Source organism: Cupriavidus basilensis OR16 (assembly GCF_000243095.1).
In the GTDB taxonomy this organism is placed as follows: domain Bacteria; phylum Pseudomonadota; class Gammaproteobacteria; order Burkholderiales; family Burkholderiaceae; genus Cupriavidus; species Cupriavidus basilensis_D.
This window is the reverse complement of record NZ_AHJE01000023.1, coordinates 1-57,671: the sequence shown is the minus strand read 5'-3', so window position 1 is coordinate 57,671 and position 57,671 is coordinate 1. Positions and strand designations below refer to the sequence as shown.

Annotated in this window: 46 protein-coding genes, 7 pseudogenes and 2 riboswitches (1 of these 55 running past the window's edge); of the genes and pseudogenes, 31 read left to right on the top strand and 22 right to left on the bottom strand. The window is 64.7% G+C overall.

Annotated elements, in window-relative coordinates; translation table 11 throughout:
* The 4 genes from OR16_RS10040 to OR16_RS10025 all read right to left on the bottom strand — a co-directional run.
* Positions 1–1,082 carry the 5' portion of an acyclic terpene utilization AtuA family protein gene (locus tag OR16_RS10040; RefSeq protein ID WP_237717004.1) on the bottom strand. 685 nt of this gene lie to the left of the window's left edge, so only the first 1,082 of its 1,767 coding nucleotides appear in the window; the start codon lies at positions 1,080–1,082; its stop codon lies beyond the left edge, outside the window.
* Positions 965–2,296: a CaiB/BaiF CoA transferase family protein gene (locus tag OR16_RS10035; RefSeq protein ID WP_237717002.1), complete on the bottom strand. Its 1,332-nt coding sequence runs from the start codon at positions 2,294–2,296 to the stop codon at positions 965–967. Before OR16_RS10035 ends, OR16_RS10040 begins: the two co-directional genes overlap by 118 nt.
* 422 nt (positions 2,297–2,718) lie before the next feature.
* Positions 2,719–3,351, bottom strand: coding sequence for a LysE family translocator (locus OR16_RS10030; RefSeq protein WP_006157852.1), 633 nt, complete (start codon positions 3,349–3,351; stop codon positions 2,719–2,721).
* A gap of 20 nt (positions 3,352–3,371) precedes the next feature.
* Positions 3,372–3,455, bottom strand: a riboswitch (ZMP/ZTP riboswitch).
* 62 nt (positions 3,456–3,517) lie between these two features.
* Positions 3,518–4,219, bottom strand: a complete 702-nt coding sequence (locus OR16_RS10025) for a GntR family transcriptional regulator (protein ID WP_006157851.1) — start codon at positions 4,217–4,219, stop codon at positions 3,518–3,520.
* A gap of 210 nt (positions 4,220–4,429) precedes the next feature.
* Here OR16_RS10025 and araD point away from each other — a divergent pair, with 210 nt between their 5' ends.
* The 6 genes and pseudogenes from araD to OR16_RS09995 all read left to right on the top strand — a co-directional run bounded on the left by araD (position 4,430) and on the right by OR16_RS09995 (position 10,563).
* On the top strand, positions 4,430–6,169 hold the full coding sequence (gene araD / locus OR16_RS10020) for an L-arabinonate dehydratase (protein WP_006157850.1): 1,740 nt from the start codon (positions 4,430–4,432) through the stop codon (positions 6,167–6,169).
* 13 nt (positions 6,170–6,182) lie between these two features.
* Entirely contained in the window at positions 6,183–6,935 is a 753-nt protein-coding gene (locus tag OR16_RS10015; RefSeq protein ID WP_006157849.1) for a ribonuclease activity regulator RraA, read from the top strand.
* Between the two features lie 107 nt (positions 6,936–7,042).
* A complete protein-coding gene (locus OR16_RS10010) occupies positions 7,043–8,041 on the top strand; it encodes a Bug family tripartite tricarboxylate transporter substrate binding protein (protein ID WP_006157848.1) in 999 nt (332 codons plus the stop codon).
* A gap of 171 nt (positions 8,042–8,212) precedes the next feature.
* Positions 8,213–9,120 (top strand): annotated as a pseudogene (locus tag OR16_RS10005) (tripartite tricarboxylate transporter substrate binding protein).
* Positions 9,121–9,201: 81 nt separating this feature from the next.
* On the top strand, positions 9,202–9,750 hold the full coding sequence (locus OR16_RS10000) for a tripartite tricarboxylate transporter substrate-binding protein (protein WP_006157845.1): 549 nt from the start codon (positions 9,202–9,204) through the stop codon (positions 9,748–9,750).
* 63 nt (positions 9,751–9,813) lie between these two features.
* Positions 9,814–10,563, top strand: a complete 750-nt coding sequence (locus tag OR16_RS09995) for a 2-hydroxyacid dehydrogenase (RefSeq protein WP_006157844.1) — start codon at positions 9,814–9,816, stop codon at positions 10,561–10,563.
* Between the two features lie 80 nt (positions 10,564–10,643).
* Here the strand turns inward: OR16_RS09995 and OR16_RS09990 are convergent.
* Positions 10,644–12,585, bottom strand: a pseudogene (locus OR16_RS09990) (TonB-dependent receptor).
* 59 nt (positions 12,586–12,644) lie between these two features.
* Positions 12,645–12,986 (bottom strand): hypothetical protein, encoded by a 342-nt coding sequence (locus OR16_RS09985; RefSeq protein ID WP_006157843.1) that lies wholly within the window; start codon positions 12,984–12,986, stop codon positions 12,645–12,647.
* Positions 12,987–13,236: 250 nt separating this feature from the next.
* Between OR16_RS09985 and OR16_RS43990 the strand changes: the two genes are divergently transcribed.
* A complete protein-coding gene (locus OR16_RS43990; protein ID WP_158001341.1) occupies positions 13,237–13,395 on the top strand; it encodes a hypothetical protein in 159 nt (52 codons plus the stop codon).
* Positions 13,396–13,467: 72 nt separating this feature from the next.
* On the opposite strand, the gene OR16_RS09980 is transcribed toward OR16_RS43990, so the two are convergent.
* The 4 genes and pseudogenes from OR16_RS09980 to OR16_RS09965 all read right to left on the bottom strand — a co-directional run bounded on the left by OR16_RS09980 (position 13,468) and on the right by OR16_RS09965 (position 17,853).
* Positions 13,468–14,865: an amino acid permease gene (locus OR16_RS09980; RefSeq protein ID WP_043419178.1), complete on the bottom strand. Its 1,398-nt coding sequence runs from the start codon at positions 14,863–14,865 to the stop codon at positions 13,468–13,470.
* A 120-nt stretch (positions 14,866–14,985) separates the two neighbouring features.
* Positions 14,986–16,050, bottom strand: a complete 1,065-nt coding sequence (locus OR16_RS09975) for a porin (protein ID WP_006157841.1) — start codon at positions 16,048–16,050, stop codon at positions 14,986–14,988.
* A gap of 82 nt (positions 16,051–16,132) precedes the next feature.
* Positions 16,133–16,522 (bottom strand): RidA family protein, encoded by a 390-nt coding sequence (locus tag OR16_RS09970; protein ID WP_043419151.1) that lies wholly within the window; start codon positions 16,520–16,522, stop codon positions 16,133–16,135.
* A gap of 115 nt (positions 16,523–16,637) precedes the next feature.
* Positions 16,638–17,853: pseudogene (locus OR16_RS09965) on the bottom strand (amino acid aminotransferase).
* A 265-nt stretch (positions 17,854–18,118) separates the two neighbouring features.
* Here OR16_RS09965 and OR16_RS09960 point away from each other — a divergent pair.
* Positions 18,119–18,592 carry an Lrp/AsnC family transcriptional regulator gene (locus OR16_RS09960; RefSeq protein WP_006157837.1) on the top strand — a complete coding sequence of 158 codons (474 nt, stop codon included), beginning with the start codon at positions 18,119–18,121 and terminating at the stop codon, positions 18,590–18,592.
* Between the two features lie 38 nt (positions 18,593–18,630).
* On the opposite strand, the gene OR16_RS09955 is transcribed toward OR16_RS09960, so the two are convergent.
* Entirely contained in the window at positions 18,631–19,326 is a 696-nt protein-coding gene (locus OR16_RS09955) for a GntR family transcriptional regulator (protein ID WP_006157836.1), read from the bottom strand.
* Positions 19,327–19,533: 207 nt separating this feature from the next.
* On the opposite strand from OR16_RS09955, the gene OR16_RS09950 reads away from it, so the two are divergent.
* Entirely contained in the window at positions 19,534–20,973 is a 1,440-nt protein-coding gene (locus OR16_RS09950) for an amidase (RefSeq protein WP_006157835.1), read from the top strand.
* Between the two features lie 71 nt (positions 20,974–21,044).
* On the top strand, positions 21,045–22,049 hold the full coding sequence (locus OR16_RS09945) for a tripartite tricarboxylate transporter substrate-binding protein (RefSeq protein ID WP_006157834.1): 1,005 nt from the start codon (positions 21,045–21,047) through the stop codon (positions 22,047–22,049).
* Positions 22,050–22,065: 16 nt separating this feature from the next.
* Here the strand turns inward: OR16_RS09945 and OR16_RS09940 are convergent, their stop codons facing one another.
* Positions 22,066–22,647, bottom strand: a complete 582-nt coding sequence (locus OR16_RS09940; protein WP_006157833.1) for an NADAR family protein — start codon at positions 22,645–22,647, stop codon at positions 22,066–22,068.
* A 110-nt stretch (positions 22,648–22,757) separates the two neighbouring features.
* Positions 22,758–22,944, top strand: a riboswitch (yybP-ykoY riboswitch).
* A gap of 9 nt (positions 22,945–22,953) precedes the next feature.
* Here OR16_RS09940 and OR16_RS09935 point away from each other — a divergent pair.
* From OR16_RS09935 to OR16_RS47660, 4 genes and pseudogenes are all read left to right on the top strand, one after another.
* A complete protein-coding gene (locus tag OR16_RS09935; RefSeq protein WP_006157832.1) occupies positions 22,954–23,538 on the top strand; it encodes a TMEM165/GDT1 family protein in 585 nt (194 codons plus the stop codon).
* Between the two features lie 129 nt (positions 23,539–23,667).
* Positions 23,668–24,294 carry a trimeric intracellular cation channel family protein gene (locus OR16_RS09930; protein WP_043419149.1) on the top strand — a complete coding sequence of 209 codons (627 nt, stop codon included), beginning with the start codon at positions 23,668–23,670 and terminating at the stop codon, positions 24,292–24,294.
* A gap of 55 nt (positions 24,295–24,349) precedes the next feature.
* On the top strand, positions 24,350–25,165 hold the full coding sequence (locus tag OR16_RS09925; RefSeq protein ID WP_006157830.1) for an AraC family transcriptional regulator: 816 nt from the start codon (positions 24,350–24,352) through the stop codon (positions 25,163–25,165).
* 93 nt (positions 25,166–25,258) lie between these two features.
* Positions 25,259–25,531: pseudogene (locus OR16_RS47660) on the top strand (cupin domain-containing protein); the annotation flags it as partial.
* Here the strand turns inward: OR16_RS47660 and OR16_RS45535 are convergent.
* Positions 25,455–26,678, bottom strand: a complete 1,224-nt coding sequence (locus OR16_RS45535; protein ID WP_006157828.1) for an MBL fold metallo-hydrolase — start codon at positions 26,676–26,678, stop codon at positions 25,455–25,457. The pseudogene OR16_RS47660 and the gene OR16_RS45535 overlap by 77 nt on opposite strands.
* Positions 26,679–27,108: 430 nt before the next feature.
* Here OR16_RS45535 and OR16_RS45530 point away from each other — a divergent pair, with 430 nt between their 5' ends.
* The 8 genes and pseudogenes from OR16_RS45530 (at position 27,109) to OR16_RS09875 (ending at position 37,798) form a co-directional block, all read left to right on the top strand.
* Entirely contained in the window at positions 27,109–28,653 is a 1,545-nt protein-coding gene (locus OR16_RS45530; RefSeq protein WP_237717001.1) for an acyl-CoA dehydrogenase family protein, read from the top strand.
* Complete coding sequence (locus OR16_RS45525; RefSeq protein ID WP_006157826.1) at positions 28,562–29,671, top strand: acyl-CoA dehydrogenase family protein; 1,110 nt, start codon at positions 28,562–28,564, stop codon at positions 29,669–29,671. The genes OR16_RS45530 and OR16_RS45525 overlap by 92 nt, the downstream gene beginning before the upstream one ends.
* Before the next feature lie 41 nt (positions 29,672–29,712).
* On the top strand, positions 29,713–30,708 hold the full coding sequence (locus tag OR16_RS09900) for a Bug family tripartite tricarboxylate transporter substrate binding protein (RefSeq protein WP_006157825.1): 996 nt from the start codon (positions 29,713–29,715) through the stop codon (positions 30,706–30,708).
* Positions 30,709–30,884: 176 nt separating this feature from the next.
* Positions 30,885–31,322: an alcohol dehydrogenase catalytic domain-containing protein gene (locus OR16_RS41120; RefSeq protein WP_237717000.1), complete on the top strand. Its 438-nt coding sequence runs from the start codon at positions 30,885–30,887 to the stop codon at positions 31,320–31,322.
* A 1,100-nt stretch (positions 31,323–32,422) separates the two neighbouring features.
* A complete protein-coding gene (locus OR16_RS09890) occupies positions 32,423–33,109 on the top strand; it encodes a hydrolase (RefSeq protein ID WP_006157823.1) in 687 nt (228 codons plus the stop codon).
* Between the two features lie 72 nt (positions 33,110–33,181).
* Positions 33,182–33,625: pseudogene (locus tag OR16_RS45515) on the top strand (amidohydrolase family protein); the annotation flags it as partial.
* Between the two features lie 250 nt (positions 33,626–33,875).
* Positions 33,876–35,205 (top strand): annotated as a pseudogene (locus tag OR16_RS09880) (carbohydrate porin).
* Between the two features lie 166 nt (positions 35,206–35,371).
* Positions 35,372–37,798, top strand: a complete 2,427-nt coding sequence (locus tag OR16_RS09875) for a glucose/quinate/shikimate family membrane-bound PQQ-dependent dehydrogenase (RefSeq protein ID WP_006157820.1) — start codon at positions 35,372–35,374, stop codon at positions 37,796–37,798.
* A gap of 429 nt (positions 37,799–38,227) precedes the next feature.
* On the opposite strand, the gene OR16_RS09870 is transcribed toward OR16_RS09875, so the two are convergent.
* The 3 genes from OR16_RS09870 to OR16_RS09860 form a co-directional block, all read right to left on the bottom strand.
* A complete protein-coding gene (locus tag OR16_RS09870) occupies positions 38,228–38,467 on the bottom strand; it encodes a hypothetical protein (RefSeq protein ID WP_141639859.1) in 240 nt (79 codons plus the stop codon).
* Between the two features lie 110 nt (positions 38,468–38,577).
* Complete coding sequence (locus tag OR16_RS09865; RefSeq protein ID WP_006157818.1) at positions 38,578–39,048, bottom strand: hypothetical protein; 471 nt, start codon at positions 39,046–39,048, stop codon at positions 38,578–38,580.
* A 323-nt stretch (positions 39,049–39,371) separates the two neighbouring features.
* Complete coding sequence (locus tag OR16_RS09860) at positions 39,372–39,599, bottom strand: hypothetical protein (protein WP_006157817.1); 228 nt, start codon at positions 39,597–39,599, stop codon at positions 39,372–39,374.
* A 188-nt stretch (positions 39,600–39,787) separates the two neighbouring features.
* On the opposite strand from OR16_RS09860, the pseudogene OR16_RS09855 reads away from it, so the two are divergent.
* From OR16_RS09855 to OR16_RS09840, 4 genes and pseudogenes are all read left to right on the top strand, one after another.
* Positions 39,788–40,513: pseudogene (locus OR16_RS09855) on the top strand (zinc-binding dehydrogenase); the annotation flags it as partial.
* Positions 40,514–40,566: 53 nt separating this feature from the next.
* The gene (locus OR16_RS09850; RefSeq protein ID WP_006157815.1) at positions 40,567–42,105 is read left to right on the top strand and encodes a flavin-containing monooxygenase; all 1,539 of its coding nucleotides are present in this window, start codon (positions 40,567–40,569) and stop codon (positions 42,103–42,105) included.
* 1,031 nt (positions 42,106–43,136) lie between these two features.
* Positions 43,137–43,871 (top strand): hypothetical protein, encoded by a 735-nt coding sequence (locus OR16_RS09845; protein WP_006157813.1) that lies wholly within the window; start codon positions 43,137–43,139, stop codon positions 43,869–43,871.
* Between the two features lie 95 nt (positions 43,872–43,966).
* Positions 43,967–45,688, top strand: coding sequence for a dipeptidase (locus OR16_RS09840; protein ID WP_006157812.1), 1,722 nt, complete (start codon positions 43,967–43,969; stop codon positions 45,686–45,688).
* A gap of 34 nt (positions 45,689–45,722) precedes the next feature.
* On the opposite strand, the gene OR16_RS09835 is transcribed toward OR16_RS09840, so the two are convergent.
* Positions 45,723–46,313 (bottom strand): GntR family transcriptional regulator, encoded by a 591-nt coding sequence (locus OR16_RS09835; RefSeq protein ID WP_050982928.1) that lies wholly within the window; start codon positions 46,311–46,313, stop codon positions 45,723–45,725.
* 72 nt (positions 46,314–46,385) lie between these two features.
* Here OR16_RS09835 and OR16_RS09830 point away from each other — a divergent pair, with 72 nt between their 5' ends.
* The 4 genes from OR16_RS09830 (at position 46,386) to OR16_RS09815 (ending at position 50,913) form a co-directional block, all read left to right on the top strand.
* Positions 46,386–47,123 carry an alpha/beta fold hydrolase gene (locus tag OR16_RS09830; RefSeq protein ID WP_006157810.1) on the top strand — a complete coding sequence of 246 codons (738 nt, stop codon included), beginning with the start codon at positions 46,386–46,388 and terminating at the stop codon, positions 47,121–47,123.
* Positions 47,120–48,391 carry an iron-containing alcohol dehydrogenase gene (locus OR16_RS09825; protein ID WP_043419142.1) on the top strand — a complete coding sequence of 424 codons (1,272 nt, stop codon included), beginning with the start codon at positions 47,120–47,122 and terminating at the stop codon, positions 48,389–48,391. Before OR16_RS09830 ends, OR16_RS09825 begins: the two co-directional genes overlap by 4 nt.
* A 128-nt stretch (positions 48,392–48,519) precedes the next feature.
* Entirely contained in the window at positions 48,520–49,917 is a 1,398-nt protein-coding gene (locus tag OR16_RS09820; protein WP_006157808.1) for an MFS transporter, read from the top strand.
* Between the two features lie 189 nt (positions 49,918–50,106).
* Positions 50,107–50,913 (top strand): hypothetical protein, encoded by an 807-nt coding sequence (locus tag OR16_RS09815; RefSeq protein WP_006157807.1) that lies wholly within the window; start codon positions 50,107–50,109, stop codon positions 50,911–50,913.
* A gap of 159 nt (positions 50,914–51,072) precedes the next feature.
* Here OR16_RS09815 and OR16_RS09810 read toward each other — a convergent pair whose 3' ends face one another.
* From OR16_RS09810 to OR16_RS09790, 5 genes are all read right to left on the bottom strand, one after another.
* Positions 51,073–52,050, bottom strand: coding sequence for a Bug family tripartite tricarboxylate transporter substrate binding protein (locus OR16_RS09810; protein WP_006157806.1), 978 nt, complete (start codon positions 52,048–52,050; stop codon positions 51,073–51,075).
* Entirely contained in the window at positions 52,035–53,051 is a 1,017-nt protein-coding gene (locus OR16_RS09805) for a tripartite tricarboxylate transporter substrate binding protein (protein ID WP_043419140.1), read from the bottom strand. Before OR16_RS09805 ends, OR16_RS09810 begins: the two co-directional genes overlap by 16 nt.
* Before the next feature lie 73 nt (positions 53,052–53,124).
* Positions 53,125–54,135, bottom strand: coding sequence for a hydroxyacid dehydrogenase (locus tag OR16_RS09800; RefSeq protein WP_006157804.1), 1,011 nt, complete (start codon positions 54,133–54,135; stop codon positions 53,125–53,127).
* Between the two features lie 32 nt (positions 54,136–54,167).
* On the bottom strand, positions 54,168–54,845 hold the full coding sequence (locus OR16_RS09795) for an RraA family protein (protein WP_006157803.1): 678 nt from the start codon (positions 54,843–54,845) through the stop codon (positions 54,168–54,170).
* A 61-nt stretch (positions 54,846–54,906) separates the two neighbouring features.
* Positions 54,907–56,046, bottom strand: coding sequence for an alpha-hydroxy acid oxidase (locus OR16_RS09790; RefSeq protein WP_006157802.1), 1,140 nt, complete (start codon positions 56,044–56,046; stop codon positions 54,907–54,909).
* Between the two features lie 258 nt (positions 56,047–56,304).
* On the opposite strand from OR16_RS09790, the gene OR16_RS09785 reads away from it, so the two are divergent.
* On the top strand, positions 56,305–57,207 hold the full coding sequence (locus OR16_RS09785; RefSeq protein WP_006157801.1) for a LysR family transcriptional regulator: 903 nt from the start codon (positions 56,305–56,307) through the stop codon (positions 57,205–57,207).
* Positions 57,208–57,671 lie beyond the last annotated feature (464 nt).

Here is a 57,671-nt window from a genome sequence, read left to right as displayed (position 1 = left end):
TGCGGGCCGTAGCACGACTCCGCACCCAGCACATCGATGTGGGTGCGGGTGTAGTCGCCCCAGCCGTTGTCGCTGAACAGGCGGCGCGTGCGCGCCAGGATGGCCTGCGCCGTGCGTTCCGCCTTGGCCACCGCATCGAACCCCACGATGGTGAGCTGCGCATTGCAGCGAAACCCGTCGGCATAGGTGGCCGACACCTTGTACGCGCCGCCGGGCGCGCGACCGCGTGCGCCGCTGACTTCGACAAGGTCCGGGCCGGCCTGCGCCAGCGTGACCTGCGTGAAATCGCAGGTCACGTCGGGCAACAGGTAAGCAGCGGGGTCGCCGATCTCGTAGAGGATCTGCTCGCCTACGGTGGCGATGCTGACCAGCCCGCCGGTGGCAGGCGGCTTGCCAACCAGGAAGCTGCCGTCGGCGCGGCATGCCACCACCGGATAGCCGATATTGGGCCAGTCGGGCACGCTCTCCCAGTCGGTATGCAGGCCGCCGGTGGCCTGGCAGCCGCACTCGATGATGTGGCCGGCAAGGCTGCCTTGCGCGAGGTGGTCATAGTGATCCGCCTGCCAGCCGAACTCGTGCATCAGCACGCCGAGCGTGACCGCGCTGTCGACGCAGCGGCCGGTGATGACGATCTGCGCGCCCTGGTCCAGCGCCTGCCGGATCGGCAGCGCGCCAAGATAGGCATTGGCGCTCAGGAGCTTGTCCGGCAGAGGCCGGCCCTGTTGCGCGTCCATGTCTCGCAGGCCGGTTTGCAGGCTAGTTTGCAGGCCGGCTTCGCGCAGCGCGGGCACCAGCGGCATCACATCATCGCCCTCCACCACCGCGATGCGCACATCCACGCCCTGCTCCGCGGCAATCGCGGCGAGCGCCTGCGCGCAGCCTTGCGGGTTGATGCCGCCGGCGTTGCTGACCACGCGGATATTGCGCTCGACAATCTCCTTGAGCAGCGTCTTCATCGTCACCGTCACGAAGTCGGTGGCGTAGCCGAGCTCCGGCTTGCGCAAGCGCGCGGCTGCCAGCACCGACATGGTGAGCTCGGCAAGGTAGTCGAACACCAGGTAATCGATCTCGCCGTGGCGCACCAGTTGCGGCGCGCCCACGCTGCTGTCGCCCCAGAAGCCGGAGGCGCCCCCCAGAAGCCGGAGGCGCCGCCGATGCGCACGGTCTTGCCGCTGCCGTCCTTGGCCTTTGCGTGCATGCTTGCTGTCCCCGTCATGCCGTTGCCGATCCGCGCGTGGCGCCAGCGGCCATCATGCCCCACGCCTGGGTGATCGGTCTCGCGGAAGAAGCCGATGTCGCGCAGGTGCGGATCGTCGAGCAGCGTCTCGAACGTGTGCATGGGGAACACTGGGATATCGGCCTCTTTCAGCAGCTCGCGCCATTCGTCCGTGGTGCGCTTGGCCATCTCGTCGCTGACCATCGCGTACAGCTCCGTGATGTGGGCGGTGCGCGTGGTGATGCTGGCGAAGCGCGGATCGGTGTCGAACAAGCCGGCCTTGCCGATGGCCTTGAGGAAGGTACGCCAGTGATGGTCGTGATAGATCAGGCAGCACACATGGCCGTCGCGCGTCTGGTAGGGCCGGCGCTGCGGCGACAACAGGCGCGGATAGCCAAAGCCGCCGCGGGGCGGCACGAAGGTCTCGCCGTAAAGGTGGTCGCCCAGCACATAGGGCACCATGGTCTCGAACATCGGCACGTCCACGCGCTGGCCCTTGCCGGTGCGCGCTTGCGCATACAGCGCGGCGCAGATCACGCCGAAGGCGTAGAGCCCCACCGAACGGTCGGCAATGGTGATCGGGAGATAGCGCGGGATGTCGCCGCTGCCCATGGCCACCGCCTGGGGCAAGCCGCTGGCCGCCTGGATCAGGTCGTCGAACGCGGCTTGTGGCGCGTAGCGGCCGCGCTGCGAGAAGCCGAACATGCCGACATAGACCAGGCGCGGGTTCAGCGCGGACAGGGTTTCGTAGTCCAGCCCCAGGCGCTGCATGGCTTGCGGCCTGACGTTGTAGGCCAGCACATCAGCGTCCTGCACCAGCCGCAGCAATGCCTCGCGCCCTTCCGGCGATTTGAGGTCCAGCACGATGCTGCGCTTGTTACGGTTCAGGCCCAGGTAGAGCGGCCCCATCTTCTCGTCGCCGCACGGCCCGATGCCGCGCGTGACATCGCCCTCGGGCGACTCCACCTTGATCACGTCGGCGCCCAGGTCGCCCAGCATCTGCGTGGCCGAGGGGCCCATGAATACCGCCGTGATGTCCACCACCCGGACCCCGGACAGGGCGCCAGCCGTCATTTCCATTGTCTCCCCCACGCACGCTCGATTAGTTCTATGAATAGGACTATAGGAGAATAACGTGGATGGAACAAGCAAGGATGCGGACTCTGCCGAGTGCGGGGGAACCGACTCGAACACGCCCTGCCGCCGGCCATTCGAGGAAACCCTCTAACCACTTGACAATTTGTGCGGTCCTGTGCGGAAAGACCCGTTTTAATGGGTCGTGTTATCCACAAATACTGTGGATAACACGCACCTCGCTTCCCGCCAACCGGCTTGCAGCCGCCAATCCGGTCGGACTGCCTATTGTTTCAGCAACTTGAAGATTTTGTGGCATATACATGGCAGGGATGCCGACGGCTGCCGGCCGGGCACGGCCCCGGCCGCCCTGTCGCCCCCATGAAAGGCATGGCTGGCCTTGGCCACGCCTATGCCGGCATCGATCGTTATTTCCTGGATTCGTATGCCATGCGCACCGCCAGGCCTGTCAGGACGCTTCCCATCATCCAGCGCTGCGCCAATAGCCACTGCGGGCGTCCCGACAAGAAGGTCGAGATGGATCCGGCCATCACGATGATCAGCGCATTCACAGCGAGGCTGATCGAAATCTGAACCCCGCCGAGCGCCAACGATTGGGTAAGAACGCTGCCATGTCCTGGCGTAATAAACTGGGGAAGCAGAGACAGATACATGACGGCGATTTTGGGATTCGCCAGGTTGGTGATAAATCCCATGCTGAAGAGCTTGCGCGGGGCATCGACCGGCAGGTCGCGCGCTGCAAACGCGGACTGTCCGCCCGGTTTGACGGCTTGCCAGGCGAGATAGAGAAGGTACAAGGCGCCGCCGAAACGAAGCGCGTCATAGGCGTACGGGACCGCGAATATGAAAGCCGTAATCCCGAATGCCGCGCAGAGCATATAGAACACAAAGCCCAGCGCAACGCCGCCCAACGAAATAAGGCCTGCGCGTCTACCTTGGCAAATTGAGCGGGAAATCAGGTAAATCATGTTCGGCCCTGGCGTTAAAACCATTCCCAGGGCCACAAGAGCGAACATGAGCAAATGTGCGAAATCAGGCATAACCCATCTCCAAAGATAGTAGGTAATGCCCAGGCGCGCGGCGGCTTGCAACCTCATGCTTCCCGATAGTGCTCTATCTGTATGCGCCAGTCACATGAGTGTGAAGAATATAGCACGGGAGAAAATACCTTGCGGCCGCAGGCGCCGTGATCGCCGGCACCACGCGCTACTGGAGAAAGCTCCCGTAGCGAGCGCGGATCTCGTCGAGGTTGGCAAGCGTGCCGGAGAGATGCCGGCGCAGGCAGGCCTGCGCGGCATCGGCGTCGCCGCAGGCGATCGCATCGACGATGGCGGTGTGATCCGCCACCACCGCGCGGGCCTTGCCGGCAATCGGCAGGTGCAGGCGGCGCAAGCGGTCCAGGTGACCGCTCTGGCGGCGCACCAGCATCCACAGGTCCGGCACGCGGGCGGCTTCATACATCTGGCGGTGGAAGGCCTGGTCGAACAGGGAGAATTCCGCGAAGTCCTGGGCGGCCAGCATGGCCTGCTGCCGCGCCACGCTCAGGCGCAGCCGCTCCACCAGCGCGGCATCCGGCTCCTCCGCCAGCGTGCGCACGATTTCCACTTCCACGGAGCGCCGCAGGAAATGCGCCTGCTGGGCCAGCGCGATGCTGATGGGGCTGACCACGGTAGCGTGCTGCGGGAAGATATCGACCAGCCCTTCCTCGGCAAGGCGCATCAGGGCATCGCGCACGGGCGTCTGGCTGATGCCGTACTGCGCGGCGAGATCGGTACGCGACAGCACCGTGCCGGGGGGCAGCGTCATGGCGATGATCATGTCCCGCATATGCTCGAACACCTGCGGCGCGGCATGCCGGGTGCGGTCGAACTGGAATTGAATCTGCGGGGCGGACAAGGTGGCTTCCATCGGGGGGTCTGGTTCTACTGCATAGGTGCGCCTCTTCGCGCACAAAGACGCGTCATCGCGTCCCATCCCGGCATTTTAGTGGAAAGCTTTCCGGTTTGACACACTAATATATTAGTGCTTTAATGACTCCGACGATATCAGATGTCGTACCTCTGAGGCCTGCTCTGGCGCCTCGGGTCCGGCCCGATGACACCCCCTGGAAGAGACAACATGACGTCCCGAAAGAAGACGCCCGACACCCTGCGCAGCGCGCGCTGGTTTGCTCCCGACGACCTGCGCTCCTCCGGGCACCGCTCGCGCATCATGCAGATGGGCTACTCGCCCGACGAATGGCTGGACCGCCCGATCATCGCGATCATCAACACCTGGTCCGACATCAATCCCTGCCACTCCCACTTCAAGCAGCGTGTCGACGACGTCAAGCGCGGCATCCTGCAGGCCGGCGGCTTCCCCATCGAGCTGCCCGCCATCTCGCTGTCGGAGAGCGCGGTCAAGCCCACCACCATGCTGTACCGGAACATGCTGGCGATGGAGGCCGAGGAGCTGATCCGCTCCCACCCCATCGACGGCGCGGTGCTGATGGGCGGCTGCGACAAGACCACGCCGGGCTTGCTGATGGGCGCGTCGAGCGCGGGCGTGCCGGCCATCTACGTGCCGGCTGGCCCGATGCTGCGCGGCAACTGGAAGGGCAATGTGCTGGGCTCCGGGTCGGACGCCTGGAAGTTCTGGGACGAGCGCCGCGCCGGCAATATCAGCAAGACCGAATGGATCGGCATCGAGGGCGGCATCGCCCGCAGCCACGGCACCTGCATGACGATGGGCACTGCCAGCACCATGACCGCCATTGCCGAAGCCATCGGGATGACGCTGCCGGGGGCCTCGTCCATCCCCGCCGCCGATGCCAACCACATCCGCATGTGCTCCGAAGCCGGAAGGCGCATCGTGGACATGGTGTGGGAGGACCTGACCCCGCAACGCATCCAGACGCGTGCGTCGTTTGAAAATGCGATTGCCGTGGCCATGGCGATGGGCTGCTCCACCAACGCCATCATCCACGTGATCGCCATGGCGCGCCGCGCCGGCCACGACATCGGGCTGGAGGATTTCGACAAGACCAGCCGCCACGTGCCGGTGATCGCCAATATCCGGCCCAGCGGCGACAAGTACCTGATGGAGGATTTCTTCTACGCCGGCGGCCTGCCCGCGTTGATGAACCGCATCGGCGACAAGCTCCACCTGGACGCGCTGACCGTCACCGGCCGCACGCTGGGCGAGAACATCGCGGGCGCCGAGGTCTATAACGACGACGTGATCCGCACCACGGAAAACGCGCTCTATCAGGAGGGCGCTCTCGCCGTGCTCAAGGGCAATATCGCGCCGGACGGCTGCGTGATCAAGCCCAGCGCCTGCGAGAAACGCTTCTTCAAGCACACCGGCCCGGCGCTGGTGTTCGACGACTATCCGTCGATGAAGGAGGCGGTGGAGCGCGATGACCTCGACGTCACCGCCGATCACATCCTGATCCTGCGCAATGCCGGCCCGCAAGGCGGCCCGGGCATGCCGGAATGGGGCATGCTGCCCATCCCCAAGAAGCTGGTCAAGCAAGGCGTGCGGGACATGCTGCGCATGTCGGACGCGCGCATGAGCGGCACCAGCTACGGCGCCTGCATCCTGCACGTGTCGCCTGAATCGTATATCGGCGGCCCGTTCGCGCTGGTGCGCACCGGCGACATGATCTCGGTCGACATCGATCGCCGCAGCATCCACCTGGAGGTGTCCGACGAAGAGCTGGCGCGCCGCAAGGCCGCATGGACGCCGCCGCCGCCGCGCTTCGGGCGCGGCTATGGCTGGATGTTCTCCAAGCACATCCGCCAGGCCAACGACGGCTGCGACTTCGACTTCCTGCAAACCGATTTTGGCGCGCCCACGGGCGAGCCCAGCATCTACTGATAGCGGACCCATCATGACCGATACCTCAACCACAACCACAACCCAGCCCGGCAAGCTCGGCCAGCAAACCATCGACCAGTTCAAGGCCGTCAGCACCGCCACCTTGTGCACGGCGCTGTTCAAGCGCGGCCTGCGCAACCAGTTTATCCAGGACGTGCATCCGCTCAATCCCGAGCACGGCAACATGGTTGGCGAGGCCTTCACGCTGCGCTACATCCCGGCGCGCGAAGACCTGAACCCGATCTCGGTGTTCCTGGATCCGAACCACCCGCAACGGCAGGCGGTGGAGCAGTGCCCCGCCGGCGCGGTGCTGGTGATCGACAGCCGCAAGGACGCGCGCGCGGCCTCCGCGGGCTCGATCCTGATCACGCGCCTGATGCAACGCGGCGCGGCCGGCGTTGTCACCGACGGCGGCTTCCGGGATTCGCCGGAGATTGCCCGGCTAGCCATGCCGGCCTATCACCACCGCCCTTCCGCGCCCACCAACCTGACGCTGCACCAGGCCATCGAGATCAACGGTCCCATCGGCTGTGGCGACGTGGCGGTGTTCCCGGGCGACGTGGTGGTTGGCGATGCCGAGGGCGTGATCATCGTGCCGCGCCACCTGGCCGAGGAAATCGCGGCGGAAGCGGTGGAGATGACCGCGTTCGAAGACTTCGTCACGGAGGAAGTGATGAAGGGCCGCTCGATCATCGGCCTGTATCCCCCGACCCAGGAGCAAAGCCGCCTGGACTTCGCCGCATGGCGCGAAGCCAAGGGCCGCTAAGCGTCGTTGCCGGCAAGAGGCAAGCAAGACACCAGCAAGACACCAACAAGCACATAAGCCGGCCCGCTCCCAGGCAAGGGGACAAGGCGGCCACGGATGGAGACAAGATGGATCACGAAAAGCGAGGCGCGCTGCGCCGCGTTGCCGCCCTCGGCATGCTGGCTGCGGCCGGCGCCCTGTTCACCACCGGCGCGCGGGCCGAGGACAAATGGCCTTCGCGCCCGATCACCTGGGTGGTGCCGTTCGCGGCGGGCGGGTCAACCGATATCGTCGCCCGCACCATCGGGCAAGAGCTCTCGAAATCGCTGGGCCAGCCGGTCGTGGTAGAGAACCGGCCCGGCGCGGCCGGCGCGGTGGGCGCGGGCTATGTGGCACGCGCCAAGCCAGATGGCTACACGCTGTTTGGCGGCACCATCAGCACGCATGCCATCAACGCGAGCCTGTACAAGAACCTCTCGTACGACCCGGTCAAGGATTTCGAGCCGGTCTGCCTGATCGCCTACGTGCCCAACGTGCTGATGGTGGATGCGAAGCTGCCGATCCACGACGTGAAAGAGCTGATCGCCTATGCGAAGAAGCATCCGGGCCTGAGCTTCGCGTCGTCGGGCGCGGGCACTTCGACGCATCTGGCCGGCGAACTGTTCGCCGACATGATCCAGGTGCCGATGACCCACGTGCCCTACAAGGGCAGCCCGCAGGCGATCCAGGACGTGGCCGCCGGCCTCGTCCCCTTTCTCTTCGACCAGCTGACCGCGGGCGACGCGATGATCAAGGCCGGCAAGCTGCGTGCGCTGGCCGTGACCTCGCCCAAGCGCTCCGCGCTGGCGCCCAACGTGCCGACCATGGCCGAGGCCGGCGTGCCGGGCTTCGAGATGGTGTCGTGGCAGGCGCTATATGCGCCGCACGGCACGCCCAGGGAAGTGGTGCAGCGGCTGAACGCCGAAGTGGTGCGCGCGCTCAAGCAACCCGCCGTGCAGCAACGGATGACGCAGCAGCTTGGCATGGAAGTGGTGGGCAGCAGCCCCGCCGAGCTGGCGGCGTTCATGGGCAAGGAGATCCCGCGCTGGGCCGAGCTGGTGAAGAAGTCGGGCGCCACGGCCAATTGATGGCTCGCGCCGCGAGTCCGATGATTGGCTCCCCTCTCCCGCTTGGCGAGAAGGAGGCGCCACACGGTTGCGAATTCATGCGTTAGCGCTATTGCCGCGCGTTGGATGGAAAACACCAAGCCGGTTCGAATCGAATCGAATCAAATCAAATCGAATCGCGCAGGAGACAACATGCACCTCAGCACCAAACCCATCGCACGGGCGCTAGCGCTAGCGAGCTTCGCCGCCGCCCTCGCCCTCGCCCCCGCCGCCCACGGCGCCGAGCTCAGCTACCCCACCAAGACCATCACCATCATCGTTCCCGCCTCGCCCGGCGGCGCCATCGACCTGGTCGCGCGGCTGGTGGGCCAGAAGATGACTGAAGCCTGGGGCCAGTCGGTGGTAGTGGACAACCGCCCCGGCGCCACCGGCATCATCGGCACCGACCTCGTCGCCAAGAGCGCGCCGGACGGCTACACGCTGGCGCTGGTGGCCAGCAGCCACGCCATCAATCCCAGCATGGTGAAGAAGCTGCCCTTCGACACCATCAAGAGCTTCGCGCCGGTGGCGCTGACCCACGTGGTGCCGCTGATGCTGGTGGTGTCGCCTTCCCTGCCGGTGACGTCCGTCAAGGAACTGATCGCCTACGGCAAGGCCAACCCGGGCAAGTTGTCGTTCGCGTCCAGCGGTTCGGGCGGCGCGCCGCATTTCTCGGGCGAGCTGTTCAAGAGCATGGCCGGCATCGACATGATCCATATCCCTTACAAGGGCAGCACACTGGCCCATCGCTCGCGGTGACCACCATCAAGCGCTCGTCCACCGCGCCGCAGGTGCCAACCATGGCGGAAGCCGGGCTGCCCGGCTTTGATACCAGCACCTGGGGCGGCGTGCTGGCCCCGGCCGGCACCCCCAAGGCCGTGGTGGACAAGCTCAACGCCGAGATCAACAAGGCACTGGCCGCGCCCGACGTGCGCGAGCGCCTGCAGAACGCCGGCATCGAGCCGGCGGGCGGTACACCCGCGCAATTCGCCAGCTTCCTGCAGGTGGAAATGGGCAAGTGGGCCAAGGTGGCCAAGGATGCGGGCATCCAGCCCGAATAGCGACCCCCGAATAGCGACCCCCATAACGACCCCGATGAGATAGCCGGCCGCGCCCGCGGGCCGTATTCATGGAGACATAACATGCGCTCACGCAACACCTTCACGCTTGGCCGCCGCGCGGCATGGATCGCGCTCGCCCTGGGCGCCATCGCGCCCGCCGTGCATGCCCAGCCCGGACGCCGCCTGGCCGGCCTGCTGCACGTGCCCTACAAGGGCGGTGGCGCCGCCATGACCGACCTGATGGCCGGCAATGTCGACATGCTGTTCGCCTCCATCCTGGAGACCGCCGGCCATGTGAAATCGGGCAAGCTGCGCGCGCTGGCCGTGACCAGCAAGGTCCGCTCGCCCGCCATGCCGGACGTGCCGACGCTGGCGCAAGCCGGCATCGCTGGCGCGGAGTCGGGTTCGTGGGTCGGGCTGCTGGCCCCCGCCGGCACGCCCAAGGAAATCGTCGACAAGATCGCCGCCGGGGTCAAGGAAGTGGTGGCGATGCCGGCGGTGAAGGAGCAACTGATCGCGCAAGGCGCGATTCCCGTCGGCAGCACGCCCGCGCAGTTTGCCGACCTGATCGCGACGGACCGCAAGCGCTACGCCAAGATCATCCAGGACAACAAGCTCAGCGCGGACTGAATCCGGCACCGCCGGACCACCGTCACCATTTGGACCTCTTCTCTTGAATTTGGACCTCTTCTCATGAAACCACGCCTTGCCCAGCACGGACGCCTGCCCGCCACGCTGGAAGCCAGCCTCGTCGAGCACTACGACGTCCACCCGCTGTGGGCCGAGACCGACCCCAGCGCCTTCCTCGCCAGCCACGGCGGCGAGTTCGCCGCGCTGACCACGCGCGCCGCCATCGGTGTCGACGCCGCGATGATCAAGGCCATGCCGGCGCTGAAGGTCATCTCCAGCTTTGGCGTCGGCCTGGACAAGATCGACCTCGACGCCGCCCGCGCGCGCGGCATCGCCGTTGGCTATACGCCCGATGTGCTCAACGATTGCGTGGCCGACACGGCCTTTGGCCTGCTGATGGATGTGGCGCGCGGCTTCAGCGCGGCTGACCGTTTCGTGCGGCGCGGCGAGTGGCCCAAGGCGCAGTTCCCGCTCGCCACCCGTGTCAGCGGCAAGCGCCTGGGCATCGTCGGCATGGGCCGCATCGGCCGCGTCATAGCCCGGCGTGGCTCGGGCTTCGACATGCCAGTGAGCTACAACAGCCGCCGCCCCGCCCAGGATGCGCCCTACCGCCACGAGCCATCCCTGACCGAGCTGGCCAGGTGGGCGGACTTCCTCGTCATCGCCACCGCCGGCGGGCCCGAAACCCGGCACCTGGTGTCCGCCGAGGTACTCGAGGCGCTGGGCCCGAACGGCTTCCTGATCAAACGCGTCAAGCCATGGCGGACCTGGTGTTTGAAAACCTGCAGCACTTCTTTGCCAGTGGGGCTGTGAAAGCATCGGCTGTGTAGATCGGCGTTTGCAGGGGTGGGACACCTCGCCCGCCGTGGCGGCAAGCGGCGCGCCACCTGCGCTCAGAAGGGCTTTGACAACGCCACGTAAAAGCTGCGCCGCGGTGCATACTGCGGCGCGCCCACCCCGATGCCGGTCCCGTCGCGCAGCTGGTAGCTGCGATCGAACAGGTTGATCACCGTCAGCCGGACCTTGAATTTGCCGATCACTGGCGCATCGAAGCTGTGCCCAGCACCTACATTGACCTGGAAGTAGGCGCCCAGGTGGTTGGTATTGGCGAAGCCGTTGCGCAGCCCGCTGCCGAACAGCGCGTCGGCACTAAGCAGGGTGCCGTGCCACGTGTACGAGGTCCCGAACGAGCCCGCCACCGTCTGGTCGTGGTCAAGGTGGACCCAGTTGCTGGCGATGAACGCCAGCTCATCCGCGCCGAAATGGAACTGCCCGGTCTCCACCCCCTTGGCCAAGGCGCGCGAAACGCCCAGGTTGGCATAAGCGGCGAAGCTCCCCTGCCGGTAGTTGGCCGTGCCCTCCAGCCCGTAGATCTTGCCTTGGTCGTAGTTGAACGAGGAGAAGATCAGCGCGTTGCCGAACTGCCCCTCGTCCTGCAGGTGGCGCACCTTGCGGTAGTAGGCATCCAGCCCGAGCGTGAGGTTGCGCGTGGCCTGGTGCGACATGCCAATGTCGAAGTAATCCGAGCGTTCCGAGCGCACGGCCGTGTTGGCATCCGACGGCAAGGCGTTGGTGGTGCCGGCGAAGCGGGCCACCGAGGTGGTGTCGATCTTCTCGGTCGCCGGCGGCGTGAAGTAACGCGCGTAGCCGGCATGCAGCCGCGTGACATTGGTGAGATCGTAGGTCAGCCCCAGGCGCGGGCTCAACTGCTGCTCGCTGACGACCGTGTTGACGTGGTCATAGCGCGCGCCGTAGTTGACCGTCAGCTTATCGGTGGCCTTCCATTCGTCCTGCAGGTAGACGCCTAACGTCGTGCCCGTGTTGCTGGTGTTGTCCACGATGGAAAACGGCACGCCGCTGGTCTGGTTGCCATCGGCATCGGCAGGCAGCACGCTGGACGTATTGTTGACGGCGAACCGCTCGCGCTGCACGAACATTGGCGTTGAGCTGGTCGGAGCGCGGCGTGACCACGCCGTCGATGGTGAACGACGGCGACAGGCCCGGCCGGTTCGGAATCTGGAAGCGGTTGTCGGCGCTGCCAAACATGAAGCTGACCCGGCTGTCCGGGTTGATCAGGTACGACAGCATGCCGAATGCCTTGCCCTGGTCGGTGTGGTCGTGGATGGCATTGCGCCCGGCGGCGGGGTTCTCGATGCCGAGGTTGTTCTCGACAAAGGAGCCGCTCAGGAAATAGCTCCACGGCCCCTTTGCGCCCTGCACATAGCCGTTGAGCTCATGGTCGGCGTGGCTGCCGAACACTGTGCCGATCTCGCCGCCGAAGGCCTTGGGCTGCCCCTCTTCATCCGAGGCCGCGCCCTTGGTGCGGATGTCCACGATGCCCGCCGTGCGAAAACCGTACTGCGCCGGCAGCGCCCCGGTGATCAGCTTGATCTCGTCCGCGAAACGCGTATCCAGCATTTGCCCGAAGCCGCTGATCGGCTCGGGAATGATGACGCCGTTGATGCGGTATTGCAGGTTGGCGTGGTCGCCGCGCACGTGCAACTGGCCAAAGGAGTCCTGCACCACGCCAGGGGCTTGCAGCAGGACCTGGTTCAGCGGTGTGTTTTCTCCCTGGGGCAGCGCGTTGATGTCCTCGCTGTCGAAACGATAGACCGAGCTGCCGGTCTCGGGCGACAAGGCGTTGCGCGCCTCGTCGAGCCGCTTGGCGGTGACCACGACGGCGTTCAGGGCCTTATCGCTGGCCGCCTGCGCGGGTGCCGAGGAGGGTGCTGGGGACGGCGCGAATGGGGAGGATGGCGACGACTGCGCGTGGGCGCACAGGGCGAGCGCCGACGCGGCGCCGGCCGCGATGGCTCGAAGCGGGAAACGGGACATGGCAATGCCTCTGATGGAATGGAAACGTCGCGCACGGCCATCTGGCCCGCGCGCATGCGCTAGGCGAACAATGCGCTAGTCAGAGGGGGGCCACGACTGCGGGGCCGCGGCGAGAAGATGGGCGCGATGTGCCGCTCGGCGAGCAGCGGGTAATGCCAGCGCCGGAAGCTGACCAGCAGCAGCCAGCAAGCCATCGACGGCATGCCCACCGCGGCGGCGGCAAAGGCCAGGCATTGCAGGCAGGCGTCGTGGCCGGGCCCGCACTGCTCGATGTCGGCAGGTGTCGCGCAGGGATTGCTCTGCTGGGACGCGTGGAGGTGGGAAAGCGCGTGGACGACGGCACCCGCCTGCCCGAGGAGCAGGAACACGCAGAGCAGGAGTACTAACGGGCGTCGCCACATGGGATGGCTGCGAGGGCGCGGGGCCACGGGTGGCCCGGCTATTCATTTTTGCAACAGTGTTGCGAGTGTGCCACCAGAACACATCAGGACACAAGCGAAGTAAACACCCATGTACCTGGCTGCCAAGGCGGCCAATAACGTTGTGATTTGGGCCGCACCCCCCACCGTCGAGTGGTAGCGAGCCAGGCGTGCTTTTGCGCATACTCGCGGCTAGCAAAAAATAACGCCAACACGCAGCGAGGGGTCAGACATGGAAGCAATTACGTTTGCGGGGTACCTGCTGGCATTTCTGCTGGCGCTGGTCTTCGGGGCGAGAAGCGTGAGCCGGCACCATCCGGCGCTGCGCCAGGAGTTACCGGCCGCCACGGCAGCGGTGACCGCGGTCCTTGCTGCCTCCCGTCAGGACTAGGATTCGTCGGCCAGCGCGCGGCCCAAGTCCTGGCCGCGAGCCCGCTCAATTCGTCCAGACCGGCTTTCTGGCTTATCTGGTCAGCGCTTGCGCACGCGTCCTGTACCAGCCGAAGTAGGCAACCGTAAGCGTGATCAGGAAGGGTGCGCCGAAGATCATGGTCATGCGGAACTCATTCGTAAACAGGGTCGTCAGCATGACGGCTAGCATCAGGGCCGCACCGAGCAGCGTTAGCACGGGGAAGCCCCACATGCGGAAGCGCAACGGCGCACTGCCTCTTGCTTTCCACGCTCGGCGGAAGAAGTAGTGGGTCACAAAGATCATCATCCAGGTGAACATAGCGCCAAACATCGAGATGGCCATCATGATCGCAAACGACGCGCCGGGATTGAAGATGCTCATCATCGTGGCGATGGCGATCCCCGCAGTGGACAGGAGCAGCGCTGGCAGCGGCACGCCGCGCGTGGTGACCCGGCCCAGGCGCTCTGGCGCATAGCCGGCGCGCGAGAGGCTGAACATCATTCGTGTCGTGATGTAAAGCTGGCTGTTCATCGACGACAGCGCCGCGACCAGAACCACGAAGTTGATCACGCCGGCGGCGCCTGGAATCCTGATCGCCGCCATGACCTTGACGAACGGACTCTGGTCTTGCCCCGCAGCGGTCCAGGGAACGATTGCAAGCATCAATGCTAGCGTGAGCAAGTAGAACAACACCAGGCGCAGCATGGTTGAGCGAAATGCACGCGTGACGGCACGTTCAACGGCGATCATCTCGATGCTCAGATAACTGAAGATGGAGATGATGACGGCCACCCACATGCCCCAGACTCCCTTCGGAAAGAATCCGCCATGCGCCGTGTAGTGATGGAAGCCAGCCGCCTGCGCGCTGCCTGCGGCACCGCCAGCCAGGTCTGGCGCACCAAAGACAACATAGGCGCCCAGGAGAATGAACCCAACGATCGCGGCGATCTTGATAGCCGAGAACCAGTACTCAACAATGCCGAAGATATTGACGCTCAAGGCGTTGACCAGGATCAGCGCGCCCGAGAAGGAGATGATCCAGAACCACCCGGGCACCGTCGGGAACCAGTACTGCATATACAGCGCGGTGGCGGTCACTTCGGCCCCGACCGCCAGCACAATGCACGCCCAGTAGGCATAGCGCACCAGGAAGCCGGCCAGAGGGCTGATGTAGTGCTCGGCGTAAGCGCCGAAAGAGCCAGACGTAGGATGTGCGACCGTCATCTCGGCGAGGCAGCCCATCAAGATTAGCGCGATGAATGCGCCGATGGCGTAGCTCACCAGTACACTTGGGCCGGCAAAGCTGATGGCGAAGCCGCTGCCGAGGAACAGGCCCGTGCCGATGGCGCCGCCGATGGCAATCATCGTCATCTGGCTGGCGCTCAGGGTGCGTCGCAGCCCCCTCTCGCGCTCGACGATCTCTTGGAATTCCCTTGGAGGACTTGTCATGAACGATCCCTTCGAATTTTCGGGCGCGCCAGGGCCAATGGTCTCCTGCCCCATTCAGCGCGCCGCCATGTGATCCCCGGTTTTTTGGGGGCTGTATTGAGTGGTGGGGCCTACCCCGGATCAGAAGCTATGGCGAATGCCGAGCGATGCGCCGGTCTGGTTGCCACGCCCCGGCAACTCCGAGGCGGCACCACCGCTGACAACGTTGTGATCCACCGTCCCATACAGCTGCGTGCGCCTTGACAACGAGTATTCGGCCAACAGGACCCCGGCATAGCGCTTACCGCCATTGCCACGGATAGCGTTGACGTTCCTGATGTCGTCGTAGTAGAAAACGCCAGTCAACGCCAGTGCCGGGGTCGCCTGATAGGTGATGCCGGAGTAGAAGGTATTGTCCTTGCGCGGATTCGCTGCATACGAGCCGTAGCTGACAGTACGGGACGAGTCGTTCAATGCACCATCGAGTGAGCCCGTTGCGTCCCGGCCCCCAAGATAGCCCAGGAAAAGGTTGGCGCCGCCAGACGCGTAGCGTCCGGCAACACCCCACATCCGCTGCGCATGGCTCGCCGGATCCCGCGTCTCCTGATACACGCCGCCAAGGCTGAAGCGGCCAACGGTGTAGGCAGCGCGCGCGCCCCAATATGCGTTCTGGCTCATGCTGCCGGGCTGCTCACCGAAGCCGTAGCTGGCGCCCACGTTGAGCCCACCGAATGTGCCGTCATAGCTCAGCGCGTTGTCGATGCGGCCTACCGTGATGAAGTACGGCCAGGAATTGGCGGTGTAATTGCCGATGGTGAGCGGATCGAACTCACCAAACAGGTTGAAGCCTTCGGTGGACTGGCGGCCTAGCCGGATCGTGCCGAGGCTGCTCGACAGACCGACATAGGCGTAGCGGCCGAACAGCCGTCCGTTCTGGTTAGTCTTGCCGTTTTGCGGATCGAAGCCGTTTTCCAGGCGAAAGACCGCCTTGAGGTCAGAGCCCAGCGCTTCCTCCCCCTTGAAGCCGAAGCGACTATTGGTAACGGCACCGTTTGCCAGCGCGACATTGTGGTCGTTCTGAGCGTTGGCATTCGTGGTGAAACGGATGCTCTGGTCAACGATACCGTAGAGCGTCACCGAACCCTGCGCACAGGCGTTGCCTGCGGCGAGCGCTCCCAGCATCAATTGAAATCCAAACGTCCTCATCTCTTTCTCCTCCAGCTACTTCTCGTTCTAGTTATTGATGGTCCCTGCGCCAGCCGGCGAAGGGGGTTACTGATGGGTTGGGTCAAGTGCCGGGCTGCGGCGGGATACGAACGTAGGCAACGATCTCGATCAGCATTTCCGGGTGAACGAAGCCCTGTACCGCGACCGAGGCGCGGTTGGGATAAGGCACGGAAAAGTACTCCCGGTAGACGGCGTCGATCGTCGCCATGTCCTGCGCGTCGCGCATATAGATCAGGACTTGGGCAACGTCCGTCATGCTGGCGCCGGCCGCCGCCACGGTGGCCGCCAGATTGTCAAAGGTAAGCCGCGTCTGCGTCGCGACATCGCCCCCCGCGATCTTGCCGGCGCTGTCGACTGCGCCATGTGCCGTGAACATCAGGGAACCGACGTGCGTCGCCCATGAAAAGGGTTGTGACGGCTCCGGCAATCCGGTCCGGATAGGGTCGGGCATGCTGTCTCTTGAGTTGAGTTGCTGGCGCGTGCCCGCTGGAGAAGCGGGCGACGTCTGTTGCGCCAATGGTGGTTCGTGGTTCGTGGTTCGTGGTTCGCGCGCTAGTGGCGCCTTATCAAGTACGCACGCGCAGAACAGCTGAGATCGATTGCGCGACATGCTCGAGATTGCCTTCATTGAGCCCGGCGACACACATGCGGCCGGAGCGGAGGAGGTAAACACCGTGCTGCTCGCGCAGCACATCCACTTGCGCAGGCTGGAGCCCTGTGTAGCTGAACATGCCACGCTGCGCCGTGAGATATTCAACAGCGGCTCCCGGCAGGTTTTCCTTAAGCTGATGCTTGAGGGATGCGCGCATCCGCGAAATGCGTTCCCGCATGCAGGCGACTTCCGTCTCCCACAGGGCCGCCAAATGCGGTGTGTTGAGAATGGCCGACACGAGTTTGGCGCCGTGCAGAGGGGGGCTGGAGTACATGCGTCGTACGGTCGCCTTCAGCTGACCCAGCACCAGCTCCGCTTCGTCGGCGCTCTGGGTAACAATCGAGGGTAACAATCGAGAGGCCGCCGCAACGTTCGCCGTACAACGAGAAATTCTTCGAGAACGAATTGCTCACGGCAAATGACAAGCCGGCATCGACCAGCTCCCGTATCGCCCACGCGTCTTCGTCCATCCCATCGCCGAAGCCCTGGTAAGCCATGTCGATGAATGGAATCAGCTCGCGGCTTCGCAGCACGACGATCAGCTCGTGCCACTGCGCGCGGGACAGGTCGATGCCGGTGGGGTTGTGGCAGCACGGCTGCAGCAGCACGATGCTGCGCGGCGCAAGTGCGTCGATGGTCTCGAGCATTTCGCCGAATTTCAGGCCATTGGTCTGCGCGTCGTAATACGGGTAAGTGTGCACGTCCAGGCCAGCACCGGCGAACAATACCTGGTGGTTGTCCCAAGTGGGATCACTGACCCATACCCCACTGCCGGGAAAATAGGTCTTCAGGAATTCCGCGCCGATACGCAGCGCGCCCGAGCCGCCGACAGACTGAATGGTCGCCACGCGGCCCTCGCGCAACGCGGCGCTGTCCTTGCCGAAGATGACCTTCTGTAATGCCTGGCGGTATTGCGCCATGCCCTCCATCGGCAGGTACGTATGCGCCGCACCTTGCGCTGCCACAAGCGCAGCGCCTTCGCGCACGCTGGCAAGCACGGGAATGCTGTTGTCGTCGTCGTAGTAGAGGCCGATGCTCAGGTTAGCTCGCTTTGCGCGGGAGTCAGCTTGGAACGCTTCAAGCAGCGACAGGATCGGATCACCAGGATAGGCAGGGACTTGCGCAAACATCGGGCTCTCGTGTTGGTCTGGATGGATCGCTCGGCGCACCCGTTGACCCGCCAACCCATGCCGCCTGAAGCCGCCTGTGGGGCGTCGCGGCATCTGGTTCTGGATCGCATGCCGTATGACGTATGACGTTGGGCTACTGCGCCTCGCTTGGAGAGCGAAATATTATCAAACAATCCGTTGAATTTTATTCGACTTATTGCAAGAAACAAGAACCACACGCTACAATCATTCGAATTAATTATGATTAACCGGATAAATATTCGAAATGCAGCTTGACCTGATTGATATCCGAATCCTGCGTCATCTGACCCGGAATGGGAAAATGACGAATAATGAACTCGCGGAAGCGGTGAGCTTGTCCGCTTCGGCCTGTTTCAGGCGGGTGAAGCTACTGGAAGAGGCCGGCATCATCTCCGGATACCATTGCGAAATTGCCGCAAAGGCATTGGGCGTGGAGTTCGAGGCGCTTGTGCAGGTATCGATGCGCACCGACGTCGAACGCTGGCACGAGAACTTCGTGCAGGCTCTGAATGACTGGCCAGAGGTGGTAACTGCTCGCGTCGTGTCCGGTCCATGCAACTACGTGCTAACCGTACGAGCGCGCGATCTTGCACACTACTCCGATTTCGTAGTCAACCGACTGCACAAGTCCCCGGGCGTCATGTCGATCAATTCGAACATCGTCCTGGCAACACTCAAGCAGGCAGGCTCGTTGCTCGATCTGGTCAAGATAGGCTGAGGTGATAAACCGGACCGGTTGCCGCGCCGATCCGGTTTTCAGGGTTCGGCGATGACCAGCGCATCATCCGTTGCCAGTTGCGCGAGGGCCTTGAGCCGCGCCATGGAATTCCGGATATGCAAGCGGGCCAGGTGCTCCGCCTGGCCGGCATCCCCGCGCTCAATGGCCGCGACGATCTGCTCGTGCTCCCCGATGGCGGCCAGCGCGCGGTCCCGCGCAAACAGGATCCGTGGCGCGAACACCTGCGACGTCATATGCACGATGGGTACCTGCCTCGCCAGGTACTCGTTCGCTGCCAGGCCGATGATGGCCGTATGGAACTCGACATTGGCCGCCGTATAAACCTCGGGCAGCCAGGGCTCGAGACTCCGCTGCTGGGTTGCGATGATGGCGCGCAAAGGCGCTCCGGCCAGTTCGCTCGCGCGCGACGCCGCCAGGCGAGCGGCGAGGCCGTCAATTACCTCGCGCAGTTCATAGGCATCCATCAGCTGCCGGAAATCCGCGCTGACCACGGTCACGCCGCGTGCCGTCTCGGCGCTGACCAGGCCCTCGCGCTCCAGGATGCGCAGGGCTTCGCGCAGCGGCGTGCGGCTGATCTTCAGGTCCTCGGAGATCTCCACCTGGCGCAACGGCTTGCCCGGCGGGTAGACCCCACGGTAGATGCGCTGGCGCAGCACCTGGGCGACTTCCTCGACCAGCCGCACCCGGCCTTGCCATTCGAACGTTTCTGCCATTTGCCCCCAATTTTTGCGAAACTTCACGTAACTTCGCGCATCCCGGCACCGCTCTTGGCGCAGGGTAATTCAGCTTGGGTGGCGCAGTTTACAAGGGCTGCCCACGGGTCTACTATAGCCGCAAACAGTGGATTCTGGATCCAAAAACCAAAGCCTCGCCAAGCGCGGCATCCAGGCCCCCGAGACACCTTCTGGAGACGCCCGCCGATGAGCGATGCGCTTTGCTTTCTGTCCGCCGCCGAGCTTCAAGGCCGCATCGCCCGCAAGGAAATCTCACCCGTCGAGCTCACGCAGGCCGTGCTCGAGCGCGCCGCCCGGCTGCAGCCCGAGTTGAACTGCTTCATCACGCTGTGCGCCGATGCGGCCATGGACAGCGCCCGGGAAGCGGAGCAAGCCGTGATGGCGGGCAAGCCGCTCGGGCTGCTGCACGGCATTCCCTTCACCGCGAAAGACATCGTCAACACAAAGGGCGTGCGCACCACATTCGGCGCGGCGCCGTACCGGGACAACGTGCCCGACCACGATGCGGTGGCCATCGCCCGCCTGCGCGAGCAAGGCGCCATCCTGATCGGCAAGACCACCACGCCCGAGTTCGGCTCCAAATGCCTGACCGATTCGCCGCTGTTTGGCCGCACGCGCAATGCCTGGAGCCGCGAGCGCACCAGCGGCGGATCGAGCGGCGGCGCGGCGGTTGCCGTGGCCAGCGGCATCGCGCCGCTGGCGGTCGCCACCGATGGCGGTGGCTCCACGCGGATTCCGGCGGCTTGCAACGGTGTGGTTGGCATCAAGCAGAGCAACGGCGTGATTCCGCACAGCCAGGCGCAGGACCTGTTCGGCAACCAGACCTATGTCACGCCCACCACGCGCACGGTTGCGGATACCGGCCTGATGCTGCAGGTCATGGCCGGCGAGCATGCCTGCGATCCGTGGTCCATCGCCGTGCCCAAGCCGGACTATGTCAGCGCGGCGCGAGCGCAAGGCGACCTGCGCGGGCGCCGCATCCTGTACTGCCTGGCGCCGCCGGGACGCCCGGTATCGGCGGAGGTGGCGCGGGCATTCGAGGCGAGCCTGTCCAGGCTGGCCGACCTGGGCGCGGAACTGGAGCCCTTCTCCGGCGAGGGCTTTGACGTGGAGCCGATCTGGCGCGCGATCAACCATACGGTCTGGCGCGCGCGCTTTGCCACCATTGCCGAGGAACACGGCGATGCGCTCAGCGCCACGTTCCTGCGGCAAGTGGCCTCGGCCGCGCAGGTCAGCGGCGTGGAGTACCAGCAAGCAATGTTCGACCGCTCGAAGCTGTTCCAGCGCGTGCAGGCGCTGCTGCAGCGCGCAGACCTCCTCGCCATGCCCACGCTGACGCGGCCCACGCTGACGCGCACGGCACTGCCCATCGGGCAGGACCTGTTCGGCACCATCGACATCGACGGCGAGGCTCTCGAAAACGTGCGCGCGCACTGGTTCCCGTGGACCATGCCGTTCAACATGACCGGCCACCCCGCCATCAGCCTGCCCTGCGGCTTCGGCAGCGACGGGCTGCCGATCGGCTTCCAGCTGGTGGGCCAGTTCCGCGGCGACGCCGAGCTGCTCCGCGTATCGGCGCTGTTCGAAGCAGCGCACGACCTGCTTGGCCAGTGGCCGCAAGCATAAGCCGCTGGAACGCCCCCCCTCGTTCTCACCGATTCACCGATTCACCGATAGACCTCGAAACCGCATCCGCCATGACCCACGCCTTACGCCGCAACCTCGTGATCCACACCCTGGCGCTGTCGGCCTGCGCCGTGGCTGTCCTCGCCCTGCCCCGGCCGGCCGCGGCGGCGGACAGCCCGGATGCCGCGATGCACATCATCGTCGGCTACGCTCCCGGCGGTGCGGCCGACAGCCTCGCCCGGATCTATGCCGAGCAACTGCGCCAGGACGGGCACGGCACCGTCATCGTGGAGAACAAACCCGGCGCGTCGGCGCGCCTGGCGCTCGACTACGTGAAGCGCGCCAAACCGGACGGCAAGACCATCTTCATCGGTCCGTCGCCGCTGTTCACGATTTTCCCGCTGACCTACAAGAAGCTGGGCTACGACGCGGACAAGGACCTGGTGCCCGCGGCCGTGCTGACCGACGTGCCAACCGTGATCGCGGCGGGCGTGCAGCAGCCGTACAAGAACATGAAGGAGTACGTGGAGTGGGCCAGGCGTAATCCCAATGGCGCCAGCCTGGGCCTGGCGACCATCGGCAGCGCGGGCCACCTCGGCACGGTAGCGCTGGGCAAGGCCGCCGGCATCGCCATCACGCCGGCCGCTTATCGCGGCGCGTCCCCGATGCTGGTGGATGTGATCAGCGGCACGGTGTCGATCGGCTGGGATGCCGTGGCCAGCATGATGCCGCTGTACAAGGGCGGCAAGCTGCAGTTCCTCGGCGTGAGCGGCACGCGGCGCGCCAAGGCGCTGCCGGATGTGCCGACGCTGAAGGAGCAAGGCTTCAGCCAGTATGAATACGCGACCAGCTGGTACGGCGCGTTCCTGCCGGCCGGCACCCAGCCGGATGTCGTTGCCAAGGTCGAGAAGATGTTCATCGTCGCCTCGGGCAATGCCGCGACCGCCGGCAAGCTGGAGGCCCTTGGGCTGGAAGTGGCGGCCAAGCCCGGCCAGGACGCGCGGCACCGCATCCAGCTGGAGCGCGCTGCCTGGAAGCCGATTGTGGAAGCCACCGGCTTCGTCGCCGAGGACTGACCAAGGCCGCTCCGGGTTAGCGTGCCGACGCGCCCCTGAGCACGTCGCGCGCCGCCATCAGCGCGAATCCCAGCAGGTTGGGGCCGCGCCATTGCTCGGGATTGCCGGCGCGCGGGTCATCCGCCGCCAGCCCGATGCCCCAGACGCGATCCACCGGGCTGGCCTCCACCAGCACGCGCTCGCCGGTGCCGAGCAGGTAGTCGGCCAGCGCCGGGTTCTGGCGGAATTTCTCGATATTGCCCTGCGTCACCAGGCCCAGGCACGCGGCGTCCCAACGCGGCGCATCGAAGCCGCGCACCTCGCGCCCCGCCTGTTTGGCGGCAGCGGGCGTCGGTGCCGCCAGGATGCGCGGCAAGGCCTGCTCATCCCCGAACAGCCGGGCCTTGCCCGCCATCATGAAATGCTCGGCGCTGGCATACGTCTGGCCATCCACGCCGAACGATGCGGGCCACCACTGCGACAGGCACTCCTTGCCCACCGGGGCCCCGGCCTTCGCGCTGTGCCCCCAGAAAAACAGGTAGTCAGGCTGCCGGCCTTGGCGAACGGCGCGGATCAGGCTGGCGTGGTCATGCGGGACATGGAAATCGGCTTGGCTCATGGTGGATGGCGGCATGCTGGCAGAAATGGAGTTGGCGCGAACCCGATAGTATTGTCCCGGCACCGGTGCGCGTCAAAGGGCGCCCGGGCGCGCAAGCCTATGGTATTATTTGCGCCGTCTTAGGGGAGTAGCTAGCCTCCAGTCCCCACTGGAGGGGCCTGCGTCAACATACTTGGTACAAAAAACCATGGCGCCGGCAGCCTGATTGGCTCAGCGAGACCTTTGACTTTTCTGTCCACCAGCTGGGGCTGGCACTGGACAGCGAAGTCATTGGTTCGTTTGTTGCCGGCCCCCTTTGGATGTCACATGGAAGCACTCATTGCTTCGTTCGGTATGGTCGCCCTGGCAGAGATGGGCGACAAGACTCAGCTCCTTTCCTTTCTCCTGGCCTCCCGGTTTCCCGGCAAGCAATGGAGCATCATTGCGGGCATTTTCGTCGCGACGATCTTCAACCACCTCTTTGCCGCCGCCTTGGGCGACTGGGCCGCGTCGCACGTCAGCCCGGATGTGACACGCTGGGTGCTGGGCATCGCCTTCCTGGCCTTTGCCGCCTGGGCGCTGATCCCCGACAAGCTGGACGATGACGAGAAGAACGGCAAGCGCGCTGGCGCCTTCGCCACCACCGTGGTCGCCTTCTTCCTGGCGGAGATGGGCGACAAGACCCAGTTCGCCACCATTGCGCTGGGCGCGCAGTACGCCAACCTGAGCATGGTCGTGGTCGGCACCACCCTGGGCATGATGGCGGCCAACGTGCCCGCGGTCCTGCTGGGCGAACGCCTGACGCGCATCATCCCGCTCTCCAAGATGCGTTTTGTCGCCGCGGCGCTGTTCGCCATCTTCGGCATCCTGATCCTGTTCAAAGTGAATTTCGGCCTGAACCTGGGTACCTGAGCCGGCTGCATGGCATGGCCAACTCGCATGCATTCGCCAGCATGTGTCTATGGCGCCACTGCCCGGAGGGCAGTATCCTGCCTGAAGTCGTCCCGCCCCCGAGTGTCCCGAGCCCAATTCGCCACCCCAATGAAAACAAGAGCCGAAGTCGTCGTGCTGGCAGCCGATCTTGCCGGCACCACCGTGTTTGCCGTGGAGGGCGCCATCGTCGGTATGCGGCATGGCCTGGACCTGCTCGGGGTGCTGGTGGTCGCGCTGGTCACCGCGGTGGGCGGCGGCATCCTCCGCGACCTGCTGATCGGCGCCGCCCCGCCCAATGCGATCCGGGACTGGCGCTATCCCGTCCTTGCCGTTCTTGCCGGCACCGCGGCGTTCGTGTTTCACTCGGCGGCGCAGGGCTTTACCGGCCCGCTGATCCTCGTGCTGGATGCGGCGGGCCTGGCGCTGTTTGCCGTGGCGGGCGTGCAAAAGGCAACCCTCTACGGCGTCGGCCCGTTCATCGCGACGTTGATGGGAACGCTCACGGGCGTGGGCGGCGGCGTGGTGCGCGACATGCTGCTCGCGCGGGTGCCGACCGTACTGAGCGCCGACATCTACGCCACGGCAGCCTGGCTGGGATCCGCGGTATTCGTCAGTGCCCGGGCCATCCGCCTCCCGCCGGCCGTTGCGGCGCTGGCCGCTGGCGCCAGTTGCTTCGCGCTGCGGCTGCTTGCCGTGCAAAATAACTGGCACTTGCCGAAGGTACCGGTCTGGTGACCGTCCCGGTCCAAGGGCTGGCTTAAGGGCTGGCCGCCACCAAGGATGGAGCATCATGCCGTTGAAAGACACCCCCAAGGACTGGGTTCTCCGCGCGCCGCAAGCGGGCCGCATGGAACGCATCGAGGCGTTCTTCTCCGGGCATGGCTACGATCCGCATCGCCACGATACCTACGCCATCGGACGGACGCTGTCGGGCGTGCAGCGCTTTCAATATCATGGCGGTGAGTGCAATAGCTTGCCTGGCGGGACCATTGTGCTGCATCCCGATGAGGTCCATGACGGCGAGGCCGGCACCGAAGCTGGCTTCCAGTACCGGATGATGTATATCGAGCCGGCATTGATCCAGCAGGTGCTGGGCGGCAAGCCGCTGCCCTTCGTCAAGACCGGCCTGTCCTCGGACGCGCGGCTGCGCGCAGCAACCGGCGTCTTGCTGCAAAGCATGGCATGCCCGCTCGATCCACTGGAGGAAGACGATGCGCTGTTCGATCTCGCGCATGCCCTGAGCGCGGCGGCCGGCGCTCCCACCAGGCACCAGGGCCATGACTACCGGGCCGCGGAGATGGCGCGGGGATTTATCCACGGCGCGCTGCCCCGCACGGTCACCTTGAGCGAACTGGAAGCGTGCAGCGGGCGCGATCGCTGGAGCCTGTCGCGCGACTTCCGCCTGCTGTTCGGCACCAGCCCTTACCGCTACCTGACCATGCGCCGGCTTGACCTGGTGCGCTCGCTGCTGATGCGGGGCCAGTCGCTGGCCGATGCCGCGCTGGCCGCCGGCTTCACCGATCAGAGCCACATGACGCGCCACTTCGGCAAGGCCTATGGCATGTCGCCTGCCCGCTGGGTAAAGATGCAGCAAAGGGGGCGTTGAGCGCACCCGCTGAAGGCTTGCACGATCGTACAAGATTTCGCGCGCCGGCCTTGCTAACTTGCGCGTTCACGACAAGGCTAGGAGAGACACGCCATGCAACACGATCAGGCAAGCACCCCGCACAACGACATCAAGGAATACAAAGGCCTGAACTTCGCGCACAAGCTCGGCTTGATCCATGAGCACTGGACGCCGAAAGTCATCGCCGAAATGAACGACTACCAGTTCAAGCTGGTCAAGATCGAAGGCGATTTTCTCTGGCACCACCATGTCGAGACCGATGAGGCGTTCATCGTGCTGGAGGGCACGCTGCGCATCGATTTTCGCGACGGCCACGTGCGGCTATCGGCGGGCGAGATGTTCGTGGTGCCCAAGGGGGTGGAGCACAAACCCTTTGCCGAGACGGAGGTGAAGCTGCTGCTGATCGAGCCCCGGGGCGTACTGAATACCGGTGAAGAGCTGCGATGCCGTCCGCGCCCACCTCCATCACGGCCTCTTCCCGATGCACGAGATAGTTCAGGTGGGCAATGCTCTCGCCGGTTGCCATGCCCAGCAGCCCGGGCTCGCCGCCGATGGGACGGGAGAACAGCTCACCGAAGACATCCACCGCCCGTCTTGGCTCGGTCAGCGCCGCGCGCAGCCGGTCCAGCGCTTGATGCTGGCTGCGCTCAAGGTAAGCGATGCGCGCATGCAGGCCACGGAACGGCTCGTTGTGCGCCGGCAGCACCAGTACGTCGTCCGGGACTTCCTGGCGCAGCTTGGCGAGCGAGGCCAGCCAGTCGCCCATCGGGTCGGCATCGGGCTCGGTCGGGAAAACGGAGACATTGGAAGAGATGCGCGGCAGGATCTGGTCGCCGCTGATCAGGATCTTCAATGCCTCGCTATACAGGCAGGCGTGTTCGGGCGAGTGGCCGTTGCCGACCACGACCCGCCACTGATGCTCGCCAATCGTCAGGTTCTCGCCATCGCGCAAGCGCCGATAACTGTCGGGCAAGGCATGGACGTACTTGCCGAAGCCGCCAAAGCGCACGCGGTAGGCCTCGATGGCGTTGTCGTCCCAGCCCGCGCGGCGATAAAAGCGCACGCCATCTTCGGGCGCCTCACGGCCCGTGTCGGCCGCGAGCACGCGGCAGTTCAGGTATTCCAGCCGGGTCATCCACAGGCGGCAGGCGAACTTGCGGGTCAGCCAGCCGGCCATGCCGATATGGTCGGGGTGCATGTGCGTGACGAAGAGCCGGGTCAGGCCGTCCGCCAGCGCGCCTTCCTGCGCGAAGAGATCGCGCCAGGCGGCGGCGGTTTCGCTGGTTTGCAACCCGGCATCGATCCCGGCCCACCCCTTGCCGTCGCGCACCGCCCACAGGTTGATATGGCTCAGCGCAAACGGCATCGGCATGCGGATCCATAGCACGCCCGGCACGATCTCAACCGCGCTGCCTGGCGCCGGCGCGTCTCCGCATGGGTAGTCGAGAACAGGCTTGCTCTCGGGAGAGGGGGTCAAACTCTCGTCGCTCATGTTGTTGTTTTCCTTGGGTCCGCGCGGACATGCCGGCCGCGCCGCTCGGCGCGCGGGATACTGCACCGGCATGGGGCAAAACTGGGCATCTTGCGTGCAACGCCGTGAGCGATTCTACCGAGGTCCGGCCGTTCGCGCAGCAGCACGTGCCTGGCTGCCCATCCGCGGGGCTTGTCATTCACTGAGTCCGCGTATATCGCTATCCACTGGCATGCCGCTGGCTAATACGGCGGGGTATATCCAGATTCTATATCCGGCATCAAAAAACTATCTTGGACATTTATGGGCGCCAGGGCAATAGTGGGGACCACTGCCGCGAGAGTCGGCGGATCCCGGCAAAGAATTCGCGCGGCGACACGATGAGACTGAACCGCTGTACTTTCCTGACGCGCGCACCGGACCGCTTGGCGCAAAGCCCGGCTACGACGTCGTGCCGCAGGCATGCAGCGGCATCCTTGCTGCGCTGATCGAGCGTCGGAACACTGGCTGTGGCACGTACGTCGAAGATGCGTCGCAGATGCGCCGAAGTTCGCCACGAACGCCGGGCCTGATACAGGACGGGGACCCCGTTCGGGCGGCACACAGATCCAATCACGTTCTCATAGAAGGAATGGCCATGCCAGATTCCCCGGACACCGGCACGCCCGGTAGCTCCCTGGAGACATTGCGCAAACAGATCCGCGACTTCCTGCACGAGGCAGTTCCGCCTGACATCCGCGCCGCCACACGCGCGCACTGCCTCGTCACGCGCGAGCAGGCCGCCAGATGGCACCGCATCCTGCACGCGCGCGGCTGGGCTGCGCCCGGTTGGCCACGCGAGCACGGCGGCCCGGGCTGGTCGCTGGTGGAGCAGGCCATTTTCCGGGAGGAACTCGCGGCAAGCGACGCGCCCTATGTGGAAAACCTGGGTATCGACACGATCGGCCCTACGCTGATCCGCCATGGCACGCCTGAACAATGCCGGCGCTTCTTGCCCGGCATGCTCACCTTCGACGACTTCTGGGCGCAGGGGTACTCCGAGCCCGATGCCGGCTCGGACCTGGCATCGCTGCGCACTGTAGCGCGCCGCGATGGCGATATGTGGGTCGTCAATGGCACCAAGATCTGGCAAAGCCTCGGGCATTGGGCCAACTGGGCTCTGGTGCTGGCACGCACCGACACTGCTGCGCAACGCAAGCAGAACGGGATTTCGGTGCTGCTGATCGATCTGCGCTCGCCCGGCGTGACGGTACGTCCCATCCGCTATATCAATGGCTCGCACCTTCACGTCCAGATGTTCTTTGATGATGTGCGCGTCCCGGCCGCAAACCTGGTCGGGGTGGAGAATTCAGGCTGGGCCATCGCCAAGGGCCTGCTGGTCATCGAGCGCCTGTTTGTGGCACGGGTGGCCGAGTGCAAGGCAGAACTCTCCCGGGCCGCGGTGCTGGTCGCGCAGCAGCACCGCGGCGACGATCCGGCGCTGCGCATGGAGCATGCCCTGCTCAGGCGCAGCCACGCCACCCTGGACATTCGCATGCGCGCACTAGAGGCGGCGTGGTGGCCTGCCGTGCAGCAGGCCGCGCAAGGCGGTAGCCCCCAACTGGAATCTTCCCTGCTGAAACTCGAGGGCATCCAGTTACTGCAGGACCTGCACCTGTTCAGCATGGATGCCCATGGCACCGCGTCCCTGGCGTTCGATCCGGAAGCCGTCGAGGGCAGGCCAGGCGACGGGCTGACCGGGCATGCCGGGAACCTGCCTGGCCCTGCACATGTGGCGTTACCGCGGCAGTTCACTGGCCGGCGGCTCCTCCGAGATACAGCGCCAGATCATCGCCAAGGCGATCTTTGCCGGACAGACCGAAATCGACGGCCCGCGTGCCGATCACCTCGGGGAACAGCAGGCCATGATGGCCGATACCGTACGCCGCTGGCTGGGCAAGCACTACAGCTTCGAGCGCAGGCAGAAGATCATCGGCACGCACGGAGGCTTCGATGAGGCAGCGTGGACCGGCCTGGCCGAACTTGGCCTGACCGGCCTGGCCATTCCAGAGGCAGCCGGAGGCCTGGGCAACACCATTGCAGACCTGCTGCCGATCATCGAAGCGCTTGGTGAAGCGCTGGTTCTCGAACCGCTGATGTGGAGCGCGGTGCTCGCCACGCAGGTGCTGCTCGCCGCGCCGCATGGCCCAGTCCGCGACGCGCTGTTGGCGGCTCTGGCCAGCGGACAGACCCGCTGCGCGCTGGCTTGCGGTGACAGCGGCGGCGCCGGCGATGGCCGCATGCCGCGCCCGAAGATCACGGCGCAGCGCACCGGCGAAGGCTGGCTTCTGGATGGTGTCGATCCAATGGTGATGGGTGGCGCCCAGGCCCATCGCTTTGTCGTGGCAGCGTGCTTGAGCGACGGCGGCGTCGGCCTGTTCGACGTGCCGGCAAACGTCGGCGGCATTGGCAGACGCGTTTATCAACTCCACGACGGACGCAGCGCGGCAGACCTGCACCTGGATGGCGTGCTGCTGGCGCGCGCCGCATTGCTCGCCGGCCCCGAACATGCCCCCGCATCCATCCAGCAGGCCCTCGCACTGGCCACAGTAGCGCTCTGCGCGGAGAGCGTCGGCGCCATGCGGCGCGCACTGGGCATCACGGTCGAATACCTGCGCACACGCAAGCAATTCGGTCGCACCTTGTCGGAACAACAGGTCCTCCAGCACCGCGTGGCTGAACACTACCGCGCATGGTGCAACGCGCACCACCTGGTGCGGCAGGCACTGGCAGGCTGGGATACCGTGCAACCGGCGGAACGCGAGCGCCGCGTCAGCGCGGCCAAGTACATGACCGGTATCGCGGGCCGCAGTATCGCACTGGACGTCTTGCAGTTGCATGGCGCCATCGGCCTGCAGGACGAGACAGCCATCAGCCATTACAGCAAGCGGCTGATCGGCAATGAACTGCTTTTGGGTAATGCCGCCACGCATCTCGGGCGCTTTGCCGCCACCATGGATGCTCCCCCAATGTAGTACGGCAAGGACATCGACGGAATCAAGAGAGGAGAAGACCTATGCATGCAAGGCCCCCGAAAAAACGCCTCGCCTTTTCGCTCGTCTGCGCCCTGACTGCGACGGCACTGTCAGCCACTGCCGGCACGCAGCCGGATACGACTTGGCCGAAGCGGCCGGTCACAATCGTTGTGCCGGGCGCGGCAGGTGGCACCATCGATATTCCAATCCGGCTGCTGGCCAGGAAGCTCAGCGCGCGCCTTGGGCAGTCCGTCGTCGTCGACAACCGCCCCGGCAGCGGCGGCATCATCGGAACGCAGGCGGCACTGCGTGCGCCGGCCGACGGCTACACGTTGCTGGCAGGCAATGTCGGCCCGCAAGCGATCAACTATAGCGCCTACCAGCACCTCACCTATGCGCCGTCGGATCTGACCCCGGTCACCGACATCATCGCCTTTCCCAATGTCCTGGTGGTAAATGCCCAGTCGCCCATCAGGAGCGTGGCCGACCTGGTCGCGCAACTCAGGCAACAACCCGGCAGACTTTCCTTCGGCTCGGCTGGTATTGGCCAGACCAGCCATCTGGTGGGCGAACTCTTCAAGATGCGCACCGGCACCGATGCCATTCACGTGCCATACAAGGGTTCCACGCCTGCCACCACGGCATTGCTGGCCGGGGAAACGACATTCCAGTTCGACAACCTGACACAGGCACTGCCGCATATCCGCTCGGGAAAGCTGCGCGCGCTCGCCGTGACTTCGGCGCAGCGCATGCCAAGCCTGCCAGAGGCGCCCACGATGGTGCAGGCCGGCTTTGACGGTTTCCTCTCGACTGCGTGGATCGGCATCTTCGTTGCTGCCAAGACGCCGCCGGCGGTCGTCTCCCAGTTGGAGCAGCAGCTTGCCGTGATCATGCGCGATCCGGAGCTGCAGGCCCAGATCCGCGCAATGGGGGGTGTCGCGGGAGGCCAGCCGCCGGAGAAGTTCGCCGCATTCGTGGCAAGCGAGCGAAAGCAGTGGGGAGAAGTCATCCGGACGGCTCATCTGACGCTGGATTGATTGATTTGGAGGGTGCTGAGCATGAAGGGGCCGTCGATCGCCCCGGCGCGGTCCTGCCGGTCGGCGGCGGACGCGCGAGCCCCAGCCGGCACGATATTGACGTTCCACAACTGCAGCGAGCCCCTCCGGTTGCCCCGGGGTGTAGCGCAACGCAGCCAGACCAAGGAGAGAGACAAATGAAAGCGGCTCTACTGGAGCAAGTCGGCGCACCGCTTGCCATTCATGACATTGCCATCGGGCAACCGGCCCCGCATGAGGTGCTGGTGCGCACTGCCGCCGTGGGCCTGTGTCATAGCGATCTGCATATGATGCAGGGCACTTATCCCTTGCCGCTCCCAGCCGTGCTGGGGCATGAAGTATCGGGCGTGGTGGAGGCGGTTGGCTCGCACGTTTCCGGACTGCGTCCGGGCGACCACGTGGTGGGATGCCTTTCCGTCTACTGTGGCCACTGTCCAGTGTGCGTGTCTGGCCACCAGGTCCTGTGCCAGGATCCGGAGGTGAAGATGCCGCCCGGGAAGGCCAGTCGCCTGACGCTGGCCGGCAATCCTGTCAGCCAGGTATTGTGCGAAACCGGAGATCGCTGGACTACGACTCTAAGTAAATCAAGCACTTGAAAAGATTCTTCGGCACGGGTCCCGCGCAAAAGAACGCGAATTGGCTGGACTGCAGTGAACTCGAACCTGATTTAGCCGGACCGTCGTGCAGGTGCCCCAAAATCACACCGCAGGCGCCGCCATTGCACTTCCCCCATCCCTACGAACGCCCTTCCGACTTGGTTCCTTTCGTAGGGATCGAGCTGACAACCCGTACCGAACCTCGCAGAATCACTAGATAGCTTCTAGAGCACTTTTTAAGTATCTAGTTAGCTAACAGCGCCCGAGTGGGGTAGACGCTCGCGACCCTCGTCATCGCTTCCGGTTTGCGGCCGGTGGGGAGCAAGCGCATGAAAGCCATCCGGCAGTGCCCAGCGTGCGGACTGCCTTTCGAAGTTCGCCCTCAGACGCCTGGTCAGCGCTTCTGTCCGTCCCCGGAGTGCCAGCGGCAACGGCGTCGCGAATGGCAGCGACAGCGGCTGCGCACCGACGCCGATTACCGGGAGAACCAAGCCCGGGCGCAGCGCGTGTGGGCCTCAGATCATGCTGATATCGCATCCGACACCCAGCCTACAGCGATCGAAACCGAGAACAGCAGCGGCGCCGAAACGTAAGGCGACGCATTGCAAAGATGGACGCGTGGCGGAACCTGACAGCCGTACCCTCTGGCCTTTACGCGCTAGCTCCCGCGTCCTCCGGACTGATTGCAAAGATGGACTCGTGGATAGTCCGAATTACAGTCCTGGCGCGGCCGGGAGCAGAACTGGATTGGAAGGAAGGTCGCCTTCCGCGGAGACTAAATAACAGCCCGTGGGCAGCGCCTAAATGTACGCACTTAGCGCCATTTAACCTGTCATTCGCTTGTAAGTTCTTAGAGCATTCTCCTACGCCAAGGCGGGGGCGTGTCGGGTTACGGCGATCGTCGGCCCGGCGCTTTCAGCAGCCTGCACGACGCGCAGGCCTATCCTTTCCGACAAAAAAGATCGCCCTTCAGTTGGGCGATTTCTATAGTAGTGACTGCATCGCTTGTTCGGCGCACCTTCAATGCGTTCGCGTCCGTGTCTGACTCCGGCCGGACGGAGCAATCACTTGTTCCTGTCCCCTTTATTGCGGAGCACATCATGAGCAATCCCAAGCTTGAAATGCTGACCCCACAAAACAGCCAGTTGATTTTCATTGACCAACAGCCGCAGATGGCATTCGGCGTCCAGTCCATGGACCGGCAGGTGTTGAAGAACAACGTCGTTGGCCTGGCCAAGGCAGCGAAGATCTTCAACATCCCGACCATCATCACGACTGTGGAATCGCAAAGCTTCTCCGGATTTACCTACCCGGAACTGCTGGACGTCTTCCCGGGCCAAAAGCTGCTGGAGCGTTCGTCGATGAACTCCTGGGACGACCAGAAGGTGCGCGACGCGTTGGCAGCAAACGCACGCAAGAAGATCGTGGTGTCTGGCCTGTGGACCGAGGTCTGCAACCTCAGTTTTGCCCTGTCGGCCATGCACGACACCGATTATGAGTTCTACATGGTGGCCGACGCCTCCGGCGGTACCTCCAAGGAAGCCCACGACTGCGCCATGCAACGCATGATCCAGGCCGGCGTGGTGCCGGTGACGTGGCAACAGGTGATGCTCGAATGGCAGCGCGACTGGGCGCGTCGCGACACCTATGACGCAGTGATGGAGGTCGTCAAGGAGCACACCGGTGCCTACGGCATGGGCGTCGACTACGCTTACACCATGGTGCACAAGGCGCCGCAGCGTGCCGAAGGCACCCACGAAGTCTTGCCGCCGGTGCCAGCCAAGTAAGGCTTCCACTTTCTCTCGAAGTCCAGAGTCCGGCCGCACGGCATGACTCGCCAGCCGACGGGAGCTATCGCGATGTCTTCTACACCCACGCCCGACCTGATTCTGGTGAATGGGCGATTCACCACGCTGGACCTACAGAAGCCGCAGGCGGAGGCCGTCTCAGTCCACGCCGGAAAGTTCATTGCTGTGGGAAGCAAGCAGGACGTCATGTCCACCGGAGACAACTCCGTGACCGTGATCGACCTCGGCGGCAGACGTGCCATCCCGGGGTTGATCGACAGCCATATGCACATCATTCGTGGTGGCCTGAACTACAACCTGGAACTGCGCTGGGACGGCGTACATTCGCTGGCCGATGCCATGGGAATGCTCAGGGAACAGGTCGCGCGGACGCCGGCCCCGCAGTGGGTACGCGTGGTGGGCGGCTTTACCGAGCACCAGTTCGTCGAGAAGCGGTTGCCAACCATTGACCCCGCGAGCACGCTCGCGTCGGCATGGTTCGATTCCCCCGCTTTTTCTGCCTATCGCGGCACCGGCTGGATGCCGGAACCCTGCCGCAGTTGTGATGAGAGGGAACGAGATTGGGGCAGATGCCGCTGCCAGGCCCTGGCGTTAGTTGGCGACGCGGGGACACTCGATCCGGTCTGTGAATTTTCCCCAAAGCATGAGCAGGTCGTCATGCTGGCACATCGCGAATCGCAACGCGGCGATGTGCGGCTGCGGTTGCGCAGCTTTTCCATTATTAAAGCAGGGAGTTCGCATACCAATGCATAACAAGCACATTGGCTCCCAACGTCGGCCCGCCTGTCTCGGTATTCTTGCCTCGCTGGTTCTCGCTTTCGGGGCCACCAGTGTGCAGGCCTACGACATATCGTCAAGTCCTTACTTGCTGGGGGACTGGGGAGGGCTGCGTACACGCCTGGCGGAGCAGGGCGCCTCGTTCAATATCGGCTACGTTAGTGAACTGGCGCACAACTTTAGTGGCGGCACCGACCGCCTGACGCGCTATACCGATCAGTGGGCGTTCGGGACCACGCTGGACCTGCACAAGCTCTGGGGCTGGCAGGGCGGTACGTTTCAGTTCACCATGACCGACCGTAACGGACGGAATCTCGGGGCGGATGTGAATATCGGCAACAACATGCTCATCCAGGAAGTCTTCGGGCGTGGCCAGACCTGGCACCTGACACAGTTGTGGGTGAACCAGAAGCTGTTGGAAGATCGTCTGGAGCTGAAGCTTGGCCGCCTGACCGTCGGCGAGGACTTCTTCAGCTTCTCCTGCGACTTCCAGAACCTCTCGTTCTGCGGCGCGCAACCGGGCAATCTGGTCGGCAGCTACTGGCTAAACTGGCCGACGAGCGTGTGGGCCGCGCGCCTCAAGTACCACACCTCACAGGAAACCTACGTACAGACTGGCGTGTATCAGGTCAACCCGAACTACGTCGACGACAGTTGGGCGCGCCACAATGGCTGGAAGCCAAACAATCCGAGCGGCACCACTGGCGCGCTGATTCCGCTGGAAGTTGGCTGGCTACCAACCTGGCAGGGCCGTCCCGGCTCCTATAAGTTTGGCGGGTGGTACAACACGTCAGACGGCGACGATCTGTACCTCGACGTGAATCACAACCCGCGGGGCGTGACAGGACTCGATCCCCTTAAGCGATCCGGTCAGTACGGCGTCTATCTGAGCTTTCAGCAGCAGGTCACCGGCACCGACGGCGGCCGCGGCGCGACGGTGTTTCTGAACTTTTCGCATGCTGACCGCAATACGGCGCAGCTGGATCATCAGATCACGATGGGGGTGCAGTACAAGGGGCCGTTTGCGAGCCGCCTGCAGGACTCGATCGGCTTCGCCATTGGCGCCACCCATAATAATGGGCGTTTTGCCGATTTCGTGCGTCAGAACAATGCCCGCACCGGGCAGAACGTTGTCGCGGGCAATGGATATGAATATGTGACCGAGTTGTATTACTCGTGGTCTCCGGTGCGCTCGATATCCCTGCGTCCCAATTTGCAGTACATCCTGCATCCGGGGAGGTACATCGATCAACAGTAATGCCTTCGTGATCGGCTTGAAATCCAGCGTCACGTTCTAGGAAGTCGTTTGTATCAATGAAACTTGGATGATGGACTGACGAATCTGCTGCAAGCTTAATGGGGGCATCCCCTCAGTCAGACCGGGCGTGCATGCACTGCGGCCGTTGGATGTCAGTCTGCAAGCGCGAGGCAAGCGGCGACTTCAAAAGGAAGGGTGAGATCACTATGTCCGCACGAACGAGTTCGCTGGGATTCATCGGCACTATCAGCCTGCTAATCACCGGACTCACCGCGCTATATCTGCTGATAGGCGGCGCGTGGCTGCTATCGCTCGGCGGGTCGACCTATTACATCGTGACCGGCGTCGTGCTGCTCGGCGTGACGTGGCTCCTGTACCAGCGCGACTCCAAGGCGTTCGTGCTCTATGCGCTTGTGCTCGTCGGCACTGCGATCTGGGCACTCTGGGAATCGGGTCCCGACTTCTGGGCGCTCGCGCCGCGCTCCGGCGTGCTGGTCATCTTCGGCGTGTGGCTGCTCCTGCTCATGAGCCGGCGCCTCGAAGGCGCGAAAAAGGTTGGTGTGACCTCGCTCGTGGGTGCGCTCGTGATCTGGGTGGGCGTGCTGGTCTACTCGTGCTTCAACGATCCGCAGACTGTCAACGGTACGTTTGGCGCGACAGAGGGTACGCCCGCAGCGAACGCCAATGGCATCGAGGCCACGGACTGGCCGGCTTATGGCCGCACCCAGGAAGGGACACGCTATTCGCCGCTGCAGCAGATCACGCCGAAAAACGTGAAGAATCTGCAGGTGGCCTGGACCTTCCGCACGGGCGACATGAAAGGGCCGAACGATCCGGTCGAGATCACCAATGAGGTCACGCCGATCAAGATCGGCAATCTGCTTTATCTGTGCTCGCCGCACCAGAAGCTCTTCGCGCTGGATGCGAAGACGGGCGCGCTCAAGTGGAAGTTCGATCCGAAACTGCAGCCGGCTCCGTCATTCCAGCATGTGACCTGCCGCGGCGTGTCGTATATCGATCTCTCGGCAAGCGCGGCGACAGCCGAACCGGCCACGCTTGGCAGCGACACCACGACGGCTACTCCGGCGGCGACGGTTGCCGGCACCAATGCGGCGTGCACGCGCCGCATCTACCTGCCGGTCAACGACGGGCACCTCTACGCGCTCGACGCGCTGACCGGCGAGCGCTGCGCGGGCTTTGCCAACCGCGGCGATCTCGACCTGCAGCACGCCATGCCGGTGACGACGCCGGGCATGTACGAGCCCACTTCGCCGCCCATCGTCACGAACAAGGTGATCATCGTAGCGGGCGCGGTCGAGGACAATTTCTCGACGCGCGAGCCCTCTGGGGTGATCCGCGGCTACGATGTGCGCACAGGCGAGTTGCTATGGGTGTTCGATCCGGGCGCGCGGGACCCGAACAAGACCCCGGGCCCGGGCGAGCGTTACACGTGGAATTCGCCGAATTCGTGGGCGCCTGCCGCCTACGACGCGAAGCTCGACATCGTCTATCTGCCGATGGGCGTGAAGACGCCGGACATCTGGGGCGGTGACCGCACGCCCGACATGGAGCGTTATGCGACCGGTCTGCTCGCGCTGCACGCATCGACGGGCAAGCTCGCCTGGTTCTACCAGACGGTGCACCATGACCTGTGGGACATGGACCAGCCTTGTCAGCCCACGCTCGCCGACATAACCGACAAGGACGGCAAGACCGTGCCCGTCGTGTACGCACCAGCGAAGACAGGCAACCTGTTCGTGTTGGACCGCCGCACCGGCGCGCTCGTCGTGCCCGCACCCGAAATGCCGGTGCCGCAGGGTGCAGCGCCTGGTGACCACGTCTCGCCGACGCAGCCGTTCTCCGAGCTCACGTTCCGCCCGAAGAAGCTGCTCACCGACGCCGACATGTGGGGCGCGACGATGTACGACCAGCTCGTGTGCCGCGTGATGTTCCACAAGCTGCGCTATGAAGGCACCTTCACGCCGCCTTCGCTGCAAGGCACGCTCGTGTTCCCCGGCAACCTGGGCATGTTCGAGTGGGGCGGCCTTGCCGTCGACACCGACCGCAAGATCGCCATCGCCAACCCAATCGCGCTGCCGTTCGTCTCGCGTCTGATTCCGCGCGGCCCGGGCAACCCGATGGAGCCAGAGGCGGGCGCCAAGGGCAGCGGCACGGAATCGGGCATTCAACCGCAATATGGTGTGCCATACGGCGTGACGCTGAATCCGTTCCTCTCGCCGTTCGGCCTGCCGTGCAAACAGCCGGCATGGGGTTACATCTCGGCAATCGATCTGAAGACCAATGGGATCGTGTGGAAAAAGCGTATCGGCACGGTGCGCGATAGCTCGCCGATTCCGCTGCCGTTCAGGATGGGCATGCCGATGCTGGGCGGCCCGATGGTTACCGCGGGCGGCGTGGCTTTCATCGGCGCGACGGCGGACAACTACATCCGCGCGTTCGATGTGAATACGGGCACGCAGCTCTGGCAGGCCCGTCTGCCGGCAGGTGGCCAAGCCACGCCGATGACCTATTCAATCGACGGCAAACAGTACGTCGTGATCGCCGCGGGCGGGCACGGTTCGTTCGGCACGAAGCTCGGCGACTATGTGATCGCCTACGCGCTGCCGCAGTAGCGCGCATGCCAGCCGTTGGCTGCTGAACTCCATGCGCATGAGGGCAGGCGTTGAACAAGCCTTCTAGGCACGGCCATCGCATTCGACGACTTGGACGTCAGCTTCTCGCTGGATCGGTCGTTCAATGCGAGCTTCGCGGATGACTCAAACTGGCCGGGAACAGCCCGATTGCCCAGGGGGTCGGAGAACTCCGCAACGACGGGCTGTTGCCGACCCAGACAGCCGTTCGTATGCATGCGAACGCAACGACTGCTTCAAGGGAACGACAGCCGCACGATCAACTGAATCGGTAGGCAAGTGATCGGCCTGTGGCTCACCCGGGTACGGGTGGAAGAAAAGAACTCGCATGGACGATCGACGCTTTCCCTCCGTAATGTTGGTTACGCAAAGAGCCTGACCTGCGAACGATTTGGTCCTACGGGTGCGCTGTTATGACACCCGATAGCCACGCCGCTTCGAGCCTCCTTGGGCACAAGCACCCAATGCTTTGGGCATGGGGCCGTCCCAATCGGTATCGACCGTGCCGGTTGATCCCATGATGGTGATGGTCAGCGCGATATTTCCCGGGTAGTCGAATACCGGCGCGAAAAAGGCAACGATTCCCGGCGTGCGATGGTTGACCGTGCGGGACATGTTGCGCACCCGCGCTTCCTTGAACATCTCTTTCACCACTGCTGCTTCCAGCGGATGCGGCCCCCGTCGAGTGCTCAGGACCTGCAGCGGCTACCGCCGCCCCCAACCGGGGTAGCCAATGTCGCAGACGCCGCCCGCACGCGGTGTCACACCCCGCTGAGGTGCCGGCAATGTTCGCGAAACCAGCGGTCCAGCCCTTGCTGCGCGCCGGCCCAGGTCGGCATCTCGCCGACTGCGCCGGGCGCCAGACCAAGGCTTTCCCACGCCGAGTGCAAGAGTTGATCGACAGGCTTCCAGAAACGCCCACCCAGATTCTGCGGCTCTAGAACAACGTCGTGGGCCGCAATCCATGCGTAAAGAGCCCGCCGGTCTTGCTCCGAGGGCAGCTCGGTCGACTGCAGCGCCTGTGGCGGGGGCCTGCCGATCGCGGCCGCTTCCAGCCACGCGGCCAAGGCACCACGCAGCGGCTGCTCGGCCAGTATGGCCGACAGCGCGACGCCCCGGCGCAGGTCCGCGAGCAGGTACAGGCAGGCGCGCAGCGGCGTCTGCCCGCGAAAGAGCGTGCAGTGGAGGGCCCAAGTACGGGCGGAGGGCGCCGGGTGCGTCTGCAAGGACATGGGCGAAAACTGAGAGCGCTTCCCTATCGCAAGCAAAGCTCGCGCCGGCCTAGATGTCAAGCGCTGCACCTCTGGAATGCGTCGCTGGGTCCCCATGGCCCGGTTGCAAAGCCCATGCACGGGCATGCCTCGCCCACCGGGGTTGGCGAGGGCACCTGCCATCACGTACATAGATCCAGAGCTGCCCCGTCTTGGTCTTGCCATTGCAAGTCGGTTTGTCTTCGAACGTCCATGCAACGGCATCGATCAATGACGGAGACTGGCCGACAACGGTCCTGCCTGGCTCGCCGAACCTTGGCGCTGGATCCGCCTGGGCCCGCTTCTTATCGCTCTTCCGACGACAGCCGCCATGTCGGAATGCCGTCGTCGAAGCTATCGAACCACTCCCGGATCGCGTCGGCCACAATGTTTGGATCGCAAGTGGCGGCATCTGGAACGCATGCCCGAATGAGATCTTCGACGTCAAAGAGTCGCTCCGCCCGAGGCCGCCAGGCATCACGGTTGCGGGTGAAGATAGTGAGGTGCTGGTCGCGGATCGGGATGTAACGCATGGCGAAGACACGGAATGGAGTCCCGTATTGACGGCCGCCTCGCCGACTACTTGAGCCACGCCCAGTGAGCAAAGGGCGAACCGACCTACAGATCCTGGCTCAGCGTGGGCGAAAATTGCACGGCAGTCCAGCTAATTCCGGATTTCCAGTCCAGCAAACTGATCTGTAGTCCGGCTAATTCCGGTTTCCTACAGGTATTCAATCTCTCGGGATTCGCGGAAAAAATCCTGGTCCATGCGAATGCACTGGTGAAGATCCGCCATGACATGCCGCTGGATCGCGCTGCGCTGCTTGGCTGCGCCGTCATCACAGGAACCGGAGCCGTATTCCATAGCGCGAAGGTAGAGCCCGGCAGCAGCGTGGTTGTGGTCGGATGCGGCGGAGTCGGGCTGTCCGTAGTCAATGGCGCGGCCATTGCCGGCGCCGCCCGCATCATTGCCGTCGACATGCTCCCCGACAAGCTCGAAATGGCGCGGAAATTCGGTGCCACGGACGTCGTCAACGCGGCGGATTCCGACGCGGTCGAGCAGGTCCTGGCCCTGACCGGCGGGGGCGTGGACCACGCTTTCGAATGTATCGGCCGCAAGGAGACCGCCGAGCCGTGCTATGCGATGCTGGCACCGGGCGGCACCGCTACGGTGATCGGCCTGTTCAAGCCGGGACTCAAGATCGAGTTGCCGGCCACGGATTTCCTCCGCGAGAAGCGCATTCAGGGATCCCTGATGGGCTCGAATCGCCTGAGCCTCGATATCCCCAGGCTGGTCGAACTGTACATGCAGGGAAGGCTGCTGCTGGACGAACTGATCTCGCAGCGCCTGCCGCTGGACGCGATCAACGAGGGCTTCAGCGCGATGCAATCAGGACATGTCGCACGCAGCGTGATCGTCTTTCCGGACGTTGGCGGCCTGCAATAGGAATCTGAATAGGAATCTGGTCCGTCGAACAATTTACAAGTTGGGGTAAAAAAATGACAGAGAGCGTGTTTCCCGAAAAGGCCGGGTCGAAGGCGCCCGAGCATTTCGATGTCTTGATCGTCGGGGCCGGCATCTCGGGGATAGCATCCGCCTATCATCTCGCCGACCAATGCCCGGAGATGCGCTTCGTTGTCCTGGAGTCACAGGAGAGCTATGGCGGCACCTGGCACACACATCGCTATCCCGGAATCCGCTCCGACAGCGATCTCTACACCTTTGGTTATCGCTTCAAACCCTGGACTGGCGCGCCGATCGCCACTGCGGCGGAAATCCGTTCGTACATGGGCGAGGTCATCGAGGAGAACGGGCTCGACCGCCACATCCGCTACCGGCACGCCATCCGCTCGGCATCGTGGTCGAGCCAGGACAATCTCTGGACCGTCGAGGCAAGCCGGACGGACACCGGCGAGATGGTCCGGTTCACCACCGGCTTTCTCTGGATGTGCCAGGGCTACTTCAGCCACGCGCAGGGCTACAGGCCGGAATGGCGGAGCATGCAAGCCTTCAAGGGCCAGATCGTCCATCCGCAAACATGGCCCGAGGACCTGGCCTACGAAGGCAAGAAGGTCCTCGTCGTTGGCTCGGGTGCCACGGCGGCGACGCTCGTGCCGGCGATCGCCGGGAAATGCGCGCATGTCACCATGCTCCAGCGTTCCCCGACCTATTTCTTCACAGGGCGCAACGCCAACGTGCTTGCCAACGAACTGCGGAACCTGGAGATCGACGAGACCTGGATCCACGAGATTGTGCGCCGCAAGATCCTGCACGATCAGGCCGAGTTCACGCGTCGCGCCCAGGAGGAACCGGAAGCGGTAAAGCAAGAATTGCTCGCTGGCGTGCGGGCCCATCTCGGCCCGGAATTCGATGTCGACACGCACTTTACGCCGCGCTATCGGCCATGGCGACAGCGCATCGCGTTCATCCCGGACGGAGACCTGTTCCAGAGTGTGCGCGACGGCAAGGCCTCGATCGTCACCGACGAGATCGAGCAGTTCGTGGAAACCGGCGTCGTGCTGAAATCCGGCCGGACGTTGGACGCCGATATGATCGTCACGGCCACGGGCTTTGACCTGAATGTGCTTGGCGATATCGCCTTCACCATCGACGACAAGCCCCTGCGCTTCTCCGACACCGTCACCTACCGCGGCATGATGTTCACGGGCGTGCCCAATCTGGTCTGGGTCTTCGGATACTTCCGTGCGAGCTGGACCTTGCGCGCTGACCTGATCGGCGACTTTGTCTGCCGGCTGCTTCGCCACATGAAAAGCAAGGGCGCGAGCCGGGTCATGCCGGCGCTGCGGCCCGAGGACGAGAACATGACGCTGGGTTCATGGGTGGACCCGGAGAACTTCAATCCCGGCTACCTGATGCGCGGCATGCATCTGCTCCCGAAGCGGGGCAGCAAACGCGAGTGGCAGCATACCCAGGATTATTGGGCAGAGAAGGACGAATTCCCCACCATCGATCTCGACGATGCAGTCTTCAACTACACATGCGAGTTGCCGGCAGGCGTCAAGCCACCGCTTGCTTGACGGCACTGAACGGCACTCGACGGCAGGGTTGCAACGCCCACCTCATCGTCGAGCGCAACAGCTAACGCGCAGCGCGGAGCGTGCCCTGAAAAACTGACAAACCCGGGGCAAAAGAAACTTCAGCCGTGCGGTCGCAACCGGTATCTCCTCCTCCTCCTCCTCCTCCTCCTCCTCCTCCTCCTCCTCCTCCGCCTCCTCCGCCGCCGCCTCCCCTGGCATTCACTCCTTCAGGAGGGTACTGGAATTGCTGTACTGCAGCACACTTACCAGCGGCAACTCGTAGACCCCGTTGTTGCCATTCCTTGAGGGTGTAGGCGATCTCCCCGGCCTACACCCCCTTTTTCCCGCTTCGCGTCCAGCCGAAGGGCCGGGACAGGTCAATCCAGCTGCATTTTCGCCCAACTTATCCCCCCGCTAGAGGGGATGCAATTAATCAAGCCCGCACAGAATAAGGGAATTCGCCGCTTTTATGTCTGAGATTAAAATATTGGAATATATACCCTAAACTATCTAGGATATAGTGCACCGCACCAATTTCATATTTCACATATTCGACATTTCCTATGTCTGAACGAAGGGAGTATTTCAAAATACGCCCCGCTCAGGCAGACGGGTATGAACCGGTTATTTTCATCTTCAAGAACTGCATAACACAAAGGCACGGAGCGAGGTCGCATCCGGCGCGGCAGGGTAAGTCACTGCACCGCGTAGCCGCCAGGCGGGACACATCAAATAACCACGCGGCACACGCGGCGCTGCAAGCGCCGAGCGGCACGTCGTGGAATGAGTGAAAACGGGGTCCCACCAGATGGTAGGGGGCAATAGTGCATCACACAGGGGTATACACGCGTCAGGAGCTGGACAATTACTTTGCCTCGTACGTAGGGATGGAGGGGGGAAACCCGCGGGCCAATGTCTGGATCTGCGACAGAAGCCCGCATCCCTGGTACGAGCGCCTGCAGGGGCCGTTACGGCCGCGCACGGAGCCACACGCATGGGATGCGGCGTTTCGCGCAAAGCATCGGGAAGACATGGGGAAATGGCTGAACCATCAGCGCATTGCCCGCATCATGGCCGCTGCGCGAGCGCAAGCGCTCGGCATCGGGCTGGATGACAATGACTGGAAAGCGTACTACCGGGACGAGCTCTACACACCCGACGGCGCTGAATTCAAGCTGAACCTGTTTCCCCTGCCCGTCATGCTCGATGGCCTGACGCCCTGGTCCAAGGTGTTCCGCGGCCAGTCTGAACTCGTGCCCAAGGATCGTTACCTGGATCTGTGCCGGCATGGAGGGCGATTCCGCTTCCTGCGCACGCTCTGCGCGCACTGGCGGCCCAAGCTGGTCATCTGCATCGGCTATCGTCAGGCCGACGATTTCGTGCGGGCATTCGGACTCGAGCAGGTCGCATGTGAAGAGCGGCAATTTCAGCCGGCAGACCAGGTAAGGCTCCTGCACGCCTACGAAAGAGACGGCACCACGTGGATCCTATGCCCCGCACTCGCGGGCAGCGCGGGGTTGACCTCCGACGTGCAGCTCAGCGCATTCGGCAAGCTGCTTGGCGCCAGCCTGGCACCGAGCGACTTCGATAGCTGGCCCGCGGCTGCAAGCGTTCCGGGCGGATTGCCGGCGAGCCAGACCGCGCGGTTGGCCGGGAGTGCATCCGGTGGATTTCCAAGTGGCGGATACCCCGCCCAACGCAAGCACCATCCTGACCCAAGGGACGCGCGACAAGGCAGATCTGACTTCGTGCCTCAGGGCGTGTAGCCGAGGCACGGCGCCGCAAGACCATGCCGGCACGGCGGATTTGCACCTGCTGGCCGACTCATGCGAATATCCTTCGTTTTTTGGGAGCCCCGCCCATGAAACGCTCGACCCTTCTCGCCTCGCTTGCCTTGCTCACGCTGGCCATGAGCCAGCCCGCGCTCGCGGGCACGCTGAAAAAGCCCGGCCTCGATGCGCTTGTCGCCAGCGCGCAGGCCAACCCGCCGGCCGATTTCAATGCGTTCCTGAGCGCGGCAGCCAAAGCCGATCCTTCGCTGGCAAGCAGTGTCGCCGCCTACCGGAAACACGCCTCGCTGCACGGCGACGACCTGACCAATATCGGGCGCTTGCTGGGCGTCTATAACCGGACTCACAACCACCAGGCGGTGATCGGCGCCATCGAGCGCATGGTGGCCCTGCGCACCGTGCGCGACGACAAGATCCCGCAGCACGAGAACCCCGCCATCATCGCCTTCGGCAAGCTGGTGGAAGGCATGGCCAAGGACTTCGGCCTCAGCTTCCGCAACGTGGACAACCGCGTGTTCGAGGTCACGCTGCCGGGCCGGGGTAAAGAAGAGTTCGGCTTGCTGACCCACGCCGACGTGGTTCCTGCCGTGGCAGACGAATGGGTGCTGGACGACGGCACCAAGCTTGACCCGTTCAAGGTCACGCGCGTGGACGACTATCTCTACGGCCGTGGCACCATCGACGACAAGGGCTCGATCGCCACCGTGCTGTACGCGATGAAGACCGTGAAGGAGAGCGGCCTGAAGCTTGAGCGCACCATCCGGCTGATGATCGAGACCACCGAGGAAACGGGCGGCGACGGCATGAAGTATTACCGGCAGCACACCACGCTGCCCGAGTACAACATCGTGCTCGACAGCAAGTACCCCGCCGTGGTGGCCGAGAAGGGCTCGGGCAGCCTGAAGGTGTTCTTCCCCGTGCAGGCCACCGGCGTAAATGCCACCGCCATCGTCGCCATGCGCGGCGCGGCCTCCGCCAATGCTGTGCCGCAGACCGCGAGCGCGCAACTCAAGGGCGGCGACCTGAACGCTGCCCGCGCCCAGCTTGAAGCGGCACGCGCTGCCTTTATCGCGAAATACGCGCCGCAGGGCAAGTTCGCGATCAATATCGCCCAGGGCACCGACAGCCTGGAGGTCAAGGTCACCGGCAGTTCCGCCCACGGCTCCCGGCCCGAGGAAGGCGTGAACCCCCTGCCGCGCCTGACGCTCTTCCTGCGTGAATCCGGCGTCGCGCTGGCCGACAACCACTACGCCCGTGCCGCGAAGTACCTCGATGACCTGTATGGCACCGGCTACCTCGGCGAAAAAATGGGCGTGGCCTACAAGGACGACTTCATGGGCCCGCTCACCATGTCGCCCAACCTGGTCCGGGAATCGGACGGCCAACTAGAAGTCACCGCCAACGTCCGCATGCCGCGCGGCAACACGCCGCAGGCCCTGTCCAAGGCCGTGGCCGACAAGATCAACGCCTGGGCCGCCGCCAACCACGAAACGGTGACCATCAGCCACGACCAGGGCGACTGGATGGCGCGCGACCCTAAAGGCGCGTGGCTGTCCACGCTGCTCAATATCTTCGGCGACACCACGGGGCTGGAAGCCAAACCCGTCCCCACCGCTGGCAGCACCACCGCCAAGCTGATGCCGAACGCCATCAACTTCGGCCCCGCCATGCCCGGCAAGAAGTACACCGCGCACAACGCCAAGGAGTACAAGGAAGTCGCCGACCTGGACCTGGACATGCAGATGTTCACCGAGATGCTGATTCGCATCGGGGACCTGAAGACGATGCAGTAGCACCACGCACGCCGGCCTGCGTGCGGCAAGGCGTTCAGCGCAGGTCGCCCAGCACCGTGGCGCGCGTGAAATCCTCGATATTGTCGAGCAGCGCGTCCAGCGCCTTTCCGGCGCCCTCCACATCCGCCTTGGCAATGGCTGCCGCCACGGCGGCGTGCAGCTTCGCCATCTGCGGCAGGTCCGCCGCCTGCTTGTAGTGGAAGTACCAGAAGCGGCGCGCGAGCCCGTGCATCAGGCGCATCGCGCCCTCGGCGAACTCGTTGCGGGCGGCCACCAGGCTTAGTTCGTTGAACTCGCGGTCGGCCCGGATGAAGGCGACATCGTTGCCGTTCTTCGAGGCCCGGGCGAACTCCTCTGCCAGCCGCTTGAACTGCGCGCGTTCCTCGGGCGTGGCGCGCCGCGCCGCGCTGCGGCAGATCAGGCGCTCCACTTCGCGGCGGGTCTCCAGCAGCTTGAGCTGCTTGGCGACGTCGATCTGCGGCACCAGCAACCCGCGCTGCGGCAGCACCACCACCAGGTGCTCGCGGGCCAGGCGCTGGATCGCCTCGCGGATCGGCGTGCGGCCGATCCCGGTCATCTCGCTGAGCTGCAGCTCCGAGACCGAGGTGCCGGGCGCCAGCCGAATCCGTCGCGACCTTTTCGGATTCGGCTCCTCCTGCTATCATCCATCTAATATATTAGTTGTGTTGGAGACAGGATGGATATGATTCGCGTGGGCAACGGGCCCGTCAGCGTGGTGGCCGTACATGGCATCCAGGGCACCCGGGCCGCGTGGCTGCGGCTGGCTGGGTGCCTGGGCGATGCTTGCACTTTCATCCTGCCCAACCTGCAGGGGCGGGGCAAGGCGGCGCGCCCGAACGGCGCGCACGGCTATACGCTGGCGCGCTACGCGGCGGCGCTGCGCGAGGTCATCGAAGCGCACGTCGGGGCCCGGCCCTTCGTGCTGGCCGGCTGGAGCATGGGCGTATCCGTGGCGCTGGCGTATATCGAGGCCTGTCACCGGGATCCTTCCACGCCCGCGCCCGCTGGCCTGTTCCTGCTTTCGGGCTCGCCGCATCTGCCCGGCGTGGACTGGTTCCGCGCCACGGACCAAGACACCCTGCTGACGGAAATCGCCCAACGCGAACGGCGCCTCGGACTGGCCGAGGCCGCGGACCACCGCGCCGTGGCGTGGACCTGGCAGAACATCCGCTCCACCGACCAGCGCGCGCTGCTGCCGCGCATCCGCACCCCGGCGCTAGTGGTGCATGGGCACGACGACGACGACTCGCCCTGGCCGCATGCCATCGCGCTGACACTGGGCCTGCCCGATGCCGCCCTGGCCGGCATCGCGGGTGCGGGCCACAGCGTGCTCGTGCAACACACCGCGGCAGTCGCGCAAGCCTTGCGCGCCCACCTGCCGCGTCTTTATCCATCTCCAAAGGACCTGTCATGAGAGTCGAGGACCTCGTGTATTTCTGCGCCCCGGCGCGGCTGATCGTCGGCGCGGGCACGCGCGCGCAATTGCCGGACTTGCTGGCCCACCTGGGCTACCGCACCGGCGTGCTGGTCACCGACACGTTCTTCACCGGGCACACGCCATGGGTGAGCGAGTACGTGGCGGCCGCCAGCGCGGCCGGCATCGAGACGCTGGTCTACGATGGTGGCATGGCGGATCCCACCACGGTGCTGTGCGACACGGCAACCGCCGCGCTGCGGGCGCAATTGTGCGGCAAGACGCCCGACCATGTCATCGCCCTTGGCGGAGGCAGCAATATCGACCTGGCCAAGGCCTTGTGCCTGACGCTGCCGGGCGGACTGCCGATCCGGGATTTTGCCGGGGCCAAGCCCGCGCACGCGTGCCCGCTCCCGCTGGTTGCCTTGCCGACCACATCCGGCACCGGCTCCGAGGCCACACCCGGCGCCATCCTGGTGGACCCCGACAGCGCCACCAAGATCGCGGTGATGGACAATGCCCTGCGCCCCCGCATCGCGCTGATCGATCCCGAGTTCACCTATACCTGCCCGCCGCGGGTGACCGCCGATGCCGGCATCGACGCACTCACGCACGCGCTGGAGTCGTTCATCACCATCGACTCATTGGCCTACCCGCGCCACGGCAATCCCGATCCGGCCTATAGCGGCCGCTCCGCCCTGACCATGTTGTTCGCACGCGAAGCGATCCGCCTGTGCGCCCGCTACCTGGAACGCGCCTATCGCGACGGCGGCGACATCGAGGCCCGTACCGGCATGTCCTACGCCAGCCTGTATGCCGCGCTGTCGTACGGCAGCGCCGGGCTGAACGCGGTGCACGGCATTGCCTATGCCGTGGCCGGCGTCACGCATCGCTCGCACGGCAGCACCAATGCCGTGATGCTGCCGTACGTGCTCGATGCCCTGAAGCAGGAACGCCACGCCGAACTGGCCGAAGTAGCACGCCTGTTCGGCATCGAAGACGCCGACGAGGCCCAGGCCGTAGCGCGCCTGCCGCCGGCCATCCGCGCCCTGGTGGAGCGCCTCGGCATCCCGGGCGACCTGGCCGCGTTCGGCATTCCCGAAAACGCCCTCCCGGCGCTCGCCGCGGACGCGCTGGCGGTTACCCGGCTGGCCGGGGCCTTCCCCGTGGCGGACGTGCCGGCGCGCTATGCGGCCATCGTGCAGCGCGCCTGGCACGGTCAGCTCGACGCCACGGCGACTGCGCCGGGCAACCGCCAGGCGGCGTAAGCCCGCGAGCCCTCGTCTTGGTGTTTTCCCTCAGTCCGTTTGTTTACTATTTGAATACTTCTGCAATGCAACTAATATATTAGTAAAGGCGGCACACCAGGAAGCCGTCATACCCAAAGGAGACAAAGATGGATATGTCGGCGGGCGAACTGAAGTTGAGGCCGGGAATCGCCGCCCGGCTAGAGCGGTTACCGATGACGAACTACCAGCGCTCGCTGTTCGGCATCATTGCCACGGCCTGGTTCTTCGACTCGATGGACCTGGGCATGATGACCTTCGTGCTTGGCTCCATCAAGGCGGAGTTTGCCCTCACGGCCACGCAGACCGGCCTGCTGGCCAGCTCCAGCTTTCTCGGCATGTTCCTCGGCGCTGCCATTGCCGGCCTGCTGGCCGACCGCTTCGGGCGCAAGCCGGTGTTCCAGGTCAGCATGGTGTTCTGGGGCGTTGGCAGCCTGCTGTGCGGCCTGGCGGACAACGTCACCAGCCTGATGCTCTTTCGCGTGTTGCTGGGTTTCGGCATGGGCATGGAGTTCCCGATCGGGCTGTCGATGGTGTCCGAGATTGTCCCCGCCAAAAGCCGCGGCAAGTATGTGGCCATCCTTGAGGGCTTCTGGCCGATCGGCTTTATCGCCGCCGGTGTGCTGACCTACCTCCTGCTGCCGGTGATCGGCTGGCGCGGCATCTTTATCGCCCTGTCGGTGCCCGCCGCCTTTGTCTTCGTGGTACGCCGGCGCGTGCCGGAGTCTCCCCGCTGGCTCGAAGACGCCCGCTGGCTCGAAGACGTAGGCCGCGAACGCGAGGCCGACAGCACCATGGCGGGCATCGAAGCCAAGGTGCAGCGTGCCTGGGGTGCCGCGCTCCCACCGGTGGCCGACACCTACGCGCCCGCGCCCCGGCGCGACCGCAAGGCGCTGTTCACCGAACTGTGGCGCGGCCCCTATGCCAGGCGCACCGTAATGTTGTGGTTGGTCTGGTTCTTCGCCCTGCTCGGCTATTACGGGCTCACCACCTGGTTGGGTGCCCTGCTGCAGCAGGCCGGCTATGCGGTCACCAAGTCCGTGCTGTACACGGTCTATATCTCGTTGGCCGGCATTCCCGGCTTCATCTTCTCCGCGTGGCTGCTGGAGAGATGGGGCCGCAAGCCCACCTGCGCGCTGATGCTGCTGGGCAGCGCCGCGGCGGCGTACCTGTACGGCCAGGCCGCGGTATTGCGCCTGCCGGTGGAGCAACTGATCGCCGCCGGCCTGTGCATGCAGTTCTTCCTGTTCGGCATGTGGTCGGTGCTCTACGCCTACACGCCGGAGCTCTACCCCACGCGGTCGCGCGCCACCGGCTCCGGCTTCGCCTCTTCCATCGGCCGCATCGGCTCGCTGGCCGGCCCTTACCTGGTCGGCGTCTTGCTGCCCGTCACGGGCCAGGGCGGCATCTTCACGCTAGGTGCGCTGTCGTTCGTCGTTGCCGCGCTGGCGGTGCTGCTGCTTGGGGTGGAAACCAAGGGACGCGCGCTGGAAGAAGTCTCGCACTGAGACCGGGACCGCTGTCCTGCGCAGGCTGTCTTTCCCCTGCACGGCTCTCGCGATGCGAGGGCCGTTTTTGCTTTTGGGCGGAGGACTGGCTCGGGAGACAAAAAACCACCGCGGCACGGTTGACATGTTGATATATCCTACTAATATATTAGTTATGTATCAGATCATCAAATAGACAGGAGACCCGCCATGATGACCGAACGCCAGCGCAAGTTCCGCGAACAATACAGAGCCGACATCAGCCCCCTCTATAACGGGCTGCTCCACATCGCCGTCATGTACGGCGTCGGCAGCTTCGCCATTGCTTACTGCCTCACGCATATGTCGAACGCACGCTGGGAATGGCTGCTGGCGCTGCCAGTGTTCCTCGCCGGCAATTTCGTGGAATGGTTCATGCACCGGTATGTCATGCACCGGAAGATCGACGTGTTTGCGTTGCGCGCCATCTACGAACGCCACACCCGCCAGCACCACCAGTACTTCACCGACAATGAAGCCACCATCGATACCACCCGCGAATTCCGCATTGTCTTCTTCCCGTGGCGCGTGCTGGCGACACTAGGCGTCGCAGGCGGCGCGCTCTCCTATCTCACCTTGCAGATGTTCAACGCCAACGCCGCCTACGTGGTGTTCCTGACCATGGTGGCGCAGTACCTGGTCTACGAGACCTTCCACTATTGCTGCCACGTGCACGATAACTGGTTCGTGCGCAACATGCCCTTCGTCAACACCATTCGCCGCCATCACACCGCGCATCACAACATGGGCATCATGATGAAGTACAACATGAACCTCACCGTCCCCATCGCTGACTGGTTCATGGGCACCAGCGACCTGCGCCGCGGCCTGCTCGGCCACCTGTTCAACGGCTACAGCGAAGCGCATGTGAAAGAGGAGCTCAAGCCCATCATCGAGAAATTCCGCAACGATCATTCATGCGTCACGCTGGATGGCCCCGAGCTGACCGAAGACGAGCGCCGCGCGATGGCGGCCTGAGCCACGCCGTGCATCCCGCACCGATGCCCGGATAGGCAGCCGAATCCAGCGGCATCCGGTGGCCCGCCAGGGCGAGCATCCTGATGCTTGTCATTAGCCGTCGATCGCGCACGCATGGATTGGCGTGGCACGGAAGGGGCAAGGCTGCGCATCGCTGCCCTAGTCCGCCTTCGCCCCCGAGATCCGGACCTGTTCCGCTGCTGTCGGCATCTGTTTCTTCACAAAAGTCCAGAACTCGTCCACGCCCATCGGCTTAACCGGCAACGAACCCTGTTCGGCGAACTGCCGCTGCAGGGCGGGGTCGCGCAGCGCCTGCGTCAACGATTCATTGAGCCGCTCTAGCGCGGGGCGGGGTGTGCCGGCCGGCGCAACCAGTCCGTACCAGGAATCGGTGTAGAAGCCCTTCAGTCCGGCTTCGTCGAAGGTAGGTACATCGGGCAGCGCGGGCAGGCGCTGGTGCGCGCCCACGGCTAGCGCACGGACCTTGCCGGAGCGGATGAAGGGCAGCGCGCCCGTGGTGATGATGAAGTCGACGCGGCCGGCCATCAGGTCCGTCATGGCGGGCGCCGTGCCCTTGAAGGGGATGTGCGCGATGTCCACGCCGGCGAGTTTTTTGAAGACTGCGCCCGCCAGGTGCTGGCTCGATCCGACGCCGCCGGAGCCGTAGTTCAACTGGCCGGGCTGGGCGCGTGCCTTGCCGATCAGGTCGCGTACCGAGTGCAGCGGCGAGTCGCGCGGCACCAGCAGCACGCCAGGTGACGTGGTGATCAGCCCGATCGGCGCGAAGTCCTTGATCGGGTCGTGGTTCAACCGGCTGTAAAGTGCGGCGTTCAGGCCATGCGAAGCCACGGTGGCCAGCATGATGGTGCTGCCGTCGGGGCGCGTGCGAGCAGCTACGTCGGTGCCGATATTGCCGCCCGCACCGGCGCGGTTGTCGATCAAGATCGTCTGTCCCAGCGCCTTCGACATGTGCGCCGCCGCCAGTCGCGCCACGGCGTCGGACGGGCCGCCTGCGGGCCAGCCGACGATCATCGTGACCGGCCCCGGCGGCAGCGGCGCCTGCGCGGATGCCAACGCGGATGAGACCAGGGCGGCGCCAATTGCCAGCGCCGCCAGCCGGCTTACTTTTCCTGCCATGGCATCTCCTTCCAGAGCTGGCGGAAGCCTGCATCGCCGCGTTCGAGTTCGGAGGCATACGCGGCGGGCGCCAGATAGCGCAGCGGGGCATACATGGCGTCGGCCTGCTGGCGGAACTGCGAATCGGCGGCCACGCGTGCCATGGCGTCGACGAGCTTCTTGCGCACCGGCTCCGGCAAGCCTTTCGGTGCGGCCAAGCCGCGCAGTGAGGCCAACTCGATGCCGAAGCCCTGCTCGCGGAACGTGGGGACGTTTGGCGCAAGCACGGCACGTGTCATGCCCATCTGTCCCAGGAACCTGATCGGCGTGCCGCCCTTCTGGAACGCCAGCGCCTCGCCCACGTTGATGGCGCCGATCGTGATCTGCTGGCTGGCCAGGGCCGCGCGGACTTCTCCGGCGCCCTTGTAGCCCACATGGGTCAGCTTCACGCCCGACGCCTTCTCGAACAGCAGCATCGCAAGGTGGTCGTCCGAACCCACCCCGGTGGTGCCCACGGTCACATGGCCCGGATTTGCCTTAGCGTACGTCACCAGCGACGCCAACGAATCAATCGCATTGCTGTTGTTCACGGTGAAGCCGCCCGGATCGTCCACGAGGTTGCCGATCAGGTCATAGCTCTTCCATGTGAACGTGGTCTTACGTTCGAGCGGAATCGTCAGGAGGTTCGGCGTGTTGATGAAGCCGATCGTGTAGCCATCGGGCGTGGCGCGCGCCAGTTCCGCAAAGCCGATGGCACCGCCGGCGCCTGGCTTGTTCTGGACCACGATGGTGGCGCCGAGCTGCTTTTCCAGGTGCCGGGCCAGCAGTCGTGCGACCAGGTCAGTGCCGCCGCCGGGCGCGTAGGCCACGAGCATTTCGATCGGGCGGCTCGGATAGGGCGCCTCGGCATGGGCTGCACCGGGAGTGGTGGCGCCAATCGTGCCAAAAGCGAGAGCGAGAGCGAATGGGGCAGCCAGGCGCGGGGGAAAGCGCCGACGCCGAAGCTCGGGAGTGCGATGCATGTTGTGTCTCCTCGCCAGCCCTCGATGGGGCGACGTATTATTGGTTAAAACGTTGCGTCGGCCGACGCCTAGCCTAGCCCATCGCACGCTGGCGCACGCGCGGCCACACCTCGGGGTTCACCAGGCGCTCGGGCCGGGCGCCAGTCGCCAGCAGCTCGACGATTTGCGTGGCGGCCAGCGTGGCGTTCCTGCGGCGGGCCTCATGCGTGACGCCTGCCGTGTGGAACGTAGCGACCACGTTCTCCAGGGCAAGCAGCGGATGGTCGTGCGGCGGCGGCTCCTGGTCCCACACGTCGAGCCCTGCCCCGGCAAGATGGCCGTTTGCCAGCGCCGCGTACAGCGCGTGCTCGTCGTGGATGCCCCCGCGGGCCGTGCTGATGAAAATGCAGCCGGGCCGCATCGCGGCAAACGCTGCGGCGTCCATCATGCCCAGCGTGGTGGCATCGCGCGGGCAGTGCAGCGATACCACGTCGGCGGTGCGCAGCAGTTCGTCGAACGACACCCGTTGCGCGCCGCGTGCGGCCATTTCTGCCGTATCGAATGCTGGATCGCAGCCGATGACACGCATGCCGAAAGCCCGGCCCAAGGCCGCCGTCCGGCGTCCGGCGTGCCCCACACCCACGAGTCCGAGCGTGCGGCCGCGGAGCTCCTGACCCATCAGGTCCTCGCGGCTCGCCGTGGTGTTCGTGCGCATGCGCCTGTCGGACTCGGGAATGCGGCGCAGCACGGCCAGCATCAGGCCCAGCGCCATCTCGGCCACCGAGTCGGCGTTGCCGCCGGCCTGGTTCATCACCGCCACGCCGGCGGCGGTGCAGGCGTCGATGTCGATGGTGTCGCAGCCTGAGCCGCTGGACGACACCGCCAGCAAAGACGGGCAGCGCGACAGTAGGTCCGCGTTGACAAACCAGCGGCGCGGGATTTCGTCCTTGGCCGCCGTGATCTGGTAGACCTGCGCCCTGGCCAGTTGCGCCCAGGCTGCGTCATCGGCGCCTTCGCGCGCGCAGGTGTGCAGCGTCACGCCGGGAGCGTCGCCGACGATGCGATCAAAGGAGGGATCCAGCCAATAGTCGAACCGCACCACCAAATGGTTTGCGCGCGTGGGGAGTGTGGGTGCGTTCACAGCACGCCCTTGTCGCGCAGCGAGCGCTCCACCCAGCCACGGTCGGCGCGGCCTTGCGAGATCGAATCGAGCATGGCCGCCTCGGTACGTTGCACCTCTTCCACGCGCGCAGCGATCGATTCGGCTTCCTCGGCGGGCACCACCAGCAGGCCGTCGCCATCGCCGACGACCAGGTCACCCGGGCGCACAACCATCCCGTCGATGCAGACCGTGATGTGCAACTCGCCAGGGCCGTCCTTGTAAGGGCCGCGATGCGACACGCCGCGCGCATAGACTGGGAGCGGTTCCTTGCCGATCGTGTCGCTGTCGCGGATCAGGCCGTCGATGACAAAGCCCGCCGCGCCGCGCGCCATCGCCAGCGCCAGCATGATCTCGCCGATGATGGCATTGGGTCCGGCCCCGCCGGCGTCCACCACGATCACATCGCCAGGCTCCGAGATGTCGATGGCCTTGTGCACCATCAGGTTGTCGCCGGGCCGCGTGCGGACGGTCAGGGCGCGGCCCACCAGCGGGCCTTCGCGGCGATGAAAAGGGCGCAACTGCGTGGTGCCGATGGTCCGGCTCATGGCGTCGCTGACATTAGCCACTGGAAAGCTCTTGAAACGCTCGAGGAGCGCGTTGCTGACGGTGGGCGCGGGCCGGGCGTGGATTCGGAAGCCGTGAGGCGTGGTCATCGGGATGTCTCCTGTGTTGGCCGGTGCGTTGGCGTGTTGGAATTTGGGGGCGGGATGGTGCTCACGCCCGTGGGCGCTGGATGCAGGCCGGGTCGATGTCCGCCACGCGGATCAGTCCGAGCATGGCCATGTCGCGCGAGATCTCGGACTGCATCAGTGCGATGCCGTGCGACACACCAGCGCCGGACGCCACCGTCGCCGCATAGGCGAACGGCCGCCCGACGAACACGCAGCGCGCGCCGAGCGCGAGCGCCTTGATCACGTCGGTCCCACGGCGCACGCCGCTGTCTAGCATCACGGGCAGGTCTGGCACGGCGTCGACGATTTCCGGCAGGGCACGGATTGGCGCGATGGCGCCATCGAGCTGCCTGCCGCCATGGTTCGAAACGATGATGCCGTCCACACCGTGCTGGCGTGCCAGCAGCGCGTCTTCGGCGGTCAGGATGCCCTTTATCACGAGCGCGCCCTTCCAGCGACGCCGGATCGCTTTTAGGTGAGCCCACGTGAAATGCGCCCGATCGGAAAAGTCCCGCTCGACATTGCGCGACAGAATTGGCGCGCCGCGATGGGCGTAGGCATTCTCGAAATGCGGCACCCCATGTCGCACCAGTGTGCGCGTGAAGGTGCCAAGCAGCCAGCGCGGGTGCGTGACGCCTTGCCAGGCCAGTGCGAGGCTTGGCCGAAACGGCGTGGAGAAGCCCGCGCGCAGGTTGTTCTCGCGATTGCCGGCCACCGGCGTATCGACGGTGATCACCAGCGTCTCTACGCGAGCCGACTGGACGCGCGACAACAGTCCGTCGATCTGGGCCGTGTCGCCTGGCAAATAGGCCTGGAACCATGTGCCCGGCTCTGTGTCCATGACCTCTTCCAGCCGGATCAGTGAAGAACCGCTCATGATGGCCGGTACCCCGGCGTGCCGGGCAGCCTGTGCCAGCACAATGTCGCCGCGATAGGCGAACAACGCGCAGATTCCCATCGGCGCAATGCCGAACGGTGCAGCATAGTGCCGCCCAAGCAGTTCAATGCCGAGGTCGCGCGTGGCTACACCGGCCAGCACGCGCGGCCGCAGCGCGATCTCTTCGAACGCGCGCCGGTTCTGCGCAAGTGAGACGCTGTCTTCGACCGCCCCGCTCACGTAAGCGTACAGCGGTCTGGGCAAGCGGCGATGCGCGAGCGCTTCGAAGTCGTTCAGCGCCAGCACCCGCCTTCTCAGCCACGCGACATCGCATACAGCCGAAGCAGCCTGTTGCGGCGCAGCGGAAGCACCAAGGGTGGCTTCCGGGCTGGGGGCTGTGGCCTGTGGGGCGCCATTGGTGGGGGCAACTGACATGGTGGGGGGACAGAACGCTGTGATCTCCCGCCAAATCTAGCAATCTCGACACAACGAGAAAAGCGAAAAATAACGAAGATATAATTTCGCTTTTTGGAAACATTCACAGCCGCTGCCGGCCACCACCTCATGACCCTCAAGCAACTGGAAGCGTTTTACTGGGCCGCCACCTGCGTCAACTTCTCCGTGGCTGCGGAGCGGGTGCACCTGTCGGTGTCGTCACTGTCCAAGCGGGTGGCCGAGCTCGAAGCCTCGCTGGGCGTGCAGCTGTTCGACCGCAGTGGCAGGCGCGCAGAGCTGACCGCGCAGGGAGAGCAGATGCTGCCGCAGATTCGTGAACTGCTGCGCGCCGCCGCAGAGCTGGAGCAATCGGCCGGGCAGCGCTACGGGCTGATGGGACGTTGCCGCGTCGGGCTGGGCGAGCTGAGCGGCCTGACATGGTTGCCGAAGCTGGTGCGCGAAGTATCGGCCCGCCATCCTGGCTTGTTGCTGGAGCCTTATCTCGATATCGGCCAGGTGCTCGAGCAGCGTCTGCACGATGGCGAACTGGACCTGGCGGTACTGGCTGGGCCCTCCACGCGCAGCAGCCTTGCGGCCGAGCGGATCAGTCAGGTAGATTTCGCGTGGGTGGGCAGTCAGTCGTTTCTTGAAGAGGCCGGGACGGAGGATCCCAGGGCATTGATGCGCGAGCATGTGCTGCTGACCTTGCCGGTGGGCGCCGGCGGTACGCGAGTCCTCGATCAATGGCTGGCGTGCCGGGGGCTGATGGTGAACCGGCGGCTCATGTGCAACAGCTGGGGCGCGGTGGTCGGCATGGTCGCTGAAGGGCTTGGCTTTGCGTTCATGCCCGAGCAATGGGCCCAGGCGCTTGCGGCGCGCGGCGTGTTGAAGATCCTGCCCGGCAGCGATGCGCTGGAGCCGCTGCACTATGCCGTGCAATGGCGTCGCGACGACGCCCGCGTGCTGATTACAGCCATGCGCGACATGATCAAGGGCGTAATAGATTTCCAGGCTCCACGTTGCCTGGTCTAGGCGATTGGCTGCAAAGTCATCATCCTATGTGGTCACGAAACCTGTCCAATAGCCATGCTCGGGCGATCGCCGTCGTCGCCTCGGGACGCTCCATGGATGGGAAATGGCCGCAGCCGGGAAGTTCTTCATATCGGGCGTCGGGCAAGACAGCGGCAAGCCGCCGGCTCAGACGTCGTCGATCAGGAAATCGATTCTACTGTGCTCACTCGACCATGGCTGCTCCGGGCCATGAACTTCCGTCGGTTCAATCCGTGACCTTGCGTTCATGGCGGGCGAAGGAGAGCGGCCGCGCGCGCGACCTCGAATGCAAAGCGCCCCATCGTTAGCGCATGGGGCGCTTTGCATACCGGGCCGCGGCGGCGATGCCGCGACGGCCCGTTGCCATACCACCTGCCTATCGCTACACCGGCACATCCCTCATCGGGTCCGGCTTGCGGTTATCGAACCAGCGATACAACGTCGGC

Coding starts and splice junctions, on each gene's coding strand:
- OR16_RS09805 (WP_043419140.1), bottom strand. CDS start 53,051: ATGCATCGCACTCCCGAGCTTCGGCGTCGGCGCTTTCCCCCGCGCCTG.
- OR16_RS09815 (WP_006157807.1), top strand. CDS start 50,107: ATGATGACCGAACGCCAGCGCAAGTTCCGCGAACAATACAGAGCCGAC.
- OR16_RS09830 (WP_006157810.1), top strand. CDS start 46,386: ATGGATATGATTCGCGTGGGCAACGGGCCCGTCAGCGTGGTGGCCGTA.
- OR16_RS09980 (WP_043419178.1), bottom strand. CDS start 14,865: ATGACAAGTCCTCCAAGGGAATTCCAAGAGATCGTCGAGCGCGAGAGG.
- OR16_RS09785 (WP_006157801.1), top strand. CDS start 56,305: ATGACCCTCAAGCAACTGGAAGCGTTTTACTGGGCCGCCACCTGCGTC.
- OR16_RS10025 (WP_006157851.1), bottom strand. CDS start 4,219: ATGGAAGCCACCTTGTCCGCCCCGCAGATTCAATTCCAGTTCGACCGC.
- OR16_RS09865 (WP_006157818.1), bottom strand. CDS start 39,048: ATGTCCTTGCAGACGCACCCGGCGCCCTCCGCCCGTACTTGGGCCCTC.
- OR16_RS09820 (WP_006157808.1), top strand. CDS start 48,520: ATGGATATGTCGGCGGGCGAACTGAAGTTGAGGCCGGGAATCGCCGCC.
- araD (WP_006157850.1), top strand. CDS start 4,430: ATGACGTCCCGAAAGAAGACGCCCGACACCCTGCGCAGCGCGCGCTGG.
- OR16_RS09985 (WP_006157843.1), bottom strand. CDS start 12,986: ATGTGGCGACGCCCGTTAGTACTCCTGCTCTGCGTGTTCCTGCTCCTC.
- OR16_RS09925 (WP_006157830.1), top strand. CDS start 24,350: ATGCCGTTGAAAGACACCCCCAAGGACTGGGTTCTCCGCGCGCCGCAA.
- OR16_RS09945 (WP_006157834.1), top strand. CDS start 21,045: ATGACCCACGCCTTACGCCGCAACCTCGTGATCCACACCCTGGCGCTG.
- OR16_RS09970 (WP_043419151.1), bottom strand. CDS start 16,522: ATGCCCGACCCTATCCGGACCGGATTGCCGGAGCCGTCACAACCCTTT.
- OR16_RS10000 (WP_006157845.1), top strand. CDS start 9,202: ATGCGCTCACGCAACACCTTCACGCTTGGCCGCCGCGCGGCATGGATC.
- OR16_RS09840 (WP_006157812.1), top strand. CDS start 43,967: ATGAAACGCTCGACCCTTCTCGCCTCGCTTGCCTTGCTCACGCTGGCC.
- OR16_RS10030 (WP_006157852.1), bottom strand. CDS start 3,351: ATGCCTGATTTCGCACATTTGCTCATGTTCGCTCTTGTGGCCCTGGGA.
- OR16_RS09975 (WP_006157841.1), bottom strand. CDS start 16,050: ATGAGGACGTTTGGATTTCAATTGATGCTGGGAGCGCTCGCCGCAGGC.
- OR16_RS09850 (WP_006157815.1), top strand. CDS start 40,567: ATGACAGAGAGCGTGTTTCCCGAAAAGGCCGGGTCGAAGGCGCCCGAG.
- OR16_RS09890 (WP_006157823.1), top strand. CDS start 32,423: ATGAGCAATCCCAAGCTTGAAATGCTGACCCCACAAAACAGCCAGTTG.
- OR16_RS10015 (WP_006157849.1), top strand. CDS start 6,183: ATGACCGATACCTCAACCACAACCACAACCCAGCCCGGCAAGCTCGGC.
- OR16_RS09940 (WP_006157833.1), bottom strand. CDS start 22,647: ATGAGCCAAGCCGATTTCCATGTCCCGCATGACCACGCCAGCCTGATC.
- OR16_RS09860 (WP_006157817.1), bottom strand. CDS start 39,599: ATGCGTTACATCCCGATCCGCGACCAGCACCTCACTATCTTCACCCGC.
- OR16_RS10010 (WP_006157848.1), top strand. CDS start 7,043: ATGGATCACGAAAAGCGAGGCGCGCTGCGCCGCGTTGCCGCCCTCGGC.
- OR16_RS09900 (WP_006157825.1), top strand. CDS start 29,713: ATGCATGCAAGGCCCCCGAAAAAACGCCTCGCCTTTTCGCTCGTCTGC.
- OR16_RS09825 (WP_043419142.1), top strand. CDS start 47,120: ATGAGAGTCGAGGACCTCGTGTATTTCTGCGCCCCGGCGCGGCTGATC.
- OR16_RS09930 (WP_043419149.1), top strand. CDS start 23,668: ATGAAAACAAGAGCCGAAGTCGTCGTGCTGGCAGCCGATCTTGCCGGC.
- OR16_RS09960 (WP_006157837.1), top strand. CDS start 18,119: ATGCAGCTTGACCTGATTGATATCCGAATCCTGCGTCATCTGACCCGG.
- OR16_RS41120 (WP_237717000.1), top strand. CDS start 30,885: ATGAAAGCGGCTCTACTGGAGCAAGTCGGCGCACCGCTTGCCATTCAT.
- OR16_RS09845 (WP_006157813.1), top strand. CDS start 43,137: ATGGGGAAATGGCTGAACCATCAGCGCATTGCCCGCATCATGGCCGCT.
- OR16_RS45525 (WP_006157826.1), top strand. CDS start 28,562: ATGATGGCCGATACCGTACGCCGCTGGCTGGGCAAGCACTACAGCTTC.
- OR16_RS09955 (WP_006157836.1), bottom strand. CDS start 19,326: ATGGCAGAAACGTTCGAATGGCAAGGCCGGGTGCGGCTGGTCGAGGAA.
- OR16_RS09995 (WP_006157844.1), top strand. CDS start 9,814: ATGAAACCACGCCTTGCCCAGCACGGACGCCTGCCCGCCACGCTGGAA.
- OR16_RS10035 (WP_237717002.1), bottom strand. CDS start 2,296: ATGGAAATGACGGCTGGCGCCCTGTCCGGGGTCCGGGTGGTGGACATC.
- OR16_RS45535 (WP_006157828.1), bottom strand. CDS start 26,678: ATGAGCGACGAGAGTTTGACCCCCTCTCCCGAGAGCAAGCCTGTTCTC.
- OR16_RS43990 (WP_158001341.1), top strand. CDS start 13,237: ATGGAAGCAATTACGTTTGCGGGGTACCTGCTGGCATTTCTGCTGGCG.
- OR16_RS09875 (WP_006157820.1), top strand. CDS start 35,372: ATGTCCGCACGAACGAGTTCGCTGGGATTCATCGGCACTATCAGCCTG.
- OR16_RS09950 (WP_006157835.1), top strand. CDS start 19,534: ATGAGCGATGCGCTTTGCTTTCTGTCCGCCGCCGAGCTTCAAGGCCGC.
- OR16_RS09810 (WP_006157806.1), bottom strand. CDS start 52,050: ATGGCAGGAAAAGTAAGCCGGCTGGCGGCGCTGGCAATTGGCGCCGCC.
- OR16_RS09795 (WP_006157803.1), bottom strand. CDS start 54,845: ATGACCACGCCTCACGGCTTCCGAATCCACGCCCGGCCCGCGCCCACC.
- OR16_RS09935 (WP_006157832.1), top strand. CDS start 22,954: ATGGAAGCACTCATTGCTTCGTTCGGTATGGTCGCCCTGGCAGAGATG.